Source organism: Propionispora hippei DSM 15287 (genome assembly GCF_900141835.1).
Lineage (GTDB): Bacteria > Bacillota > Negativicutes > Propionisporales > Propionisporaceae > Propionispora > Propionispora hippei.
Genome location: NZ_FQZD01000025.1, coordinates 1 through 57,670, shown reverse-complemented (window position 1 = coordinate 57,670; position 57,670 = coordinate 1). Strand labels below are relative to the sequence as shown.

The window sequence follows — 57,670 nt, the reverse complement described above, 5'->3', positions numbered from 1 at the left end:
AGAGAAGTCAAACCATTGAGCGGAGTTTTGCAGACGCTAAGCAACTGCACGGACTTCGCTATTGCCGGTTTAGGGGTAGAGAGCATGTACAAGAGCAGGCGTTACTAACGGCTGCTTGTCAAAACATGAAAAAGATTGCCAATCACCTCGCCAGACTGGCGTAGGTATCGGCAATCTTTTCTTTTTGAGTCTACTTAGTGATGGTTTTCCTTTTGTTTTGTCTAATAGAAACCCCCATGGCTTAGATCTTTCCCAAACCATGGGGTTCTTCAACAGCCTGAGAAGGCGTCCCTTTTGGGGACGCCTTCTTTTTGTTGGCTTGATTGCCTACCCTGGAACTATTGAGCTGGTCGATAATAGATAACTGCTTTGGGCAACGTTTCAACAAGCTTCCAGTCGTTTGCCTTGAATGCTTTGGCAAAATCGTTGCGTTTGCTTTTATCCACGATGATATACAACTTCTTGTTGCCCGGAAGATCCTCGAAGGAAATAAAGGGCATCACATTCTTACTACTCCAGCTCATAGCCTTAGGCTTAACCTTTTCCAACTCATTAGCATGCTTCAGATTATAAACCGTCTTATGTCCGTAGAAGACAACCGATGCCTTATAATCACCATAATTGATAACCATATCCCCGTCTTGTACATGATCTTGCAAAGCAATGGCAATACTTCGTCCCGAATAAGAGCTATTACACAGCGGAACAGCCACCCAAAGTGTCAAAGCCAGATAAAAGCAAATACTGAATGCCACAAGATGCTTAACCAGTCGTTCCTGAGTGTAAAGCAGGCGTGCAGCTAAAATGGCACTCGGCATTAAGGCCGGCAGCGTGTATGTCGTATACTTTGTTGCCATACACTGATAGAATCCATTGACTAAAAACGCCCAAAGCAGCAGAAAAACCGTTGTCTGATCAAGGACAGGCCATTGACGCTTTTTCCAGTATTTCCGGATAACCAGAGGCAGGCTAAAGCACCAGGGGAAGAAACCCAAAAAGAAGATGGCGGTATAGTAATACCACACATCAAATTGTGGATGCTCCGATACGGTTGCCCTCAGCATATTGTGAATACCAAGGAAGGTGTCGAGAAAAATCTGCCCATGCAATTGATACATGATGTAGTACCAACTGCCTCCTACAAGCAGGAAAATTGCCATACCGCCGAACCATTTCATATGCTTGATCTCAGCAAAATCACGACGCCAGAGAATAAATACCGTTACAATGAAGCCAGGCAGTAAAATCCCTATTGGTCCCTTCGTAAGTACCGCCAGCCCGGCAAATAAATAACAAAGATAGTAATATTTCTTATTCTGACTCGTATAGGCAAGGTAAAAAAAGACGAGCACGGCATTGAAAAAGAGAAACAAGCTAAGATCGGTAATGACCATTTTTGCAATAAGCCAATACTCAAAGGATGTGCCCAGAATCATTGCTGAAAAAAGACCTGTCCTGGCATCGTAGATCTTGCGGGCAAAACCATAAACCATAACCAGTCCCGTAACTCCGGCCAGAGCTGGAAAAAAGCGTGCAGCAAATTCATTGACGCCAAAGACTTTAAACGCAGCAATGAGTTCCCAATAAAAGAAAACCGGCTTATCATACCAATAATTGCCGTAAATTCGAGGTGACATATAATCACCGGACGTAAACATTTCTGACGCGGTCAATGCGTAATTGGATTCAACCGGATCCGTAATTGCAATTGAGGAATTGCCAAGAAAAAATAAAAGTATACCTGAAACTAAAATAATCAATAAATGTTTTTTCGTAGTAGTTGTCATACTTCTCCTCTCTAAGTAAAAACGTTGATTTAATGTCTATACAGGAAAAATGCAGAGTGCAGTTGATTTTTATAAGAATGCATAGCCTTAAAGCAGCTTTTATCCCTAAACGCTTTAATCGACTGATCTTTGCCTGTTTAATAATACCTTGATTTTGAAAGGGCTGCTAGTGGGGATTGTATCAGCGCAGATTGTTATATAGGGCATCTTTCATATGACTTTATCGAAAAAATTGTATCAGGATTACATTCTATATGCCATCCTTTTTTGGTAATTTTTTAAATTATTCTTTGAAAAGACTTTTTTCTGTTGACGTCTAATAATCCCATTGCCTATATTCTTGATGCATATTACAGGAAGAAACAGTCTGTAGGTTCTTTTGCCAGTGAGTTAGTAGGATATGACGATTTGAAAATGATTATAGGAATTTTCGTATCGAAATTTTGATTCTTAAGATAAGGCAGAAAGAAAAACACCCCCCTTGCAGGGCATAGCTTTTTTCTTCGCGAATACACTAATTTGGAGAGGAGGACGATAAAAGTGGCTGATTTTGTAGTTGCCGTAGACCCGGGGAGGGAAAAATGTGGTGTGGCTGTGATGAGCAAGGCTGATGGAGCGCTTTGGCAAGGCGTGATTGCCACTGAACAGCTTACAGAGAAAATCCGGCACCTTGCTATGCAATATGGTTTGACTACGCTGGTACTTGGCGACCGGACGAGTTCCGGTAAAGCCAAGGAAGCATTGGCGGATTTGTTGATAGAAGATAAAAAACTGGAAATTGTCAGTGTCGATGAACATCATTCCACCGAACTGGCGCGACAGTACTACTGGCGCGAACATCCGCCGCGTGGCCTAAAGCGCCTGATTCCTTTGACCATGCAGGTGCCGCCGGTGCCGGTGGATGATTATGTGGCAGTTATCCTGGCGGAGCGTTACTTTGCGGCAGGAAACTAGTGGCTTGTCTACTTTGAACGCGCAAAATAATTCTTGGGAATTTTATCGCAAAGCGAGTTGGAGGAAGCACGCCTGACAGCAATAGGTAAATCGACAACAGCAAAGCATTGCGGGAAAAGGCCCATTAAATGATTATGATTTCAGAGTGGATAGACCACGGGAGTGTGCAGTTGTTAACACGATAAATGAAATAGGAAAAAAAGCACATAAGCTCCTTTGAAGGATTGAAATCAGTATATTCAGACTATGTGGTATTTATTTCCTTGACAGGCAGTAGGATATGGAATATAATGTGAACAGTTGAGAATTTCTTACACAGTCGAAGGATATTATTACACAGCTAAATATTTACATTACACAGTTTTAAAAAAAATTAAGAAAAATTTAACAAATAAGCAGGAATGTTTTAACTTAAGTAGAATATTATGAATACATAGGCAAAAATTACATACCTTATAGGTAGTGATGGTGATCTTTCACCGACGAGGACTGAATCATAGTCCTTGGAGTTGTGATAGATAGAGCAGTATCTTTAAGAGAGGAATGAAGGATAGAGGAAACATGGAAACTCGGTTCTAAATTCCTTCCTTGGGAGAAGCTCGCAAAAAAATAAACCTAAGGAGAGAAACGAATGAAAAAGAATCTTGCTGCAACTTTGGCTCTTGCATTTACCCTTGGCATCGCCGGTACTGCATTTGCCGCAAATCCGTTTGTTGACGTTCCTGCAAAACATTGGTCCTATGACGCTGTTTCCAAATTAGCTGCTGACGGTATCGTTGACGGCTATGGCGACGGAAGCTTCAAAGGCGACAAATCCATGACCCGTTATGAAATGGCTACTATCGTAGCTAAAGCAATGGCTAAAGAAGAAAAAGCCAATGCTGAAGACAAAGCGTTGATCCAAAAATTGAGCGCTGAATATTCTCAAGAGCTTGACAACTTAGGCGTTCGCGTTTCCAACCTGGAAAAGAGAATGGACAATGTAACGTTTGATGGTAAAGTTCGCTTCCGTTATGATAGCGAAAAAGTGGGCGATAAGAGCAAAGAAGGAAATGGTCAATCCTATCTTGATTTGTTTGTAAATGGCAAAATCAATGATGACTGGAAAATCAGAGCGGAAATTGAATCTTCCCACAGCACTGATGGTACAGGAATAACCCCGGCTTCGGATGCTCACAGCACTTCTAAGATCTGGGCTGAAGGCAAAGTTGGCGCTACTACCCTTGATATCGGTAAAGCTCCGTTGTTTGTCGGTTATGGTCTAGTGGCTGATACCTCTTTGAATGGTGTGCAGGCAAGCTTCGGCGACAAGCTGAAAACCACTGTTCGCTATGGTAATTTGGCTGGCGATGATGGTATATTATTTAGCGGTGCTATTGTCCCTGCTCCTACTGCTACTGATCCTGACGCTGTAGCTTTTGGTGCTGGTTCGCACTATGCCGGCGTTGAATTTGCTTATAAAGCATCGGCTGCCACTGATTTGTCTGCCGCTTATCATCGCGTAAATCAAACTGTGTTAGGTGAAAAGCAAAATACCAGCATTTACGAACTTGGCTTCAACAGTAAAATTGCTGATAATTTCACCTTGAACGGTCAATACGCAAAGGGTAATCCGGATAAAGCAGTTTATGATAATGTAGAGAATAAAGCTTATATTGCTCAAGTAACTTACAAAAATGCTGATCCGAAGGTAGCTAAATCCTTTGATATTTTTGCGGGCTATCATAAAGTAGGTTATGGTGCAGAAATCAACACCACTAATGACTACTATGATAATGCTAAAGGCATGCACATTGGCTTTGACTATGTGCCGTTCGAAAACTCTAAATTCACTGCCTTCTACTTAAATAACAAAGCCATTAATGATGACTTGAGAACTGACGCAGTCGCTGGTACAAAAGATAAAGTATACCGCGCTCAGGTTGAATTGTACTTCTAATCAAAATTTACTTAAAGCCGCTGATTTATAATCAGCGGCTTTTTTACATTTCTGATTAAGAGTGAGACGCATGGGGACGTCAGACTATGCGAGAATCTCCTCTTTTATCTCGCGGATAAGCTCCTAAATGAGTTTACCATAAAAAAACGGCAATCCGATCATAGGTTCAGATGAAGGTAACGTTCTTTTTCTGTCATGGGCGAGGAAATAGATATATGGTGGATGCAGAGAGAACTTTTGTAGGAAACGGTGAAAAGTGTTAGTAGCAGTAGAGGTTGCTCCGTTCGTTGAACTGATTGGAAAAACAGGAATATTACGTGGCGCAATAGCCAAAAGCTAGCAAAGAAGAAAGCTCTCCTTTTGTACGAAGTCCTCTCTATACTCTCTGGACTAAGCAGGCAATATCATATATAATAAAGTGAGATTTATGGAAGAAATGTTAAAGCCAGCAACCCAAGAATATCGATTATATCAAGGATATACTGCACAGTAACGAGGCATTGGAAGCAACAACCCACAGGATTGGCCATGGTTTACATATCTTAACTGAAAAGTCGGCTGCCCAAGAAGATGTTTTAAAGTTACATGCTAAATTTGATGATTTGAATAACCGATTCAACCAAATGCAATTAAGTAAATGCTGAACGTTACAAATCCCAATTTTGTGGTACAGTAGATCATAGGGACGTTTTAGAACGAAGGAGGTTTTTAGCGTGAGAAAACAAAAACGGTTTGTCGTAGGATTATTGCTTGTTTGTCTGCTTTCCGTGGGAGCCGTGCCGGCGGCACAGGCGTTTGGTCTGGGGGATATTCTTAAGGTTGGCGGCATTGCAATTCTGATTGATAAGTTTGCCGGACCGCTGAATAACTTTATTAATACTCTGACCATGCAACACAGTGCCGGCTCTGATTATGCCACCAAGGTTGTGCCGATTCTAACCTTTGGCAGTGGTGGCTATGTGGGGGCCGTACAGGTAACGGGGCCGCAAAGTCTGGTAGATCGGGTACAGGCGGTTGTGCAGATTGAAGGAAATTTTAATGGCAGCCAGTTCCGGGTCAAAGCCCTGATTCCGATTGACAGCAAGAATCCGGTCAATTTCTCGCGAGTGCAGGGCGTCGGCGTTTCAGCTATGATTGATGTGAGAATTTAATAATCGATTAGTAGACTACGAATATCCTGCCGATTGGCAGGATATTTTTTCGAAAAAGAGAATTAAAGTATAGAGTATAAGGGAACAACAAAGGAGGCAGGTTATGTTTCGTAAAATATTGTCAACAATTGTGCTGGTTTTGTTTCTTATGTCTTCGCTGGCGCTAGCGGCCGATCCTTCGCAGGAGGTCAATGCGCTTGATAAAACGGTTGCTGTGGAGAAAGTAATTTATGGTACAGAACAAACGGGGGCGTTGGTTGATCGGGTAAAAAAACTGGAGACGGATATTTACAATACCGACAGCCAGGACGCCTTATTGACGAAAATTGATAAGTTATACGCCTATGTAAAAGGTGGAAATGGCGCGGAGTCTTCCCTCTTGCTGCGTCTGAATGCGGCGGAATGGAGTGTTGCGCATACCGTCAATAACGGACCAGCCTTGCAGCGCTTAGATAATCTGGAACATTCGATTTATGGGGCTTCAGAAAAAGGCGGTATTGACGAACGGATTACCAAACTGTTGAGTCTGACTTATCCGGCTGGCCAGGTGAATGCGGTGCACACTACGGTAAATAAGGATTTGCTGATTAAAATTCAAATGGTTTCTTCTCTTGACTCCCGTTCTAGCCGGGTGGGTGACGACGTTATATTCCAGGCCGCCGAGGATGTCTATTCAGGAGGGGTGCTGGTAGTGGCTAAGGGTGCCATGGGCAGCGGCAAGGTTACCAAGGTGGAGCGGTCCCGTAATTTTGGCCGGGATGCTGTGCTGGAGATGTCCTTTGATTCGATTGCTTCTCTGGATGGCTCTCCGATCACCACCTATGTGGGAGATAAAGCGAAGGAAGAGACTCAATCCCTGGCAAAAGCTGCCGGTGCCACAGTGGCCGGCATGGTTGTTTTAGGGCCAATAGGGGTAGTCGGTGGAGCTTTCGTCAAGGGTAAGGATATGACTGTTGCTCCCGGCGCGATTATGTATATCCAAGCTCAGGCCGATACGTTGGTAGAGGGGTTAAGCGTAACGAATTAAATCTGGTGAGAAGCCGCAGACCATGGCTGGCCGATGCGAAGGAATGAATTAGAAGCCTTTGCTTGCCGTGCTATATAGTCTGCGGCTTTCTTGTATATTTTCCCGCAGCAGACTGTGCAGGATAAAGGCGGTATCTGTAGAATAGTATACCTATTAGACTAATATAACAGCCCACATGGCAGGGGATATTAAGTCGATTTGGATAGAGTTATATGCCGTTGAGTCGATAATTGCAAAAATTTGGGATGATCTTGTATTATTGAAGGCGGTGGAGTAAACTATAATAGGGCTAGGACGATACAATTATTACGCTAGACAGGAGTACTTTTATGAAGAAGCAACAACAACTGGCAGCTTGTACCGCAGGGGTTCTGTTGGCCGCTGCTGCTTTTTTTCCGGCTTTGGCAGCGGACAATCCTATTAAAGCCGATAAAGCTAAAGACGCAGATTCCGACAAAAAAACGGTCCAACAAAAGGCTCCGATTGTTATTGATGCCGACCAGCTTAAATACGTCGATTCCAATGGCGATTTTTTTGCCCAAGGGAATGTAAATGTCACTCAGCTAGATAGTAAGATATTGGCTGAGTTGGTTCAAGGAAATGCCAAGCAATATGAGGTATGGATTCAGGATAAGGCTGTACTCATGCAACCGGGAATGGACTTAACAGGCAATGCCTTGCAATATAACTATCAAAAGCATACCGGTACTATGGCGGATGTTAACGGAAATATAGAGAAGGAACGGGTTCATGCGAATCAAATTGAACTGCAGCCGGATAAGAGTATTATTAATAAAGGTTGGATGACTCGCTGCCCGGCCATTGTGCCTGACTACCGGATCAGCGGAGAGTCGATTGAAATTTGGCCAGGGGATCACTATATTGTTCATAATGCGAAATTTTGGATAAAAAATACCGTCATATATTCTATGCCCACTTATCGCGGATCGTTAAAAAAGGGTAAGACGGATAATAATCCTTTTCCAACTATCGGTTATGACAGTGATGGAATTACGCTAAAACAACATTTGGAGACTCCTATTGGCAATAACGATAATTTATCGGCTTTTGTCGACTTGCGGTACTATTCTCAAAAAGGGCTTAAGCCTTTCTACGGATTACGGGATGAGGAGAAGGGCTATAATCTGCAGTTGGTGCAGGGGTATTTAAAGGATGATGAGGATTCCTGGATCAAGATGGAGCCGGAACTAGAATTGAATACAAATAGCAAGCGGTTGGGCGATTCTCCTTTCAGCTATACTTTTGGTGCTTCTTATGGCAAATGGGTAGATCCAGGCAAAAGCAGTTGGCGGCAAGATTATCATGTGTATTTTAGCCGAGATCCAATTCAACTTGGCCGCTCGACTACGCTAAATTTAGGGACAGGCATTGGCTATATTAAGGAAAGCTACAATGACACCACTTGGACTCCTGTTCGCTTTGATGCAAGGCTGAATAAAAGGGTTTCGGACCGTTTTTCTACTTGGCTGGGATATTCCTATGATCATGACTATGACACTACTTTTAGCTATAATCAACCGAATTCTGAGCAGGAGTTGAATACCGGTTTTAGCTATAAGTTCGACCGGTTAAATGCTGTTGCAATAAATTACACCTATGAAATAGACGGAGACCGGGTGCAGGATATTGACTATACCTGGACCCATAATCTGCACTGTTGGGATGCCAGCCTCACCTACCGAGCAAAACGGGATCAAATTAAACTTGGCATTACTATGGCCCATTTTTAGAGGGAGACGTTACGAGTGCAAACTTTACTTGAAATCTTGCCAAAGCTAAAAAATAAGAAAATCATGGTCATCGGTGATATGGTTGCCGATGTATATCTGGAGGGGAAAATAGCGCGAATTTCCCGCGAAGCGCCGGTTTTGATTCTGGAACACGCGGCGGAAGTAGTCGTACCTGGCGGCGCAGCTAATGCAACCTACAATGTGGCTGCTTTAGGCGGTGAAGTATTTGCCGTCGGAGTTGTCGGCGATGATTATGCCGGAAGTCAACTGCGTCAGGAACTGAGCGCTAAGGGCATTCATATTGAGGGATTGATCAATGAAGTTGGCCGTCCCACGATTACCAAGACTCGTATTATGGCTGGGGGACAGGCGACTGTCCGCCAACAGATTGTCCGCATTGACCGGGAAAGTAAGGCGCCTTTTTCGGAAGAAACGGAAGAAAAAGTAGTACAGTATGTTAAAGACAATCTTAAAAATATGGCTGCCGTAGTACTTAGTGACTATGGCAGTCATACTGTATCATCCCATATCCGGGAGAATGTTATTGACTATTGTAAAGAAGCGGGTATTCCCTGTATGGTAGATTCCCGCTATGATGTAATGTCCTATAAAGGAGTTACTGTAGTTAAACAAAACGAATCGGAAGCCGCTGCTGCCGTAGGGTTAAAGACCATAAATACTGCATCTTTACGTCAAGCCGGAAAAATCATCTTAGAGCATCTGGATGCGGAAGCGGTATTAATCAGTCGCGGTCCTGATGGCATGACCCTGTTTGAAAAGAACGGTAGGATTAGTGATATCCCAGTAACCAATAAGAGTGAGGTTTATGATGTAACCGGTGCCGGTGATACGGTGGTGGCAGCTATGACGCTGGCTCTAGCTGCTGGTGCGATATATTATGATGCTGCCAGGCTGTCCAATTTTGCAGCCGGAATTGTAGTACGAAAACTGGGAACGGCTACTGTTGATCCGGTGGAATTAAAAGAAGCTATAGGAAATCATCAGGAATGAGTGAGCAGGGATAGGGAGGATTTACCCATGAGTGCTGTTCCACGCGAGCAAATTGCCTTGTTGTCTGACAAGTTAAAAGCCGCTGGTAAAAAAGTTGTCTTTACCAACGGCTGTTTTGATATATTGCACGTAGGTCATGTCCGTTACTTAGCGGCGGCTCGTGAACTAGGAGACTGCCTTATTGTGGGCTTAAATACCGATGCGTCGGTCCGGCTGATCAAAGGACCAACCCGCCCAATCAATAGGGAGGATGATCGCGCAGAAGTGTTGTTGGCTTTAAAATCGGTGGATTATGTTGTGCTTTTTGGCGAACCTACGGCAAACGAGGTGATTGTCGCAATTCGGCCTGATGTGTATGCCAAGGGCGGTGATTATGCGGCCAAGGATCTGCCGGAAGCGCAAGTGGTTGAAACCTACGGAGGGAAAACGGTTCTTCTGCCTATGGTAGAGGGGAAATCCTCTACACGGATTATAAACAAGATCAAAGAATAATTGCTGTTGAGGTGCCTGAGGATGTACCGGAATATTCTTATCGTTAAACTTAGTGCCATTGGTGATGTCATTCATGCCTTACCTGTGGTTCATGCGCTTAAGACGGCAAATTCCGCCTGCTGGATTACCTGGATTGTCGAAAAGGCTGCGTATAGTCTTTTAGAGAATAACCCTTATATTGATGAAGTGATTCTTTTTGATAAGAAGGAGTTTAAGTCGGCTGCCGGCCTGCTGAAACACTTACCTGCGTTGTCAAAGCAGCTTAAAGAGCGGCACTTTGACCTGGCGATTGACTTGCAGGGATTGTTTAAAAGCGCCGCGATTTCTTATATAAGCGGTGCAAAACAAAGGCTGGTTTACTGCAATGCCCGGGAGGGCAGCCAGTTGATTGGTAAACGCATTTGCGGTACTCATTCCAACGGTCACGTAGTAGAGCGATATCTGGATGTTGTCCGCTATTTGGGTTGTCAAATCAAGGCACCGGTATTTTCTATAATCTTTACCGAAACGGAAATTGCCAAAGTGGAAGCCGTTGTAAGACATAGTGGACTGGATATACAGCATTCTTATGTTGCTTTGGCGCCGGGTGCCAACTGGCCTAATAAACGCTGGAGCATGGAGAAGTTCTCTGCGCTGGCAGATCAATTGTATGACAAAAACCTAATTCCTGTTTTAGTTGGCGCTGCAAGCGATAAAATGCTTGGCGAAGAAATTGTGAGTAAAGCGAAAATTCCTCCGGTAAACCTTATTGGGCGAACGACGTTAAAACAGCTTGCTTACGTTATACGCTCTGCTGCCGCTTTTGTCGGTGGTGATACCGGGCCGATGCATTTGGCTGCTGCTGTTGGTACGCCGGCGGTTGCCCTTTTTGGTCCTACCGATCCTGTGCGGAACGGTCCTTATTCATCCCGGAGTACCGTAATACGGGCCGGACATGGCTGCGACGGCTGCTGGAAACGTACCTGTCCGCTGGCTATAGATTGTCTGGATGCAATTACCACGGAGCAGGTTTGGAAAGCGTTAACGCCATACGTGAGTTATCAATAAATAGGCTGGTTTATCTTTGACTTTTGCATTTGTCATTCCATAGCTGGGTGGCTTTATCCTGAATAATAGCTACCAAGGAGGAAACTGCTTGAATATATTAATGGTCGTGCCACGCCTCAACATTGGTGGGGCTGAAAGCTATGTCGCTACTATCGCCATGGCATTACAACGGCTTGGGATTACCGTAATTGTCGCTTCAGGCGGGGGAATGCTGGCCGATTCTCTTAAAAAACAGGGGATCAGGCATTATCATGTTCCTATTCGTTTTAGTAGTACGTTTGCGGCTTGGCTGTTGGAGAAAATCGTCAGAAGACATCAAATAGACGTTATCCACGCTAATTCTGCCGCTGCCGGTGTAGCAGCCGTTAAGCTAAAACAACGGATTAATGTGCCGGTCGTATATACGGCGCATGGCGTATTTGGACACAACGCGGAGGAAATGACCCTTAATCAATGCGACAAGATCATTTGTGTAAGTGAATATGTGCGTCATTACGCCCTGCAAAAAGGCTTTGGGGAAAACCAGCTAGTCACAGTGTATAATGGCATTGACCTCCATAAATTTAAGCTGCATGCCAACAAAGCAACTGAAATTCGTGAGCAACTGGATATCCCGGAGAATGCGTTTACCGTAGCGATTGTCGCCAGAATTAAAAATTTACGGAATAAAGGCCATGCAGATATGCTGCATATATTGGAACGTTATGGCGGCGCACAAGATTGGCATGTACTGGTTATTGGTAAGGGCAATGGATTATGGAAGCTGAAATACCGTATTTGGAAACAAAAGCTCGGTCAACGTGTTCATTGTCTTGGCCATAGGGTGCATGTGCAAGATATATTAGCCGGGGTTGACGCAACCGTGCTGCCCTCTAACTTTGAAACCTTTGGATTGGTGCTCCTGGAATCCATGGCTATGGAAAAACCGGTCGTGACCTATGCCGTTGGCGGTACGCCGGAGGCGGTTGATCATGAACGCACCGGATTTTTGGTGGAAAAACATAATCTGGATGATTTATATCAGCGGCTCTCTATGCTGGCTGATGATAAAGAACTGCGTTTATCGATGGGAAGGCAAGGTCGGCAATGGGTAGAGAGTCATTTTGATAGCAACGATATGATAAAAAAACTTGTTGATATATATCAAGATGTAAAGAAATAAGTAAAAATATACTGGTGATCTATTACCTGCTGACGGTTTTGTATTGGCAGTTCGAAAAGCTAACGCAAATGGATAAGTGTGAGGGGATTGAGGCAATTTGCTATATGACAAGATGTTGATAGAAGCCGTTAAGGATCGGAGGGTATTCATGGGCAGGCAGCATGTAGCTCCCGGCCTTGAGGAAATTCATATTGGCTATGGCATTGATAATAACTATGTGCGTTGCATGGGAGCCTCGATTGCTTCGATTTGTCACAATAACCAGGATAGTCATATCATTGTTCACGTGCTGGCGAGTGGTCTTACCAATGATAGTACGAAGAAGCTTGAGCAATTAGCCTGCGATTTTAATGTTAATATCCATGTTTACACCATTGATCAGACAGTTTTTGCTCAACTGCCGGTACAAGTGCATTTTCCGGCATCCATCTATTACCGATTTATCCTTCCGGCGATCCTGGAAGTTCCGAAAGTACTCTATCTTGATGCCGATATTATTTGCCTAAGAAATATACAAGCCTTGTTTGCAATGGATTTGGCAGACCATATTGCAGCGGCTGTACCTGATGTAGAGCCGTTGGCGACCAAACGCAATACAGTGTTAGGCTTGGCCAATCATACTTATTTTAACTCGGGCGTCTTATTGCTGGTAAGAAACCATTGGAACAACTATCAGGTTGCCAACAAGGCTTTGACATTGTTGGCTCAAGAACCGCAGAAATTCAGGTATCCTGACCAGGATGTGCTGAATGTTGTTTTGTCAGGCAAAATAACATATCTGGGGCAAGAATGGAATCGAATCAATACGCCGTATATAGCGGATGACGGCATTCGATTCCTGCACTTCGCAGCTCATCCGAAGCCTTGGAGCATTGCCTGGGCATTGAGCGACTTATGCAATGATTTCACGCGAAATATATATAGTATGTATGAGGGCCTGTCGCCATGGAAAAACTGCCCACCGACACGACCGCAAAATTATAGGGAAATGCGAAATTACGCCCGATGTTTGCTTAAGACCGGAGACTATTTGGCAGGGCTTTACTGGTATGGGAAATATATAAAAACCAAAGTTACGATTAAATTTGCAGGTAAATAGTATTATGAAAAACTTTTTAGTTATCAATACTTCCTTTTTTGGCGATGTATTATTAACCAATACTTTATGCCAAAATATCAAGCTGGCCTATCCAGAGTCAAACATTATCTTCATGGTGAATAAGCCCTTCTATGAGGCCGCTAAATATATGGCCGGTGTCGATGAGGTAGTATGCTATGATAAAGCGGGCATACATAAAGGCCTGGCGGGTATACTTACCTTTCTTAAGGAGCACCGGGGCAGCCTGAAAGACCGCATAGATGTTGCTTTTGTTCTTTATGGCAATGAACGTGGCATCTGTATCGCTAAGGCATTAGGCGCACACACCATTATTAGTGATAACCGGGGTCTACTTCACTATCTATTTTCCACTATCAGCGTAGAAAAAGGCTTGGGAACTGTCCAGCAGGAAAATACAAAATTAATTAAAGCTCTAACCCATCAAAAGGCCGTTGATCTCCCCGTTAAATATACACCGCCATTAGCGGCTGAGACCTATGTGCAGAAGCTATTCAGTCAACTGGGGATACAGCCGCAGGATGAACTGGTGGGGCTGTGTGCCATCAGCAAAAAAACTGAAAAAGATATGCCTCTGTCTACGGCTGTTGAAGTTATTACCTCTCTTCAACAGACTGGCAAAAAGGTAGTGTATCTAGGAGCTGGCCCTACGGCGGCAGAGTATGCGGCCGAACTACGATCACGTGGCTGCTGCTCCTTCGTTGATCTGACAGATAAAACAAGCATCGCCGAGCTGGCTGCTGTCATTCAAAGCTGTGCTGCCGTCATCAGTGTCGATACGGGAACTTTACATCTTACCTGTGCGGCAGGTGTTCCACTGGTAGCCTTGTTTTATGTTAATGATTGCCGGCATTTGGCAAAATGGGCGCCGGCGAAATATTATCCGCATGTCTTGCTGTCGGAGAATATAACAACGGCGAATATTTTGCATAGCTTACAGACTTTACTGGTTAGCGAGGGTACGCAGTGAAAAACAAAAACTTATTCATTGTCAATACGCCATTTCATTTATTGACATCCTTTATCTTAGCGCAAGGTCGTTTTAACGGCGATGATAATTATTTGGCACTGATTCATCCCCATGGTTATGAGAAATGGCAGGATAATCCGATCATGCGCCATATGTCCTCTGCCGCTGGTGGCTGGCAGCAGGTATTTCCGTTGGGGAATTGGCTAAGCAGCCGGCATAAAACTACTAGCTACAAGGCGCAGGTGGCAGAGGTTAGGGCTTCCATTGGTATACTGAGAATTAACACTGTTTTTTTAGGCAGTGATATTGATGTTCAGAATCAATTATTGGTAGGAGCACTTGATATAGACAATTTCTGCCGCTATGAGGATGGCCTCTATTCCTATTACAATGAGGACAGGAGAAGATCACTGGCCCGCAGTTTCTTTCACCAAACGAAGATTGCTCTTTTAAAAACCATGGCGGGTATTACGGGTAAGGTCAATATTAACACTTCTACCGCAGGAGATAACCAGTCGGGAACTTGTGATTTCATGTATAAACCGGAACTGCTCCAGCGATTTTCGCCTTGTGCCTATAAAATTGAACAGGAATGGATTGCTAAGGCGCTGGAACAGCTCAGCAGACAAAAATTGCTCGTGCCAACCATTGAAGGCAATAGCTTTTTGTACTTGAGCCAACCGCTGGTTGAACAAAAGAAATTTACGCTGCTAGAAGAAACAGCCGTCTTGCAGGAAATTCTTCGCAATGTGAAAACTAAGGGGCGTTTACTCTATAAACCGCATCCTAACGACAGTTCGTACAAAATTAATTATTATCGCAAGACTTTGCCGGATATGGTTATCTATAATTCGATAGAACCGGTTGAGTTAACCTTTGCCTATGAAAAAAAGATACAGGCTATTATTAGCTATCAATCTTCCGCCTTGCTATTTCCTGACAAATTCGCCAGGCAACCGGTGAAAGCCATAAGCCTGGTCAAATTTTATAAAGAACCATTACATCCTGCATATATTGAAATCATGCACAAGGCCGGGGTCAGCTTTCCCGAGGATGTGAACGGCATGGCAAGTGCTTTACAGGTATAAGGAGAATTGAACATGTTTATTGCCTTACTCATCATGGTTACACTCATGATCGTATTTTTTATCAAATTTCAACATCGTATACCTATTCTGATGTATCATCGCATTGCTACCGTGCCGGGTGATAGAAACTCTTTGCCGCCGGAAAAATTTAAGGAACAACTGGATTATCTAAAAAAACATGGTTACCACACCATAACGCTTAATGACTTATATAATCATGTTACGCTGCAAGTGCCGCTTCCGCCCAAACCGGTTATTTTGACCTTTGACGATGGATATGAAGACAATTTCTCCTGCGCCCTTCCCTTACTTAAAGAACGGGATATGAAAGCGACTGTATTTCCCATTGTTCATTGGGTCGGCATGGAAAATAAATGGGAGAATTTCAATAAACAACTCACTCAGACTATGAACTGGGATCATCTAAAACAGTGGCATGCCGCTGGCATGGAAATAGGCTCACACACGCTGGAGCATCCGTTCCTTACACAATGCGATGAGGTAAGACTGGAGCAGGAACTTCGACATAGCAAAATGATATTGCAAGAAAAACTAGGAGCTGCTATCGATTTTCTTTGTTATCCTTATGGTTTTTTTGATAATAGAGCAACCGAAATAGCGAAACAATGCGGTTATAGAGGCGCATTGGCCATTTTTGCTAATGCGCCTCTGTGGAATCACGATATGTATGCCCTACCCAGGATACCCATATCTTCCAGGCAGCCCTCATGGGAATTTGCTCTCAAAGTTAGCCGATTTCATATATTATTTATTATGCTGCGAAAAATAGAACGTGGTGCAAAATGGCTAAGATGGAAATGAAACAGGGTATAAGGAAGGAATGAAGTCCAAAATGAGCCAATCCTACAAACATATTCTCGTATTTTGTTTAAGAAAAATTGGCGATGCCATCATTGCGACAAGCGTACCCTATTTACTAAAGCAAGCTTATCCGGACGCTAAGATTACCATGATGGTTAAACCGTTAACCAAAGAGATTGTTACTAATCATCCTATGATTGACGAGGTTATGTTATATAATTATTCGCATAAAGCCAGTCTTCGTGAAATTCGGCAGATTGCCACTGAAATTAAACAAAGGGATTTTGATTTGTGCATAGTTGCCGATAATAAACCACGCTCGGCCATGCTTGCCTGGCTGGCCGGAGTTCCTAAGCGCATTGGTTTTGAAAAAATTGAATTCCGTAATATGTATCTTAAACTTTTTTATACAGATATCATCAAGATCGATTATGATGCACAACAAACTCTACAGGCTAAAAATCACGAAATATTTATTAATCGTTTTACCGGAAAATACGATGTGGCAAAAATGATGTTACCTGCAAGCACGGAAGAAAACAACGCTAAAGCGGACATGTTATTAGCACAAGCCGTGAAAGAGCAGGGCAAGGAACATCAAAAACACCTTAATATTGCTCTTTGCATCCAGAGTGGTGCAGCGACTAAAGACTGGCCGATTGAAAGGTTTGCTGCGACGATAAAACGCATTGCCGCTAAATATAATGCCGTATTTTATGTCATAGGTTCTCCTGCCGATATAGCAGCCGCCGAAAGGCTAAAAACAATGCTATCCTTTCCACTTAGTATTCTATGTGGTAAGACAAATTTAGTTGAACTTTCCTGTGTTTTGCGAAAAACGGATTTTTTTCTAACGATAGATACTGGCTCAACACATATGGCTGCGGCCATCGGTATACCCATGGTGGCCATTTACGGTGGTACATCTCCCCAAAAATGGGGACCCTATTGTGAAGATGCCATTACCCTGGCTCCCGATTATCCTTGTCATCCTTGTGACGGAACAAAAATAAAGTGTTCTTCTCCAAAGTGTTTATTAACGATTTCGGTGGATGAGGCAGTAGCCGCTTGCGAAAAGGTTTTAAAAATAACCGAAACCCCTACATTTGAACTGAACCATAAAAAACGGACAATGACAAAACACCCCCATTCGTAGGAAAATGAAACTACGAATGGGGTTCGTCGTTAATGATAAAAAGAAGATATACACACATTGATAAATTAGGAAAAGAAATTAAAAGATTAAAGATGGAAGTTGAGTTATTGCGTTCTTTTCTTCGAATCGCTGGAAGGAGGTGAGTCCATTAATTAAGTACCTTGCCAAAGATCGGTATCCAGTTAGGGTGATGTGCCGTTTCTTCGGGGTTTTGAAAAGTGGCTACTATGATTTCGTTAAACGTATTGATAACCTAGATAGGCATGCATATCTAGCAGTACTTGTTGCAAAGTGCCAAGAGCGATGCAAGAAGACATATTCTTGCCGTCAAATATGGCTAAAAAAGAAAAAGAATATCTCAATAAACATCAAAACAGTTTTACGAGTCATGAACAAGTATGGATTATTGTCTGAGATTCGTCGTCGATGCAAGTATCGAAAGATGGGAGATGAATTACATAGATATGAAAATGTTCTAAATAGAGACTTTTATGCTGACAGGCCGAATTTCAAATGGGTGACAGACATTTCTTATATACTAACCGGTGAAGGCACATTATATTTGTCTGTTATTCGTGATTTGTACGATAACAGTATTATTGCTTATAAGATTGGAAATGAGCAAACAGCTCATTTACTACTGAATACAATTGAAGCCGCGATGGAAACGGAAAAGATCACTACAGAGCTGCAACTCCATAGTGATCAAGGGCTTCAATACACTTCTCACGCGTATTTTAACCTAACTAGAGAATATGGTATAACACCCTCTATGTCAAGAAGAGGAAATTGCTATGATAATGCTATGGCTGAAAACTTCTTTGGAATCCTTAAATCGGAATGTATCTACAGGAACAGACCCAAAACGTTTTCCACCGCCAGACAAATTATTGACGAATATATCCATTTCTATAATCATGAGCGTATTCAATTAAAATCAAAACTGACATCGTGCGAAAAACGGTGTCAGTTTGCGTAATTTAAAGCTAGACTACGAGTGGGCTTCTTATTACTGTCCATCGTTTCTGGAATAGCTCAAAAACGATGTAGGGGGTTATTTTGTGCTATTTCAGAGAAGTCTTGTTCTTACTTCTTTTCATATTCTTTTCCAAACTTTTTCACCTTAACTTTACCCTCTGTATTTTACAACTTGATTTTTTAACTTCGGAAAAAATCGGTACTTGAATACGACTTCAGTATAGCTAAGATTCTTCAATTAAGGGTTAAAACCTAAATAAATGAAAAGTAGATCGCGTAACTTGTTCAAAAATAGCCGGTTGTTGCAATATCGTCTGCAGAGAGTTTTTTTTGTAATTTGGAATCGACCGAATATTAAATACCGATAATCGTATATAAGTGCTAAAGTTATTGTCATAAACTTCTTTGTTTAACTTTACAAAGTATAGACAAGATTTCTACCTAGTATACAAATTACACCATGTTGTTAACTAAAAATACAAAAACTACAAAAAATCTTGAGATTATTGTAATATGATACCCCTTTATTTAGAAAGAACAAAAAAACTATAGAGTTTCTGTGCAACAAGTTTTATAATTATATATTGTGTTAATCAATGTTGGAGAGGAAGTCTTATTTTGTCTAGGTGGGAAATCTTCATTAAAAATATTCAGCAAGATTTAAAATTATATCTATTTATTTTAACTTTATTGTGTTTGCTGCGTATGGCATTTATCGGCGTCTTGCATTCATATCTTGGAGCGCAGTCAACCATAGCCGATGTGTTAATTTCTCTGTTTTATGGTTTACGGATTAGCCTGAAAAGTGCAGCCGTCATTACGCTATTTTCTTTTGTTTTTTGTACTCTGTTCAGTACCATTTTCCGCACAGGGAAGCTTAAGCGGCTGCGGGTTATTTTCGGAAGCATCTATATTAGCTTACTTATTTTCTTGTTCCATGCTAGGATACCGTTTTACCGCGAGTTTCACACCGGATTTAACCAGATGATTTTTAACACACTCCGGGATGACATTTCGGCCTTATCATACACGCTGGTAGTCGATTACTATTTGCCCTTTCTAGTGTTGTCTGCCGGGATTATTTCTTATATCCTTTGCCGGCTGTTGCAGCGGATTTTGGCAAGAGACACATATGCGGCGCCGCAGTTTGCGCAAAACTATCAGAGGCTGCTCTTTCGAGTGGCTATTGTCACATGTATTGCTCTGTTTATGGTATTCACTCGCTTTGGTGGCAGCTTGACCTATGCCCATTCGCTGCATTGGGAGAATGCGGCTGCAACGGGAGATGATTTTCTAAATGAGGCTGTTATCGACGATATTCAGGCGCTATACCGTGCTTATAGCATACAGGAGCGGGTACAGGAAGGGGCGGATCTGAGGATTGATGCAGCGAAAGTCCGCGGTTACGCGGCGTATCTTACGGGTAGTAACTTTACGGCGAATGAAATTGATCATGCCTTTGCCAAACAAGCGCAAGGAGCCAAAATACCTAAGCCAAAACATATTTTTATCATCTTAGGGGAAAGCTTTGCCCAGTGGCCGCTTTTGGATTCCTATAGCAGTCTACATATTGCTGATGGGATTAAAGGGATCATGGCCCGCCCAGATGCTGTTCATATCCCGGCGTTTGTACCGAACGGCGCGTTTACGCCCATGGCGGTAACGGCAATAGTCAGCGGCTTATCTGATGTAAGCTTGTATCCGAACTATCATCCGGAATCCTATAAAGAACCATACGCTACCGCTCTGGCGCCACAATTTAAAAAGCTGGGCTATAAAATTAATTTTTGGTATGGTGGTGCAAGTTCTTGGGAGCGGATTAAGGCTTTTGTGTTGGCGCAAGGATTTGATAATTTTTATGGGGTGAGCGATTTTCATAGCGAGTCCGGTAATGTGTGGGGGAGCGACGACCGGTATTTGTTTGACGCCATTGCCGCATCATTTACCGATGATACGCCGACCCTTGATGTTATTTTGACTGTCTCCAATCATGCTCCTTATACGATTGATCTGGCGAAGGAAGGCTTTGATGAAAACAAGGTGGCTGCAGCGCTACCGGCGGAGGCCAGAGATGACAAGGACTTACTTAAACGGCTGGGTCACTATTGGTATACTGACCGGCAGATTGCTGCGTTTGTTTTGAAAATGAGAGAGAAGGAGCCAGAGAGCTTATTTGTCATTACTGGTGATCATGCCGATAGAACCAATATCAGCAAAACTCCGACCCTGTTCGACCGGTATAGTATTCCCCTGGTGGTTTATGGGACGGGAATCCAGAAAGGGGTCATTCCGGCTGCGGCGGCAGGCAGTCATATTAATATTATCCCCACCTTGATTGAATTGATAGCCCCGCAAGGTTTTGGGTACTATTCGTTAGGAGACAGTCTAACACGAGGCAGTTCAATCGGTTTTAGCCACAATGTTTGGATTACTCCAGATGCGATCGGAAAGATACAGGCACAAGACGCTGAAGATTTTGACGGAACAGCCAGGACTTTAGGAACACGTGATTCCATTCAACAAACCATTGATGCTATGCGGGCTTTGTCATGGTGGCGTATTGAGAAAGGGAAAATAGTTAAATAAAGAAGAATTAGTTAAAAAGTTGGATATGTTTTAAATGAATTTGATGTCGTTATAAGTATTATTAATGAGGTGAGATATTGATTACATCATTCTCAAAAGAAAAGTTGTTTTGGTATTCTCTTTGTGCCTTTGCTTTTTTTACTCCAATTGGTAAGGCACCAGCTAATTTATTTTTTGGGTTAAGTGTCATTACCTGTGTCATTTTGCTGGCCGAATACAAAATGAGTATAGGACAATTTGTTCAACAACCACTGGTAAAACCTCTGGGCGTACTTTTCCTTACAATATTTCTAACATTACCTTTTTCAACGGATGTTCATTCCAGCTATCAGGAATATCCACGCATGATAGTGTATGTATTGCCGTTTTTTTTGTTCGCTGCGGTACAATCCTGTCGAGTTAGGGGAAAAGAGGTTCCCACTGAGACAATTCTAAATAGCTATATTGCAGGGGCAGTAACCGCGTCCTTCTATGCTATATACCAATTTATAAAGACAAAGCACTTGTATGTTACAGGACTTTATATGCACCATGTTATGTTTGGAGTTTTTTTAGAAATAGCGCTGCCTATTATCAGTGCCTTTCTTATTGAAACGTTGTCATTTTCCAAACGGCTGATTTATTTATTTTGCGCGTTTATTTGTTCTATTGCATTAATTTTAACACAGGCCCGAGGTGACTGGATAGGAACAGGAGTGGCTCTATTAGCGGTCGCATTTATGCTGCGAGATAGACTTCGGCAGCATAAAAGGAAAGTAGTCGCTGGGGTAATCATTGCTTTTATATTGATTGGCGCGATGGCACCGCTCTATATAACGCGAGTGAAAACATTGTTTGATCCGAACTGGCAGTCCAATTATGTCCGGATTTATATCTGGCAATCAAGCATAAATATGATCCGGGATTATCCTTTGACCGGGGTTGGCTTTGATCAGTTCAGAGAAATCTACAATGCTCGATATATCAATCCTCTATCACCGGAAAAATCTAATCCCCATGCACATAACAGTTTTCTAATGATGGCCGCAGAAACTGGACTCCCCAGTTTAGCTGCTTTTTTGTATCTGTTATTTCATATGTATAAAGAGTTAATTACAGTATGGAGAAAAACTCATAAGGGATATCACGCGGCGATTTTGGCACTGCTTATCGCCATTACAGTTAGTTCATTAGTGGACCATATTTTTTGGGCTCCCTTTTTGGCGAAAATATTATGGTTTTTCATGGGAGTAAGTCTTTTCTTTGATAATGAACACGGCCTGTGAAAAAATAGCAATTAATAATAGTGGCGATTATTGGGAAATGCGGATTTTGCAGGGAAAATAGGCAATTATGTCGAAGCATTAAGTAGTGAGTAACACGAAAAGGGGAATTAATGTGGATGGAATGTCAAAAAACGTTATTATCGAAACAACCTCCATATCCTCAGAAAGTATTTTTTCCCGGATTGGACGTTATAGTGTCCCTATGTTTCTTGCCTTGTTTGATTATGGGGCTATTGTTTTATCTATCTTATTCGCAGAATACATCCGTGGTGATATATTATTATATTTTGTTCCTTCCCTTGAGCCTTTTCATGTTAATAACACATACACATATATAATTGTACCCATTATTTACTTGTTTTTTTTAGCTTACGGAGGATTATACAATAAACGGTTGCCTCTGTGGAAGAGTGCGGAAGTATTATTTAAAGCGTGTACTTATGTAAGTGCTTTAATGATTGTTGTTATGTATTTTATGAAAGAGGCGGATGTTTCAAGAATATTTGTTTGCCTAAGTTGGTTTATCAGTTTTATCTGTCTGGTTATTGCAAGGTATACGGTAAAACGACTATTGTTGAGTGGTAACTTGTGGCAGAAGCCGATTATTGTTGTTGGGGCTGGAAAAACCGCTGAATTACTGGCAAATAGCTTTACTAAGGATGGAAATTTGGGATATAAGATTGTGGGTGTAATCGAAGATAACTGTAAAAATAAGCCGTTGACCCGCGTTTATCCCCACGTGGGAACATTTGACAACGCCGATGCTGTTATTATGAACAGTGCTGTAGAAGACATAATTATTGCTGTTCCTGGCTTGGAAAGAAGTGAACTGTTAAGTTTAATTTATCGAATTCAGCCTTGTGTTAAAAACATAACAATTGTGCCTGATTTATTTGGTGTTCCATTAAGCAATATGGAAGTAGAAGCCCTGTACAACGAACAGACAATAATGCTTAGAATGAAAAATAATCTTTCCTATTGGCGAAACCGAGTGGCTAAACGGATGTTTGATATAGTGACGGGAATTGCTGTTTTATTGATGGTTATTCCTGTTTTGTTATTAATAGGAATAGCCATTAAATCTGACTCTAAAGGACCAGTATTTCACGTTGCTAAAAGATTAGGGAAAAAGGGAAAACTGTTTTGGTGTTTCAAATTCCGGACAATGTATCCTAATGCGGATGCCATGCTGGCTGATTATTTTGCACAAAGTCCCGAGGCTAAAGAAGAATGGGATAAATATGCAAAAATTAAAGGCTATGATCCGCGAATTACGAAAGTTGGAATTTGGTTAAGAAAATACAGCTTAGATGAGTTACCGCAAATATTTAACGTAATTATTGGTAATATGAGTCTTGTAGGACCTCGGCCATATCTGCCAAGAGAAAGAGCGCGTATGGGATATATGGCCCATGCTATTCTGGAAACCGTACCGGGGGTTACCGGTTTGTGGCAGGTTAGCGGACGGAATGAAATAGAGTTTGAAGGAAGGCTTAAAATGGATTCCTGGTATGTAAGGAACTGGTCACTATGGCAGGATATTGTTTTATTGCTCAAAACATTGGACGTGGTACTGAATAAAAGGGGAGCATACTAAAACTAGTGAGAGTGGGTTATATCATGTCGATTTTAAACTATGATGAAAAGATATGTGTAATAGGTCTAGGGTATATAGGGTTACCAACAGCGAGTTTACTGGCAACAAAGGGATTTGAAGTATATGGGGTCGATGTGAACGAGCAAACAATAAATATGATTAATTGTGGACAAGTTCACATATATGAACCGGATCTTGACGTGATGGTAAAGGCTGCAGTGCAGAGTGGTAAGCTAAAGGCTTTTTCTGAACCGAAAGAGGCCGATGTCTTTATAATAGCTGTCCCGACTCCTTTTACAGATGAACACAGCCCTAATTTGTCGTATATTCAAGATGCAGTTAAGTCAATTGCTCCCTACGTAAAACCGGAGAATCTGATCATCTTAGAGTCGACAAGCCCAGTGGGGACGACAGAAAAAGTTGGAGAATGGTTACGTGAAATTCGTCCTGATCTGAGAGTGTCCCGACGTAGAGATGGTTTTGAAGATAAGAAAGGGGAGAGTGTGTACCTATCTCACTGCCCAGAACGTGTTCTTCCTGGACAGATTTTGCGTGAGTTAGTGGAGAATGATCGCATTATTGGAGGAATTGATGAAAGATCGGCGCAAAAGACTAAGGCATTATATCAGAAGTTTGTAAAAGGCGAATTATTATTATCGGATTCACGGACAGCGGAAATGTCTAAGCTAACGGAAAATGCTTTTCGTGATGTGAATATTGCTTTTGCCAATGAACTTTCACTTATTTGTGAGGAACTGGATATTAATGTATGGGAGCTTATACATCTTGCTAATCGGCACCCACGGGTGAATATTTTGCAGCCAGGTCCAGGCGTAGGCGGTCACTGTATTGCTGTTGATCCCTGGTTTATTGTGGATGCGGCGCCGAAAAAAGCAAAATTGATACGTGCGGCCAGAGAAGTAAACGAGTTTAAACCTAAACATATTGTTAATAAAATTGTAGCTTATGGTGATAAATTTAAAAAGCCGGTTATTGCATGTTTAGGGTTGGCATTTAAGCCAGATATCGATGATTTACGAGAAAGTCCTGCGGTCCAAATTGTTGAGAGCTTGGCAGGAAATCCTGATTATCAAATTCTAGCTGTTGAACCCCATGTTGCACGATTGCCTCAGCAACTTATCAAATTTGAAAATATTCGAATGGCTTCTATAACAGAAGCTATCCATGAAGCTGACGTTGTTGTGTTGCTAGTCAATCATAAGGTTTTTTCCTGTGTGAATTTGTCTATGCTTGGAGAAAAAATTGTTATTGATACACGAGGGATGTGGCAATGAAGCAAGTGATTATAAAGCAAGGCATGGCGACAGTAGAAGAAGTTCCGGCACCGCAGGTGTCCGCAGGTACTGTATTAGTCAGAGTGGAGTATTCTTGCATCTCGGCGGGTACGGAGATGAGCGGAGTAAAAGGAAGTGCGGTGCCGCTATGGAAACGGGCTATTCAGCAGCCGCAAAAAGTAAAAAAAGTCTTTGATATGGTTATGTCACAAGGAATTGAAAAGACAAGAAGAGTCGTGGCAGGGAAACTTTCTAGTGGTTCTCCCACCGGATATTCGGCGGCTGGTATAGTTGTAGAATGCGGGGAAGATATTCATGATCTCAAACCAGGTGACTATGTAGCTTGCGCGGGCGCTCAGTGTGCTTTTCATGCGGAATATATATCTGTCCCTCATAACTTGGTTGCGAAAATTCCAAAAGGTTTAAACTCTAAAGAAGCAAGCACGGTGACAGTTGGTGCAATCGCTATGCAGGGAGTGCGTCGTAGCAACCCTACTTTAGGAGAAACTTTTGTTATTATTGGGTTGGGAATTATTGGACAATTAACAGTTCAATTGTTGAAAGCCAATGGATGCCGTGTTATTGGAGTTGAAATAGATCGTAGTAGAATCAATATGGCTTATCAATTGGGATTAGACTACGGGATACATCCCGATGACGATCTGGATGTGGAGCAGGTAATTCGCCTTACGGAGGGAAATGGTGCCGACGGTGTTATTATAACGGCGGCGACTCCCTCTGATGCGGTAGTGTCTACTGCCTTTAAGATGTGCCGCCGAAAGGGACGGGTTGTGTTGGTTGGCGATGTTGGTTTGCATTTAAACCGCGCTGACTTCTATCAGAAAGAACTGGACTTTTTTATCTCTTCCTCTTACGGTCCGGGACGCTATGATGAAAACTATGAAGAAAAGGGCTTGGATTACCCTATTGGCTATGTCCGTTGGACCGAAAATCGTAATATGCTAGAATATTTAAAGCTTGTTTCAGAAGAGAAAGTCCGAGTTAATCTGCTAATTCAAAAGACTTATTCGATTGAGAAGGCTACAGAAGCGTATGAAGCCTTAAAAAACGGTCAGGATAGGCCCATGATCGTATTGTTGGAGTATCCAAAGGAAAAGTTGGAGACTAAAAGAAAAGTGTATAACCTTTCAGCAAGAGGCAAAGCAGAAGGTAAAATAGGTGTTGCATTGGCTGGAGCAGGTGGTTTTGCTAAAGGAATCCATTTACCTAATATAAAATTATTGTCAGACTATTTTCATTTAAAAGCGGTTATGAGTCGGACTGGGCACAACGCGAAAGCTGTGGCTAGTCAATTTGAGGCGGAGTATTCGACAACAGACTATCAAGAGTTATTAAATGATTCGAACATTGATTTAATTGTTATTGCTACCCGGCATAATTTACATACGAATATGGCACTGCAGGCATTGAGAGCGGGAAAACATGTATTGGTGGAGAAACCTCTTGCACTATCAAATGAAGAATTGGATAAGATTAAAAAATTTTATGAATCCTTACCAACTGATCAAACAGCTCCTGTCTTACTGACAGGCTTTAATCGCCGTTTCTCGCGTTATGCGCAGGCGATGTATCAACTAACTTCTCAAAGGACAAATCCCCTGATGATTAATTATCGGATGAATGCAGGGTATATTCCGTTGAATCACTGGGTGCATACTGAAGAAGGGGGCGGGCGAAATATCGGCGAAGCCTGTCATATTTATGATCTATTTAACTTCCTCACAAATAGTAAGGTGCGAAATGTTCAGGCACAGTCTATAGTTCCTACGACGGGCTATTATAGCTCTCAAGACAATTTCGTTGCCACTGTGTCTTATGAGGATGGTTCCGTAGCAACATTGACATATACGGCGTTGGGGGCAACGGATTATCCCAAGGAACAAATGGAAGTTTTTTTTGATGGGAAAGTATTGATTTTGGATGATTATAAATCATTGAAAGCAGCAGGAACTAAAATTGGCTCTTTACAAACAAAATTAAGTGAAAAAGGTCAATATGAAGAAATTGAAATATTAGCGAAAACTATCCAGAATGGTGGCGAATGGCCGATACCTTTGTGGCAGCAGATACAAGCGATGGAAATTGCGTTCAAAGTATCGGAGCACTTGGAGGGAGCAGTATGTGCGGAATAGTCGGCGCTCTTACTTTTGACAGCGGCAATTTTCAAATTACAGAAGCATATATTACCTCTATGCGCGATGAAATGATACATAGAGGTCCGGATGGCGGAGGTACATGGGTCTCCACGAACAGACGGATTGGGTTGGGGCACCGCAGGTTATCTATTATTGATTTATCTGATATGGCAAACCAGCCAATGAGCAATGAAGATGGCTCACTTTGGGTTGTTTTTAACGGTGAAATTTACAATCATGCGGAAATCAGAAAAGAGCTAATAGCACTTGGGGGACATACTTGGAAAACTGACCATTCAGATACAGAAATGATTCTCCATGCATTTGAACAATGGGGAATTAACTGTTTGGAGAAATTCCGTGGAATGTTTGCCATCGCGTTATGGGATGCACGGCGGCAGGAACTGTGGTTGATACGTGATCGTGTCGGAATTAAACCTTTATATTACAGTATCCATCATGGTAGACTCACGTTTGGCTCCGAAATTAAAGCCTTACTAAAAGATCCGGAGCAGAAACGATTGGTGCATGAAGAGGCCCTTTACCACTATTTGTCTTTTTTAACTACTCCTGCTCCTCAGACACTATTTGCCGGAATAAAAAAACTGTCACCTGGGACATGGTTAAGAATTCGCATGAACGGTGATACTTATGAACAAAAATACTGGGATGTCTTGGACCATACACAACCACTTTCTAAAGTGCCTGAAGAAGATATTGCGGAGATGATTTTAAATGAATTGCGAACAGCGGTTACCTTACGTAAGGTAAGCGATGTTCCCGTTGGTGTTTTTTTATCGGGGGGAATTGACTCTAGTACAAATGCCGCCTTGTTTTCAGAAGGCATGAGCGGAGGAGTCAAGACTTTTTCCATCGGTTATAAGGGGAAATATGAAAGCTACCAAAATGAATTACATTATGCGCGGCAGATGGCAAATGTAGTCGGCGCGGAACATCATGAACTGTTGTTAGATGTAGATGACCTGCTGGACTTTTTACCCCGCATGGTACATTTACAGGATGAACCCATTGCTGATCCAGTCTGTGTTCCGGTATATTATGTTTCTAAATTAGCCCGGGATCGCGGCGCTATCGTGTGTCAAGTAGGAGAAGGCGCCGATGAATTGTTTGCGGGATATCCATATTGGACTAAAGTTCTAAAGCTTGATAATATGAGACGCAAATATGGGAATTCTTTTTTGTTTAATACTGGAAAACTTGCTTTAAAAACCATGGGTAAAGATGTAGGCATGAGTTTTGAATGGTTAAATCGTAGTAGTCTACACTATCCACTTTACTTCGGGTGTAACCAAGAGATGTCAGATATTCAAAAACAGAGATTACTTTCGCCTAGAATGAAACAAAAGTGGCAGAGTTTATCTTCTTGGGATGTAATAAGACCGATGTTCAATGAGTTTAAAACTAAAGCATGGCAGGATGATTTAGTGCAATGGATGTCATATTCAAATTTAAGATTGCGATTACCTGAATTGCTATTGGCGCGTGTGGATAAAATGGGAATGGGAGCTGGGCTTGAAGCGCGTGTACCTTTCTTGGATCATAAGTTTGTGGAGTTAGCTATGAGTATTCCTTCCGATCTGAAAATAAAGAACTCAATTAATAAATACATTCTCAAAAAAGCAGTAAGAGGAATAATCCCAGACAATTTAATAGATAGGAGAAAACAAGGCTTTGGTGTACCTATATCAGAATGGTTTTATCAACAGCTAGGAACAGAAATGAAGATTGAATTAAAAAAATTTTGCTCAGAAACAGATTATTTTAAAATTAGTGAAATTGAGCGTTTAATTGAGAGGGGAGAAAGTGGACAAGTTTGGTATCTGTTCAATTTTGTTTTATGGTGGAAACGTTTTATTTTGTAGTTGACATTTATAAGAAAATATAAAAATTAATTTGAAGTTCATACTACATCCGCCTGGTATGGGCATGCTAAACGGTGATTGAATGAAAAAAATAAAAATAATTTTAAGTAATAAAACTTCACGTCAAACAACGTGTTTGTTTATATCACAAATCTTAGGTTTGGTTTTTGGGTTTATTTCCAACATGATTTTAGCAAAGAACATGGGAGCTCAACAATTTGGTCTTTATTCTTTTACAGTGGCAGTTTTGAGTTTTTGTTCTATATTTTTTGAATTTGGATATTTTGCTAGTGGCTCTAAACTATTGGCGGAAAATCAATCAAAAGAAAAGGAAGATGAACTTATTGGGGCATTATTGGTTATTACTGCTTTAATTTCAATAGGCTATGTTATAACTATTATTATCATTTCTTTTATTATCGATAAAGTTTTTGAAGACAAAATTGGTGATATTTTACGCGCTCTTTCTATTGTTTCGTTTTCTTTTATATTACCTTTCTTTTTTGAATTGGTTATGAAAGGTTGCAATAGAATTCTAACACTGTCTGTATTCAATGTTTTATGGAGGTTTTTATTTCTTTTTGCCGTTTTTGTTTTATATTTTATTAATCAATTAACACCGCTATGGGTATCCATGATGTTTTCTTGTACGTGTTTAGCAGCCTTTTTGGGATGTGTTTTATGGAAACGTCCGAAATTCACTAATCTAATTATTAATTTTAAGAAAATACATCAAGAAAATCAATGCTACGGGAAACACTTGTATTTAGGAAGAATTGTCGATGTGGCTGCTTATCAAATTGATAAAATGTTAGTATCGTTTTTTGCAGGAGCTAAAGAGGTTGGAATATATTCAATGGCTTTTTCTATAGCTAATCCTGTAAATAGCTTTTCAATCGCCTTGGCTTCTTCGAAGTTCAGAGATTTTGCTGGAAGTGAGGAAATTTCAAGAAAAGTTTTGAACTTTAATTACTATGGCATTATTATTTCTGTAATAGCTGCGGTTTCAGGTGGATTTATTATTACTCATTTTTATTTAGGCGGAGATTTTAAAGAAAGTTTTATAGTTTTACTCATTTTGGTAGCTGCTGTCTCGTGCCAAGCAGGCTACAAACCTTATAATTCTTGGCTGGCAAGTAATGGTCATGGGGTACTACAAAAAAAGATGGCATACCAAATGACAGCAGTAAGTCTACTCTCTAATATACTTTTAACTCCGATCTTTGGTAAATACGGCGCAGCTACAGCATGTTTTATTTCTATGCTATATGCTTTTTATTTGTATAAAGTAAAATATGAGAAATTGATTAAAAGAGGCATATAATGAATAATGCTATATTAACATCATATGGGCGAACGGCTCTCTATTTAGCTTTACTATCTATAGGGGTTCAAGGTAAAAAAGTTATAATTCCAGCCTTTACTTGTAATACTACAGTGCCGTCAGCGATTGTTCAAGCAGGAGGAGATCCGGTATTTGTTAATGTCAACTTAAGCAATTTAAGTATGGATATAAATGATTTACAATCTAAGCTCGATAAAGATGTAATAGCAATTATTTCACATCATTACTTTGGTTCTTTTAATAAAAATGTTTATGAAATACAAAATATTTCGACTAATTTAGGTTTAATTCATATAGAAGATTGTGCTCATTCTCTAGGCGCAAGAGACCCAGATAAAAATAGAGAAATAGGATATATTGGGGACATTGCCATATTTTCTTTTTCAAAATCATTAAATAATCCTGCTGGAGGTGCAATTTATTTTCGTGATTTATCGTTAAAAGATTATGCGGATAAGCTCCAGGAACAACATAAAAACTTTTTTCATTCATTTGTTAATGATTATGAAACATTTAAATATTTGTCAGCTATAACAAAAGATCGGAATAATGTTGAAGACAAGATGCTTCATCATTTATTATTTCCTAGGATTTTTATAAAAATTTTAAGAGAATTAAACCTATACATTCCTAATTATTTTTACAAAATTACGGATAATCAAAATAAGGGTAGGTATCCCGTTTTTGATACAAGAATGACTGTAAAACAAAAGAATTATATTGAAAGTTCCATAAATAATCTACACAATATTATCCAGAAGAGACAAATGATAGCTTCTAAACTAGATAAAATAATACCAGCTTACTTACGAGATTTTGAAGGTAATACATTTACGCAATATGTAGTTAAACATAACAATATTTATAAACTAGAAGATATATTTAGTAAAATTAATATTAAGACTCGTAGAGTCTGGCCTACTTTTCAACCAATGTGGAATGGACAATATAATAATAATATAGAATATCTTAAAAATCATTTATTATTAATTGATTTGGATTTTATTACTGATGAAAAAATAATTAAACTGGAGAAGTTATTGTGAATTGTTTTTTAAAATCAAGTATGGAAGTAGATCGTTCTATTTGGAATCACGATGTTTTACAAAAAAACGGCAATCCTGCCCAATTGTATGAGGCTGCATGTGCTGAATCTGTTAAAATGACGCCCATTTTTATAGAAATAATAAAGGATAATGTAGTTGTATTTAGGTGGCTTGTTTTTTTTCGAGGATATAAATACTTTGGTTATATACAGGCTAATGCTGAACCAACAAACTGCAATCCGGAATATATAGACCTTGCAGTGAGAGAAATAATAAAAAGGTTTAAACCATTTAAATTTGAATTTTACTCTATTACTCTATCAAGATTTCCTGATCGAAAGATATTGTGGGATCTAGGTTTCTATCCAATTCATGAGTATGGCAGTAATATTATAGATTTAAGTAAAAGTGAAGAAGAGCTATTTGATGGTATTCATTCTAAACATAGAAATGTTATACGAAAAGCTATAAAGGAAGGGGTACAGATATTAGAAGACACATCTTGGGAAGCCATAAGCACATATTTTGATTTGTCCCAAGAAACTTATGCTCGTTCTAATATTTCTGGTGTAGCTAAACAAGAATTGATAAATCATTATAAGGCATTAATGGCTACGGGCAATTGTCGTATATTTTTTGCAGTGCATCAAGAATGTATTCAAGCGGCTGCTTTTATGCTAGTGTCTCAAAGGAAAGCAGTTTATTGGCATGGAGCTTCAAAAAGTAAACCAATAACAGGGGCTGCAAATCTATTGCACTGGGAAATAATAAAAAAATTTAAAAGTGAAAATATACTATATTATGATTTTGGCGGTATCGCACTTGATGCTGCAACTGGCAGCAAGGAAAGAGGTATTAGTTTGTTCAAAACACGTTTTGGTGGTACGAGTCATAGCTTTTTTGGGGGGCAGCTAATACTAAATAGTATGAAAAACTCATTGTTTAATTGGTGGAGGCGTATTCAATGAAGACACAAGATAAAATCTTTAAATCATATAAAACAATACGAAGTGATTTTTTATATGAAAATAAGGATCAACAGAATAATTTTATTGAGGATCTATTTAAAACCCACTATCTCCCGCATATTTCCCACAAAAGGGAGGGAGGGATCTTGGAGATTGGGTGCAATCGTGGATATATGCTCTCCGCTTTGCGGAAATATGGCTTTACTAATGTAAAAGGAATTGATTTATCTTTAGAAGATATAAAAATGGCTAAAGATATGGGGTTTTGTGCTGAGAGTACAAATGTGTTTGATTATTTAGATGGTCATAGAAAATATGATGTGATTATTTCAAAGGATGTCATGGAACATATCCCTAAAGATAAGCAGGAAGAGTTTGTTAAGAGGGTATATGATGCACTCCAACCAGGAGGAGTTGCACTAGTGCAAGTCCCTAACATGGACTGGATTTTTAGCAATCATGAACGGTACATGGATTTTACACACGAGATAGGTTATACTCGGGAAAGTCTAGCTGATATTTATAGACTATATTTTGATAGCCGTGATGTGGAAGTAGTACCGGCCTCATATATTTTTATTAGTACACTAAAACAGAAAATTGCTTTTGGATTTATTCGACCACTTTTAGTGAAGATAGTAAAGTTCTTTTTAAGAATATTAGGAGAAGGTGCTTATGATGTATGGTTTGAGCATAGAGAAATACTTGCTATTGTTAGAAAAAAGATGTAAATGAAAAAAATATTAATAACTTGTGATACAGAATTGGGAGAATTATCAAAAGATATAAATAATGCTTTTGAAATATTTATTGAAGGCAAAGTTTTTGATAAAACAGTCGGCTATACACTTATTAACGAAATTGCAAATGAATATAAGGCAATTGTTACCCATTTTGTTGATGCTTATCCATGTGAGTTTGCTGGAGATAAAAAATTTGCTATATTATGCAATTCAATTATGGAAAACGGACATAAAATAGAGCTACATACCCATCCTTCAAGTAAATTTGATCGTAGACGTAGATATTTGCATCAATATAATGAAAAAGAACAACAAAAAATTATTGCATTTGGAAAGAAAAAAATATATGAGTGGACAGGGTATGAAGTTAGTGTGCATCGGGCAGGCGGTTATGGGATAAATTATGATACATTCCAGGTATTGAAAGATGAAGGTATTGTTATGGATACGTCTTTTTTGCATGGAAATGAGGTTTGTCTATACAAAGCAGTTCTTTACAATGCTCCATTCCAGGTTAATGGCATATTGGAAATCCCAATAACCGTCTATCAACGTGATGTAATATACTGGCCTGGGATAAAGAAAAGCTGTTATCAGAAATTAGACTTTCGGTATGGTTCTAATGCTCAGGAAATACTTTCAGTAATAGCTAAAATGCCAATGGATTCAATAATCATACTTTTTTTACATAGCTTTAATTTTTTAAATTTGCCGTATAATTTTCGAACGGCGAAATATGGTGAAATTACCGTTAATAAGAATTTAATTGAGCAATATCACAAGGTTTTGCAAGGACTTAAACAAAATAAGGATTGTGTTTTCTGTTGTTTTTCAGATCTTAATTTTGATGAACAATATGATGACTTTTTAGTTAATATTACACAAAAAGGCAAGTGGAGTTCGGTATTGCAGCGTAAACTTGATAAGATAATTAATAAAAAAGGGAATGTATAAAGATGAGAGGATTATACCTGAGAACGGTATTTTGGTTTAATTTATCGGCAGGAGGATCTGTTGGGCATACGGCAGGAGTTATAAATTCATTTCGTAAATATATCAAATTAGATGTAATTTCTAATGATCAACTGACAGGAGTAAAGGATGTAATTAATATTATTAAACCTAGTCACTGCATTATGTATCTCATTCCTTTTTATATCAGAGAATTATTATACAGTTGTCAGCTTATTATAAAGCTGCGAAAGAGCCTAAAAAGTGATTTTATTTATCAGCGATATTCAGGCGGTTCTTTTGCAGGCGCATATTTGGCAAAGAAATTTCAAATCCCATTTGTTTTAGAATTTAATTCGTCTGATGTCTGGAAAATAAAAAATTGGAATGTAAAATCGAAATCGTTTTTGGTTAATACTGTGAAATTTTTGTACAAAAAAATCATACAATTACCGCTTGTTAAGTTTGTTGAACATTATAATCTAAAATATGCAGATATTATAGTTGTGGTATCTGAAGTATTAAAAGAAGATTTGATTCTAGCAGGCGTTGACTCTAATAAAATTCTGGTTAATCCTAATGGTGTTGATATAAAACAATTCTCTTCTAATAAGCAAGGAGGGAAAATTAGACTACAATATGGTTTAGATTGTCATATTGTAGTTGGTTTTATAGGAACTTTTGGACAGTGGCATGGTGTTTTGGAGTTAGCTCGCGCTATAAGTTATTTCTATAAACATAATCAGAATTTGCTAGACAAAGTTAAATTTCTTTTGATTGGTGATGGGGTTTTATTAGGTGAAACAAAAAAAATTATAGCTAAAGATAATCTTATAGACAAAGTAATCTTTACCGGTTTAGTTCCTCAGCAGGAAGCAGTCAATTACCTGGATGCATGTGATATTTTGGTGTCCCCACATATACAAAATGCCGATGGAACGAAATTTTTTGGTAGTCCAACCAAATTATTTGAATATATGGCTATGGAAAAAGGAATTGTAGCGTCAAACTTGGAACAGATAGGAAAAATTTTATGTCATAATGAAACTGGATATTTAATTGAGCCAGGAAATATTGTTGAGATTGCCGAAGGCATTAAGGTTCTAGCTGCGGACGAATTATTACGTAATAAAATGGGACATAAAGCTAGGGCATTTGTTTCGAATTATTACACTTGGGATCAACATGTTTTACGTATTTTAAATGAGTTGAAGTATAATCATAATAGCAAAACTTTATATAAGGTGAATTAAATGAAGTTTTTTTATTATATTCATAAAGCACGAAAATTGCCCTTTCAAATAGTATTATTAAAAGCTATAAAATTATTTTGGCGAAATATTAAGGAAAAGAAACTTTTTTTTAGAGATCAATTACTCTCAACGTATATGAAAAAAGATAATAACATTAATGCAATTAAATTTAATTTTTCTTTAATGCAGTTTAATGAATTAAAAACTCATAAAGAACTGATTTTGGGCTATACCTATTATTATAACAAACATCATTTTGATTTACTTGGTTCCGGTTGGAGTTCAATATATTATGGTGTGAAGGCAAGAGGTTTAGAAGGCTATTGTTATACTGATAGTGAGTTGGGTTATAAAGAGAACTTGAGAAGTAGAATTAATCGCGCCAACTTAAAACAATCACAAAAAATAGCATCACTAATTGATGTTAATTATAAGCCTATAGATTGGCAATTAGATTTTAAATCTGGTTATCGTTGGTCTGAAAAAAGCTGGTATGTGAATATCAATTATGGTCATAAACCGGGTATAGATATTAAAGTGCCATGGGAATTATCTAGAATGCAGCACTTGGTGGTGTTGGCATATGCATACATGGTTGCTGACACGGGGGAGAGAAAAAAGTATTTTTCTCAGTACCGGAATCAAATTCTAGATTTTATCGCCAATAATCCGCCCCGTTTTGGTGTCAATTGGCGGTGTACAATGGATGTTGGAATAAGAGTTGCTAATTGGTTAATGGCCTATGACTTATTTAAAGCAGCAGGCGCAAAGTTTGATAGTGAATTTCAACAAATATTTGCATGTGCTGTCTATGATCATGGTAATCATATCATTAATAATTTAGAATATACTCCTCACTTACGCTCGAATCATTATCTTTCAGATATAGCCGGACTATTATATGTGGCGGTACATTTGGAATCTGATAAAGAAATAGACTGTTGGTTAGCTTTCGCTATTCAGGAATTAATTAGTGAGGTGGAGCATGAATTTCATCCTGATGGCAGCAACTTTGAAGCTTCAACGAGTTATCACCGATTGTCAACAGAAATTATATTATATTGTGCGATCCTCTGTTTAAATTTGCCGAAAGAAAAGAAAATGGCTCTTATTAGCTATAATGTGACTGAGCATCATGTAAAGCCGAAACTCAAGGAAGTTTCAGAACAATTATATAATATCAACCAGGAGAAACTGTTTCCTGATTGGTTTTGGGAACGATTAGAAAGAGCGTGTGAGTTTACTTTACATATTACCAAGCCAAATGGCGAAATCCCTCAGATTGGTGATAATGATAGTGGTCGTTTTTTTAAACTATGGCCTTCTTATAATGAAATGACAGTTAAGGAGGCTGTCTTAAAGTATAGTAATCTGGACGGATATGAGGATTTACCTGAGAATGCACTATACTATGATGAAAACATCTTAGACCATCAACATATTTTAGCGGTGGGGGGAGTATTATTTAAGCGTGAGGATTTCATTCAAAAGGTTAGAAGAGATAATTTAGAAAAGGCTTTGGTAGAAAGTTTACTGGTTGGAAAGGTCATACGGTCTTATCATTTGAAAAAAAATTTGACACATGCTGTTGCATATAACCGTTATATTGTTTCTGAAAGAGATTTGAACCAGTGGAAATGCCATTTGCAGAGTGTCTATGGGCAGCCTAAAGTGTCAATATTTGCTGACCAACAAGATAGAAATATAGTCGATCATTTACAAGTATTTAGTTATCCGAATTTTGGCTTATATATATATAAATCCCAACATTTATATTTGGCGATACGTTGTGGAAGCGTTGGACAGTGCAGGAACGGGGGACATGCTCATAATGATCAGTTGAGTATTGAGTTGTATATGAATGGTAAGGATGTTATTCGTGATCCCGGTACTTATGTTTACACGCCATTACTTGAGAAACGTAATGTCTTTCGCTCAACAAATTCTCATTTTACGCCACAGATACCAGGAATGGAGCAAAATGGCTGGAGACCGGGTATCTGGGGATTATTTCAATTGGATCGGATAGCCGATTATGAAGTTCTACTTTTTGATCGATCGGGCTTTGTTGGAACGCATTCAGGTTTTGGTGATAAGGTCTACCGGATTGTTGAAATTTCTACTCGTTTTATTACCGTCTTTGATTATGGGGTAGGGATAAGTAGTATTAAACATACAAATCTGTATTCAAATGGTTATGGAAAGTTATATAGGGAGTGCAACAACTTAACTGAAAAGTTATCATGAAGAGGTAGCGACTAATGGCAAAAAAAATGTTAATGGCTTGTGGAAATTACTGGGGATCTCCGTTTCAAGTAGGAAGTCATCATATTGCTCGTAGTTTTGTGAAACAAGGGTGGGAGGTTGCTTTTGTATCTGATCCTATATCACCGTTGCATATATTATCAGGGATATCTAATGAGCTTAAAGAACGATATATTATATATCGTTCTGGAGGGATAACAGATTTGGATGAGCATTTGTGGACCTATATACCAGGGGCTTTGTTCACACCACATAATAAGCCCATACTAAAAAGTGAATGGATTCATCGGAACTGGTTCAGGGCTACTATACCTAATCTTCTAGAAAGAATTGAGCATGCCGAGTTTAAAAAGGTTGATCTAGTTTATTTTGATACAGTGAATTTTTCTTTTTTATTAAAATATCTTAATTATAAAAAATCTGTTTTTAGAATAGCAGATAAGCTCTCCGGATTTAGTAAGTGTACAGCTACGATGAAAAGGATGGAACAAGAACTAGCTTCAAGCGTAGATAGCGTACTTTATACGGCCAATAATTTACAAGAATATGTACAGGATATGAAGCCTAAACACACTATTTATATGCCTAATGGAGTTAATTTTGAACATTTTAGAAAGGGACCGTACCAACAGCCTTTAGAATACAAAAATATCAAATCTCCGATTGCAGTCTATGTGGGAGCGATAGATCGATGGTTTGATTATAATTTATTTAATGAGGCAGCGAAAGGTTTGCCTAATGTTTCTTTTGTATTGATTGGTCCAGATAAAATGGCGAGAGAAAGGATAGTGTCTGCTTCAAACATACATATTTTAGGTAAACGATCTTATCAGGAGATACCTGCCTATTTACATCATGCCAATGTGGGAATTATCCCCTTTGATGTTCAGGGGCACGGGGACTTGGTGAATAGCATTAATCCATTAAAGTTATATGAATATATGGCTTGTGGGTTACCTGTAGTATCGGTGTCTTGGGATGAACTGACATATTTAAATACTCCGGCTTGTCTTGCTAAAAATTCTCAAGAATTTATAGCAAAGATTAACAAGTATGCGTTTAGTTCTAAAGAAGAACACGAAGTATCGTTAATAAATTATGTTCAACAGCATAGGTGGGAAGAACGAGTTGAAAAAATAATTAAGCAATTGGGATTTATTTAGCTATATTAATTGTTATATTTTGTAATTATTATGATTTTTTTGAAGGGATTTTATAATGAATGAAATAGTTTTATCGGTATTAATTCCAGTTTTTAATTGGAATATATCTGATTTGTTAGATAAGCTCATAAAAGAAATTATAAGTAATAAGTTAGATAATGTAGAAATTGTTATTTTGGATGATATGTCTAGCGATTTAAACCTAAAAAAAATAAATAGAAAAAATGTGGATTTTTTTATTCAAAAATATCCACATTTGAAATTAATATATAAAGAGTTGTTATCAAACATAGGCAGAGCTGCTGTTAGAAATTTATTAATCAAAGAATCTAATGGATTATATTTGCTTTTTTTAGATTGTGATATCTTGCCGGATAGTAATATTTTTCTGCAAAAGTATATAAACTTTTGCAGAAATAGAAAATATGATGTGGTATGTGGAGGCTTAAGTTATAAACAAATACCAGTCTCCAAAAGTGAATATAAGTTTTACTTGTTTTTAAGTAATATGACAGATGTGAAGCCCGCGGTAATACGTAATACGGCTCCGTGGCGATATGTTCTTACCTCTAATGTAGCAGTAAACAGATGTGTTCTCGAAAAAGAAGTATTTGGTGATTTTAAGGGATATGGTTATGAAGATGTGGAATGGGCAATTAGAATTCATAGGCAATTTAAAATAATACATATTGATAATCAAGTTACACATTTAGGTTTAGTACAAAGATCAAAGGTTTATGAAAGAATGGTAACTTCTATTGATAATTATTTTATTTTATCAAAGCTCCATCCTATGGAATTTGAAGAAAGTAGAATTTTTAAATACATTCTGCTTTTTCAATTAATAAATATACCAATGTTAAAACTTTTGAAGCTTTTGTTGGAAAAGTTATTTTTTCTAAATTTGGGTGATAATTTTTCTTATGTAGTTTTTCAATTACAAAAAGCAGTATTATTTACGATTAAGTTAAAAAAGGATAATTAGAAGTAGTCCATGCGGAAGATTTTGAAAGAGGTTAATAATGGGGAAATATATTTTAATAGTTCCCACACTAAATCCTGGTGATATGTGGGATGAATGGATAAAGGCAGTTAAAAGCCAAACTTTGGATAATAATAAAATTTTAGTTTTAGATTCAGAATCAGATGATCACACAATGCAAAAAGCAATTAAAGCAGGATTTCAAGTAAAATTAATACAAAGAGATAAATTTAATCATGGTGGAACTCGCCAACATGGAGTTGAAATAAATCCCGAGGCAGATCTAATAATTTTTCTTACACAAGATGCTCTTCTAGCAAACCCGATGGCGTTGGAAAAATTAATAAAATGTTTTGATGATCCCGCTATCGGTGTTGCCTATGGCCGTCAATTACCGCATGAAAATTCCGGTCTGATTGGTGCTCATGCCCGTTTATTTAACTATTTATCGCAGAGTGCAGTTAAATCTATGGCAGATGCGCCAAGGCTTGGTATAAAAACAGCATTTATTTCAAATTCTTTTGCCGCTTATCGCCGAGAGGCTTTAATAGCTGTAGGCGGATTTCCAAAGCATACTATATTGAGTGAAGATACCTATGTAGCGGCGAAAATGCTTCTTCAAGGGTGGAAAATAGCCTATTGTGCTGAGGCGGAAGTTTATCATTCCCATAATTATACCTTTACTCAAGAATTTAAACGTTATTTTGATATTGGAGTTTTTCATTCGTGTGAACCTTGGATTCGAGAAAGGTTTGGCCAGGCAGAGGGAGAAGGAATCCGATTTGTTTTGTCAGAAATTAAATTTTTGCTAAGTCGAGATAAGTGGTATTTAATTCCGTCTGTTTTCACTAGAACTTGTCTTAAATATTTAGGGTATCGATTAGGCATGAGTGAAAAAATGATTCCATTAAGATGGAAAAGGGTTCTTAGTATGCATAGCCGTTATTGGAACCATACATAGGGAGGCGTTAATATATGAACAACCTTCTAGTTACTGGAGGAGCAGGTTTTATAGGTAGTAATTTTGTTCATCTTGCCTTATCGGAAAGTGATACTGTTGTTATAAATCTTGACAAATTGACTTATGCAGGGAATTTAGACTCTTTAAGAGGTGTTAAAAGTAATTTGGGGTATACTTTTAGTCAAGGTGATATTTGTGATTTAATATCACTTGAAAAGTTTTTTGATCAGTATCGCCCCAATGCAATTATTCATTTTGCGGCAGAATCCCATGTAGATCGGTCGATAGACGGACCAGGTGAGTTTATTAAAACAAATATTAATGGAACATTTTCTCTTTTAGAGGTAGCTAGAAAATACTGGCGAGGGCTAAGCGATGAACAGAAAGATCAATTCCGGTTTCTTCATATATCAACAGATGAGGTATATGGCACTCTTGGTGAAACTGGTTACTTTACTGAAGAAACACCTTATGCGCCTAATTCTCCTTATTCTGCCTCAAAAGCATCTTCCGACCATTTGGTCCGGGCCTATTATCATACTTATGGCTTGCCTACGATCATTACCAATTGCTCCAATAACTACGGTCCATACCAGTTCCCGGAAAAGCTGATTCCTCTTATGATTCTAAATGCTTTGGAGGGAAAACCTCTTCCCATTTACGGGACAGGTCGGAATGTACGTGACTGGCTGTATGTGGAAGATCATTGCCGGGCATTGCTGACCGTTTTAGAAAAGGGTGTTCCCGGAGAAAAGTACAATATTGGCGGTCATAATGAAAAAACCAATTTGGACATTGTTCATACTTTATGTGATATTTTAGATCAAAAGAAGCCGCGCAGTGACGAAAAATCTTACCGGGAGCAGATTACTTTTGTGAAAGATCGTCCCGGTCATGATATGAGGTATGCCATTGATGCTTCTAAAATACAGCGGGAACTTGGCTGGGTTCCGCAAGAGACTTTTGAAACAGGTATTGTAAAAACGGTTGACTGGTATCTTAGCAACTTAGATTGGTGCCAGCGAATTACTAATGGCAGTTATCGGAGGGAACGATTAGGAATCGGTGAGTGAGGAGATGAAACCTGTGACAGTGAAGAAGGGAATTATCTTGGCAGGTGGTTCGGGGACCCGGCTGTATCCCATTACACGGGCAGCTAGTAAACAGCTTATGCCGGTATATGATAAGCCGATGATTTACTATCCGTTGACAACGTTAATGCTGGCCGGTATTCGTGATATATTAATTATAACAACCCCTTCAGACCAAGAATGCTTTTATCAGTTATTAGGAACAGGCGAGCAATGGGGAATTCATCTATCTTATGCAATACAGCCAAGTCCTGATGGATTGGCTCAGGCTTTTATTATTGGTAAATCTTTTATTGCTCAAGATAGCTGTGCCTTAATTTTGGGAGATAATATTTTCTATGGCTATAGCTTTAGTCAGATGCTGCAGGATGCGGCAGGCCGGGATACCGGAGCAACTGTTTTTGCTTATTGGGTAAAAGACCCTCAGCGGTATGGGGTAGTCGAGTTTGATATTACGGGGAAGGCCGTTAGTTTAGAAGAGAAGCCTATTCAGCCTAAATCCAACTATGCCGTAACTGGTCTTTATTTTTATGATAATAAAGTAGTAGATTATGCTAAGTCCTTGCAGCCTTCGGCTAGGGGTGAATTGGAAATTACTGACTTGAACCGTTTGTACTTGAATGAGAATATACTAAGAGTAGAGACTTTGGGTAGAGGGTTTGCCTGGTTAGATACCGGAACACATGAATCGCTGCTGCAGGCAGCTAATTATATCGCTACTCTGCAGGAGCGTCAGGGTTTGATGGTAGCCTGCCCGGAAGAGATTGCATACCGGATGGGCTACATATCACAGGAAAAACTTTTGCAGTTAGGTAACGTTATGAAGAATAATAGCTATGGCCAATATCTCTTGCAATTGTCGGAAGAAAAAGGTGTGTAGGGCTTTAGGAGGACTGGAATGAAAGTAATAGAAACGAAGCTTTCTGATGTACTCATTATAGAACCAAAGGTGTTTGGTGATTCACGGGGTTTTTTTCAGGAAACATGGCAGAAAGTGAGATATGAAGAGATTGGTATAACAGAGCCTTTTGTTCAGGATAATCTATCTTTTTCTACTCGCGGTGTACTGCGAGGGCTTCACTATCAAAATCCTAATGGACAGGGGAAGCTGGTATCTGTCATACAGGGAGAAGTGTATGATGTGGCAGTGGACATTCGGGTTGGCTCACCAACTTTTGGTCAGTGGGAAGGGGTTCATTTATCTGGGGAAAATCATCGCCAGTTATGGGTGCCGCCTGGGTTTGCTCATGGGTTTTGCGTGCTAAGTGAAACGGTATATTTTATGTATAAATGTACCGATATATATAACCCTGCCACAGAAGGTGGCATTCTTTGGAATGATCCTGATATTGGTATTGAGTGGCCGCTACAGGAGGTCATTCTTTCTGAAAAGGATAAGGTATATCCGTTACTGCGGGATGTAGCCATTGAAAGACTTCCGGTATATAAATCATGAAGAGGCGGTCCAGGTGACTGCCTTTTTTCTGTTTATTGAAGCCACTATCCTGTGGTATGATAGGTACATGAGTTGGAAAGGATAGAGAAAAATATGAAAATACTGGTTACCGGTGCCAAGGGACAGCTAGGCATTGAGGTGGCGAAGCAGAGAAATGAGCATGAGTTAATATTAGCCGGACGGAGTGATTTAGATATTACTGATGCCCGGCAGGTTTCTTCTTGCTTACGGAAGGTTAACCCCGATGCCGTGATTCATTGCGCGGCCTACACCAATGTGGACGGAGCCGAGTCTGATGAGGACGGAGCTTTCCAGGTGAATGTCGTTGGCGCGCAGAATCTGGCGTCTGGATGCTTGGAGACAGGCGCTCGATTAGTATATATCAGCACTGACTATGTTTTTGATGGGACAAAACAGGGAGTCTACCGGGAGTTTGACCCTGTTAATCCCCAGACGGTATATGGTCGGACAAAATGGCAGGGAGAAGAACTGGTGCGACAAATTCTCGGCCGTCATTATATTGTCCGGACAGCCTGGCTGTATGGCGAAGGAAAGAACTTTGTCCGGACCATGCTGCAGTTGGCGGAAAAGCAGCCTACATTAAGGGTAGTGGCCGATCAGGTGGGCACGCCTACCTCTACGGTAGATGTGGCGCAGGCAATCTATCGTCTCTTAGATAGCGATGCCTATGGCACCTATCATGCTTCTTGCCAGGGGCAATGCTCCTGGTATGATTTTGCCTGTGAAATATTCCGTAAAGCCGGGAAGCAGGTTCAGGTACTGCCGGTCACTACGGCCGAATTTCCCAGGCCTGCCAAAAGGCCGGCTTATTCCGTACTGGATAACTACATGCTGCGCATGACGGTAGGCGATTCCATGCGTTCCTGGCAAGAGGCTTTATCTGAGTACATACAACTAGAGCTGAACAGAAGGGTATAACGGAACGGGAAGCGAGGGTATATAACCAATGAAGATTATCATATTAGCCGGTGGCGGGGGAACCCGGTTGTTCCCTTTATCACGGACAAAGTATCCGAAACAGTTTTTGAAGCTGGAAGGCAAGGAATCTTTATTTACGCAGACGGTCCAGCGTTTTCTGCCGCTGGTTAAACCGGCGGATATTGTTGTGGTTACCAATAAAGAATATGTCCATCATGTAAAAAATGAGCTGTTTGCCTGTGGTGCCGAAGCGGCTCATGTCGTACTGGAGCCGGTAGGACGCAATACGGCGCCAGCTATTGCCTTGGCGGCTTCCTATTGTGTGGAACAGCTTGCGGCAGATCCATCAGAGGTGTTGTTCGTCACTCCCTCCGATCATATTATCCGGCCAATAGGGCTCTTTGTGGAGACGGTACGTCAGGTGGAAAAGCTGGCGGTGCAAGGGCGCGTAGTAACCTGCGGCATCAAACCGCAGCAGGCTGAAACGGGCTATGGCTATATTCAGGCCGGTGAGCCTTATGGGGCCGGGTTTCAGGTGAGCTCCTTTAAGGAGAAACCTGATAAAGAGACTGCTGAACAATATCTGACAGCCGGCAATTACTATTGGAACTCCGGCATGTTTGGCTTTACCGTTGGCACCTTGCTGCAGGAATTGCAGAAATTCCAACCGGAGATATTTGCTTTAAGCCAGCAGCCGTTAGAACTGCTTCTGGCGGAGTTTGAAAGCCTGCCCAGCATTTCCATCGACTATGCCGTAGCGGAAAAATCGCAGCAGGTGGTGATGCTGCCTTTTACAGCGTACTGGAATGACATTGGCTCCTGGGATGCCATCTATGACGTATTGGATAAGGATGCCGACGGTAATGCCCTGCAGGGTGATTGCCTGCCGCTTGCTTGCAGCAATACGTTGATGATGGGACGCAGCCGCCTGATCGCCGGCATTGGCCTGGAAGACCTTCTGATTGTGGAAACCGATGATGTCATTGTAGTAGCTAAACGGGGCGAGTCACAGCAAGTGAAGGAACTGGTCAATTTACTCAAGGAAAAGGGACGCCGGGAAGCGGAAGAACATACTACCGGTTACCGGCCGTGGGGAAGTTGGACGGTGCTGGGTGAAGGCCCTGGCTATAAAATCAAAAAAATCACCGTCAATCCCGGGCAGCGGCTTAGTCTGCAGATGCATTACCACCGCAGCGAACACTGGGTGGTCATTAGCGGTACGGCCAAGGTGCATATCGACGGACAGGAATATATGGTACCGGAGAATAAAAGCATTTTCGTGCCCCAGTGCGCTAAACACTATATGGAAAACCCCGGTAGGGTACTGCTGGAAATTATCGAGGTGCAGAACGGCTGCTATCTGGAAGAGGACGATATTGTTCGTTTTGAGGATATGTACGGACGTTGTTAATATATAGAAGGAGTGGGATGGGGTTTGCTAATAAGTCGCAAAGCCTTTAAGGCTTACGATATCCGGGGCAGAGTACCCGATGAACTGAATGAGGAAGTTGTCTATCGCATTGGCAAAGCCTATGTGGACGTATTGGGCGCGAAAAAAGTGGCAGTAGGTTATGATATCCGGCTGACCGGGCCGGCGTTTCGTAATGCCCTGGTGAGGGGCCTGACAGAACGGGGCTGCGATGTGCTGGATATCGGTCTGTGCGGGACGGAACAAATTTATTTTGCCGTCAGCCATCTTAAACTGGACGGCGGTCTCATGATTACAGCCAGTCACAATCCCAAAGACTATAACGGCATGAAACTGGTAGGCCGGGAATCACGGCCTGTTGGGGCGGAAAATGGGCTGCGGGAGATTGAAGAACGGGTAGTAACCGGTGCGGTAAGTAGTCAATATACTGGCAAGCCTGGTTCGGTGGCGGCTATTGATATTATCAATGACTATGTACAGCATCTGCTTACCTATATCGACAGGGCTGCTTTAAGGCCGCTGAAGGTGGTAGTCAACGCAGGAAACGGTGGTGCCGGTGCTGTGCTTGATGCGCTAGAAAAATACCTGCCTTTTCAATTTATTAAAATTAACCATGAACCGGACGGCACCTTTCCGCAAGGTGTTCCCAACCCGCTGTTGCCGGACAATCGGGAAGCTACGGCGCAGGCGGTCAGACAGGCTGGTGCCGATGTGGGGATTGCCTGGGACGGCGATTTTGACCGTTGCTTTTTCTTTGACGAACAAGGGCATTTTATCGAAGGCTACTATATTGTCGGATTTTTGGCTCAAGCTTTTTTAAAGCGGTATTCGGGCGCGAAAATTCTTTTTGATCCGCGGTTAACCTGGAATACAGTGGAACTGGTAAAGGCAGCCGGGGGAATTCCGCTGCCCTGCAAAACAGGCCATGTCTTTATTAAAGACCGGATGCGGCAGGAGGAGGCCGTCTATGGCGGGGAAATGTCGGCCCATCATTACTTTAAGGATTTCTTTTACTGTGACAGCGGGATGATACCCTGGCTTCTGGTGCTGGAGCTTCTTTGCCGCAGTGACAAACCCTTGAGCACGCTGCTGGCGGAACGGATTGATCGCTATCCGGCCAGTGGTGAAATCAACAGCCGGGTGGTCGACGGGCCGGCAGTGCTCTCCAAGCTGGAAACTCTGTATGCACAGGGAGCGGTACGGGTGGATAAGCTTGACGGACTAAGCATTGAATTCGAAACTTGGCGGTTCAATGTCCGCCTGTCGAATACCGAGCCGCTGCTCCGGCTCAATGTAGAAGCGCGGGACGATAAAGCACTGATGCAGCAAAAGACAGAAGAGCTGTTGGCGATTATTAACGGATAGGGGAAAACCTCTATCTGTTCTTTTATTTTGTTTTGCGGCAATAACTTGGTATAATAAGGTGGAATGGAAGGGAATGGTGAGGAGGAACGGAATGAAAATAAAAAGTACAGGCCTTTATTTGCTCGTCATACTATTGCTGATCGTTGCCGCTGTGCCGGCCTGGGCGGCGGATACACAACTGCAGCAGACCGGACGGGTTGTTCATGTTGAATTGGCCGGCGGTTTTTACGGCATCCTCGGTGATGACGGCGTGAAGTACCAGCCGACTAATTTGCCGCAGCAGTACCGCAAGGAGGGTACGTTAATCAAATTTATTGCTTGGCCTCGCGAGGACATGTTTACGTCAGTGATGTGGGGAAAAGTGATTGAAATCAAAACAATGGAGAATCTTAACGGTTCCTTATCGGATGCGGAGCGCACAGCCATCTATTTGTTTGATAGACGGCTGGAGGCGTTTAATCAAAAGGATTTGGCGAAGCTGCAGGGCGTAGACATGCAGTCCAAGGGACTGCTGCCTCAGCAATTTATGGACTGGCTCGGCAACTATACCAACTTTACGCTGCGATATGTGAATATCGGAAGCGCTGATTCCACGACAATAACCGGTTTCTGCATCTATACCCGGGAACTCCCCGGCAGTATGGATTTGCGGGATGGTGACAATATAGCGACCATGCAGTTTACGCTTAGCCGCAAGCGGGATGGCTGGAAGCTGACCGACTCGTCCGCTGCCGGTGTGGATGGTTTGCCGCAAACACTGTCCGGAGTGAAGGAGTTGGCCCGGCAAAAATACGGCACTGATAATCTGAGTACTCTATGGTTTTAGTAAGGACTAGGGAAATGTGAGGGTATAGCTTTGTTTATATATATCTACAAATTTTTGGTAAGTTTTATCATGCCGCCGGGGATTTTAATCCTGGCCATGTTGGCCATCACTATTTATCTTGCAAAGAAGCGGGAACAGGCGGCTAAATGGCTAGGTTTATTAACTTTGTTTTTTTATTTTCTATCAACTCTTTTTGTGGGAAATTTATTGTTAAAAACATTGGAAATCCGGTTTGTTCCACCTGAAAATCCAACTGGTGATGTTATTGTCATGCTTGGCGGCGGCGCTACCTTTGGTACTCCTGATATTAATGGGACGGGGCAGCTTAGCGGAAATGCGGCCAACCGGCTGCTGACCGCCGCCAGATTGCAGAAAGGACTGGGTATACCGGTGATTTTGTCCGGTGGGCAGGTATTTGATGATTCCGGCCGGGAGGCGGTCATCGGCAAGCGCATCCTTACTGGCATCGGTGTTCCGGAGAATGAAATTCTGATAGACGATACCAGTTTGAACACCGAGCAAAATGCTCATAATGTTCGCGGGATTCTTATGGAAAAAGGATTTAAAAAACCCATTTTGGTGACTTCTGCTTTCCACATGGAACGTTCGGTGTTGAATTTTGCTAAAGAAGGGATTGCCGTCATCCCTTATCCATCCGATTATTTAGTTAGTATCGGTGGCAATTCCATTTATGTGAATAATTTAGTGCCGTCAGCTGAAGGATTGCGTTATTCCTATATTGCACTCCATGAATATCTGGGTATTGTAGCGGTAAAACTCCGGTAGTCAGTGGTTCGCTTGTGAATAATTTAACCCGATTTTTACCAACTGGCTGGCAGGATTTTTTAGTAAATGGGCGAATTGTTTTTTAAATACATTAAAAAGTATATTCTGATGTCTGAGGTAGAAAGCGGGCTTTTTAGTCTATAAGCCTAGTATTCTGACTGGGTTAGAGTATTATATCCCTGGGGATAATGAATATAAGGTGGTGTAGCTATGCCAATGACACATAAAAGTAAAATACGGAAAGCCGTGATTCCGGCGGCGGGGCTGGGAACCCGCTTTTTGCCGGCCACCAAGGCACAGCCGAAGGAAATGCTGCCGATTGTTGATAAACCGGCTATTCAGTATATTATTGAAGAAGCGGTGCAGTCAGGTATTGAAGAGATTCTGATTATCACCGGCCGCAACAAGCGGGCGATTGAAGACCATTTCGACCGGGCGGTGGAATTGGAACTGACGCTCAAAGAGCAGGGGAAATACGACCTGCTCGGAATGATTGAGGAGCTGTCGGCCGTCACCATCCACTATGTGCGGCAAAAAGAAGCGCGCGGGCTGGGCCATGCGGTTCTTTGCGCTAAGCAGTTTGTTGGCCAGGAACCTTTTGCTGTTCTCTTAGGTGACGATATTATTGATTCTGCGGTTCCCTGTCTAAAGCAGCTCATTGATGTATATGAAGACCGGCCTGGCAGCATCCTGGGGGTCCAGGAGGTGGCGCCCGCCAAGGTGTCCAGTTATGGCATCGTCAAGCCGGAGCTGATTAAGCATCATCTGTACCGGGCTGTCGATCTGGTGGAAAAGCCAACCCTTAATCAGGCTCCTTCACGGCTGGCCGTACTGGGGCGCTATATCATTGAACCCGAAATCTTCTCCCTTTTGGAAAATACTCCGCCCGGCAGCGGCGGTGAAATTCAGCTAACCGACGCGCTGCGGCAATTAGCGGTTCAAAGGGATGTATATGCCTATCACTTTGAGGGGCGACGATACGATATCGGTGACAAGCAGGGATATCTGGAGGCCACAGTCGAGTTTGCCCTGAAACGGGCCGATTTGCGGGAACCTTTTTTACGTTATTTAGCAAAAACCATAGGACCGGTGCTAACCGGCGATTGTGAAGAGTAGCATAATAGATGAGAGGATGATGAATGTGTCCGAAACAAAAGGCTGTCTGAAATTAAACTCCGGGTTTATTTTTGATTATGAAAATCTGTATGGAACAGGAAAAGTATCCGACGCCGATATCGAGGCGTTGGCCGACCGGATTCGTCTGGCCCACCGGGCGGTGGAGCATATGCGGGCTACCGGTGAGGTGCGCGGTCATTTGTCGAAGGATGGTGCGCCGGAACGGGTGTTATTTTCTCAACTACCCTATGTGGTGGAAGGCAATTTAAACTCGCCGGCTTCGATTAAACGACTGAAAGACTTCGGCGAGTCCTTGCGCTACAAGGTGGACAGCGTGGTATCCTTTGGAATTGGCGGTTCGTTCCTGGGCAATAAAGTATTCTTTGATGCCTGTGCGGGTGAGTTTTGGAACAGCAAGTCACAGAAAGAACGCAACGGCTATCCGAAGCTGTACTTTAACGGCAATAATATTGATGCGCGCCGCACTACGGATATGATTCAGCAGTTGAAGAACGAGGCCCAGATCAAAAAAGTGCATGGCGAAACGGCTCCCTATAAAGTGCTCTTGATCGTCATGTCCAAATCAGGCGGTACGCTGGATACCATGTCGACCTTTATGGTTGTTTACGAGGCGTTAAAACAGGAACCCGGCATGGAGGTAGAAGTTGTTGCTGTAACCGATCCGGCCGGCGGCGACAAGGCGACGCTGTTAAAACGTTTGGCCGATGAGCAGGGTTGGAATACCTTCAGCATACCCGATGGCGTAGGCGGCCGGTTTAGCATTTTTTCGGAAGTGGGCTTAGTGACGGCGGCCTGCCTGGGAGTTGATATTGATGCCTTTCTGGCTGGCGCCAAAGATATGGATGAAGTCTGCCGGACACCGGATATCTGGCAAAATCCGGCTATGCTGAACGCGGTTTTAAAATATCTGGCTGCCGTTAATCATGGTCGGGATGTGGAAGTATTTATGCCTTACGCCGATTACCTGAAATCGCTGGCTGAATGGTATGTACAGCTATTAGCCGAGTCGCTCGGCAAGCGTTATGACCGGGAAGGCGGCGAGGTATTTTATGGACGCACTCCGATTGTGGCTGTCGGCACGACCGATATGCATGCCCAGACTCAGCAGCATCAGGAAGGTAAGAAGGACAAAGTTGTTCAATTTGTCAAAATTGCCGAATGGGAAAACGACCTGGTCATTCCCGATGTATTTCCTTCGGCGGCTAAGCTGTCGGAAATCTCCGGCTTGCGGCTCAGCCAGGCCCTGGACGTAGCCCGGGAATCCAATGCCGAGGCGTTGATCAGTGAAAATCGGTTTAATGCGACCTTTGTCCTGCCGAAGCTGGATGCTTATCACTTAGGGGAAATTCTCTATCTGTTGGCTCTTTCCATTGCTTATGAAGGCGAGTTGGCCAATGTCGACGGTTTTGATCAGCCCGGTGTAGAGGCCTATAAGCGAATTATGGGGCCCCGTCTGAAAGCATTAAAGCAATAAGCAACAATATTAAAAGCTGTAAAAAAATAATCCTGTCCGAAAGGACAGGATTATTTTGTTTTTTGTAGAAATTATGTCTGAGAAAGTTTTACATACCAAAGGACACAAAGTGCAGAGGGGCGGTGACAGAGATCCGTAAGATGAATGGTTTCCTTTGTGCTATTGGTGTCCCTTTGTGATGCTGACAATGAATTGTGGTCGTAGTTAAAATGGGGTGATAGTTATGGTTATTACAATTTTGGTTGCCGATGATCATGCCCTGCTCCGGCAGGGAATCAAAAACGCTTTGGAGTTGGAGCCGGATTTCCGTGTAATTGGTGAAGCCGGTGATGGCGAAGAAACCATAGAGAAGGTTAGAAAATTGAAGCCTGACGTACTGCTGCTGGATATTAATATGCCGCGGCTGAACGGCTTGGAGGTGGCCAGGCGGTTGGGAGACTCGGGCCACACTAAAATCGTGATCTTAACCATTCACGATGATGATAGTTATGTAGTGGAAGTAATCCGGTCCGGCGCGTCCGGCTACTTATTGAAGGATGTGGAGCCGCGGATGCTGGTACAGGCCATCCGCTGTGTCCACGGTGGCGATTCGTTCATTTATCCCACCTTGGCCAAGCGCCTGTTCAACCAGATGCGCGGTCAGGAGATCAGAAGGGCCGAATCCGTAAAGATTGCCGATTTGCCAAGCGAGGAACGCCTGACCGGAAGGGAAAAGGAAGTGCTCTACTATACCTGTCAGGGGCTAAGCAATCTGGCGATTGCCCAGAAGCTGTTTTTAAGTGAAAAGACGGTAAAAAACCATCTGACCAATATCTTTCGCAAAATTAATGTGACTGACCGTACTCAGGCTGTTCTGTACGCCTTAAAACACAAAATAGTGGAATTGCCCGGTGATTAATGCCGGGCAGTCACCCTAGCGGGTTACCCTGCATAAGCTATCCTATCCCAGGAAAAGGGGGTAGGATATTTTGTTGTTGTCATATCCGGTCAGTGTGGTATTGATATCACTTGCTCTGTACGGGCTCTATTGTCTGATCCGGGAGCTGTGGCTGTGGGCCGTGGTACCGCAGCTTGGGCAGGGGGTCAGCGTGTCCTTTCTGATTGTTACCCGCGATGCGGAACAGCAGGTGGAGAGCCTGCTCCGGGAACTGGTGCAAAAGGTGGAGCTGGCCGACGCGGATTGCGATATAGTAATTCTTGACCGGCAGTCAAGAGATTTGACGCCGGCGATTTTAGACAGGCTGGCAGATCAGAATCCCATGCTGCGGGTGGTGCATGCCTCCGACACCGTACTGTCAGTGGCCGAGGCACTTCCCCTGTGTCGCGGTGATGTGGTGCATATTCTGGATATCGGCTCCCGGCTGACTGCCGAGAATTTTGCCGGCGTAACCGGCTCCTTGCTTAGGCAATATGAAGGGGGCCGGGCAGGACGCTGGGGTGAATATTAGCCGATTAGCCGGAAGGGTGCTGCTTGAGACGGAGTATATCGTAAAATACCTCGACCAGTTTTTGGGCAATCGGTTCCAGGTGAGGATCATAGGCTACGGTTGATTCTCTTACGGGCTGGCAGTGTCTTGCCGTTTGATGGTAGCTGGTGAGCAGCCGGGCCTGTTGCAAAGCTTTGCGGACGGTAGGGCTTGTCCAAAAGCAAGGGATACGTTCCCCTCCTTTCAGGCAAATCAGACATTTTGGCTCAACCGGGCTGTCGGCCGGCTCGCTGGCTTCGAGTCCGGTAACACCATAGGAGTTGACATAGCCGATACTGCTGTCGCCAGGCACCCGGGGCAGCCGGACCTTTACCGGCACCAGGGTGAGGGAGGGACAGATCGGCAGCGGCTGGAGAATGGCGCGCTGCGTAGCCAGAGCTGTCTGCTTTTTTAGTACCGACAAATCAACGGCCAAGGTACGGGCCAATTGGCGGATCAGCGTGGAAGTCCGGAAAGAGGTAGCGGTTTTGCCGCCTGCTGTATAGACGACAGTGTGATCGCCGGTGTCGGTATATTCCGGGATCAGCGCGGTAATAGTTTCCGGTGCGGAGAGGTAGGTAAGCATGATAAGACTCCTTTGACATAGAACGTATGTTCGATTATCTTTATACTAACAGATATTATGTTGTATGACAAGAGCGAATCATGTTACATAGTTCGACATCAGTCGATAGTGACTCGTCAGTAAAGAGATGCATAATATTGCCATAAGCTGCATATGCTGTGACAAGGTAGTTACTTATCCGGCGGAATTATGGAGTGTAGCACGAGGTTTTCGCTGAATGAGGTGCTGGGGAGGCGAGCCACTGTGGAAACTGGGTCTGAGACGATCGAACAATATTATAAATGCAGTCGTTGCGGCGGGATATTTACGGTTCAAGCCGGCTTGACAATTGGCTGCCCGTATTGTGGAATGCCCTGTGATGAAGCTGCCTGCAGGCTGGAAGCAGGAGAGTGAGGAGTGGCAGCGAACTCTATCAGTTATGATAGAGTTTTTTTGTGTTATGTTTTAGTAAGATTACGGGGTGAATGAATGGGAGTTTTACGGGTAGACAGGCTTTCCAAGGCGTTTGGTGTGGAAACCCTGTTTAAGGAAGTCAGTTTTGAATTGCGGCGCGGTGAGAAGGCCGGTCTGATCGGCGGCAACGGGGCCGGCAAGACGACCTTGCTGCGCTGTTTGCTTGGCCGGGAGAAGGCTGACGACGGCAGTGTGCTGCTGCCGCCGGGCGAGACCATCAGCTATGTGGAGCAGGACGCGCAGCTAGGTGAAGGGACGCTGTATGAGGAGTTGTGCTCGGCTTATCAGGAAGTGATCGCCTGGCAGGCCGATTTGCGCCGGCTGGAGCAGGATATAGCCGCTGAACAGGATGGGTCGGCGCAGGAGACGTTGATGGCCGCTTACTCCCGCACATTGGAGCGGTTTGAGCAGGGCGGCGGTTATGAATACGAAAGTCGGGTCCGGCGGGTGGCGTTTGGCCTGGGCTTTACAGAAGAGGATTTTCCCCGGCCCCTTACAACATTTTCCGGCGGACAGAAGACACGGATTTTTCTGGCCCGGGCCTTGATCCGACAGCCTGATTTCCTATTCTTGGACGAGCCGACCAATCATCTGGATATCGGCATGGTGGAATGGCTGGAAGACTATTTGACAAGCTACAGCGGCGGGGTTCTTATCATTTCCCATGACCGTTACTTTTTGGACCGGGTCGTGGACCGGATTTTTGAACTGGAGCATCAGGCCGTTACTGTTTACAAAGCCAATTATACCGGCTATTTGGCCCAGAAGGCCGAACGGACGGCCTCGCTGGCCGGCGCCTATGCCAAGCAGCAGGCCCATATTGCCCGGACCGAGGAATACATCCGCCGTTATAAGGCCGGCATCAAGTCCAAGCAGGCCCGCGGCCGTCAATCGCAGTTGAACCGGCTGGAGCGGATTATATTGCCCGGTCATGAGGCGCGATTCGATTATTTTGCCTTTAATCCGCCGGCCGAGTGCGGCGAGCGGGTGGCGGAACTGCTGGAAGCCACGGCAGCTTACGGTTCCCGGGTTGTTTTTGACAAGGTGTCGCTGCTCATCCGCCGCGGTGACGGAGTGGCACTGGTCGGTCCTAACGGTGCCGGTAAGACTACGCTGCTAAAACTGCTGACCGGTGAGCTGCCGGCTGCCGGCGGACGGGTCAAGCTGGGCAGCCGGGTCAAAATCGGCTATTTTTCCCAGGAGCACGAAGGCCTGAATCCGCTGAACCGGGTGTTGGACGAAATCATGCTGGAATATGGTTTTAGCGAGGAGCGGGCCCGTCATTACCTGGGAGCCTTTTTATTTACCGGTGACGATGTATTTAAAATCATTGGCGATTTAAGCGGCGGCGAAAAAGCCCGTCTGGCCTTTTTAAAGCTCATGCTGACTGGAGCAAATTTTCTTATTCTTGATGAACCGACCAATCATTTGGATATTCCGGCCAAGGAGGCGGTGGAAGAGGCTATTTGTGCCTTTCCCGGGACTTTTTTGGCGGTGTCCCATGACCGCTATTTCTTAGATAAGGTGGCCAATTGTGTCGTCGAACTGACTGAAGGGGCCTTGGCGGAGTACGCGGGAAATTACAGCTATTACCGCGAGAAAAAAGCGGCTGAGCAGTCTAGTCCAACCGTTCAATCGGTAAAACCGGACAAGAGTGAAAAACCGGCGGCTAAAAAGACCGAGCGAACACGTCGGCCACAGGATACCGAACGGCTGGCCCGCAAGCTGGAAGAGGAAATCGCCGGACTGGAAGCCGAATTGAAAGGACTGGAAATTCAGTTGAATGATCCGGCCAGCCATACTGATCCGGCCGTCAGCCATGAACTGTCGGCCCGTTATAGTGAGGCGGAGGCCGCTTTGGCCGCCAAATATGAAGAGTGGATGGAACTGCAATCATATACATAACAACTGCGGCGGAGCCGAAGCGGCGTGACGACCCATGACGGTCCCGCTGCCGTTAATTGCCTGCTGACCTAAGCCAGCTTGACACAGTTACTTGTGCCAGGCTGGCTTTTGTTTTTACAGAATTACCCATGGTAGAGTAAAGCCAGCGCGAATCCGAGAAACCGGTTTCTCACATAAAGGTGAGAAGGATATGGATATTACAGAACTGGCAGAGCAGACCCGGCAGGGCGATGAAAAGGCATTTTCTCTCTTGTGCCGGCAATTTACCGGTCTGGTCAAACGTTATGCCTGGCAGTCTCATGTGCGGTCTATCGCCGAAGAAGCGGAGGCTGAAGGCTGGCTGGCCGTGGTAAGGGCTGTTCGAAACTTTGATGCCAAGCTGGGAGTTCCGCTGGCAGGCTATGTGGAGAGCCAGGTGAAATTTGCCGTATGGAACCTGTTTAAGCGGGAACGGCGGCGTTGGCAGCGGGAAACGGTGCTGGAAAAGCTGGCGGCGGCGGATGAGGAGGAAAAGGGCCACCTGCTGGAACGGCTGCCCGGTCCTGCCAATGTGTCGGCCGAAGTGGAGGACAGCTTGTTTGCCGGAGTTTTGGCCGGCTGGCTGGCCGGATTGCCGGAGCGGCAGCGCCAGGTCATTGCCGCTACCCTGCTGGAAGGCAGACAGCTTACGGCGGTGGCCCGGGAACTGGGCATAACGGCTCAGGCGGTGCATAATTTGCGCCGCCGCGGCTTAGCCCGTTTAAAAAGGGCTTATGAAGGAATGTATGGCAGTGAGAGGGGGTGAAAATATGGCAATAACCAAAGTACCGCAAACCAGCCGCCTGCAGATCAAAGTGGAGAGCGGCACGAACACAAGTGGACAGACTGCCTATAAAGTGCGTTCGTACAGCAATCTGAAGCCGGACGCCGCCGATGCCGATGTACATGCCGTCGGTCAGGCTTTGGCCGCTTTGCAGCAGCATCCGGTAGCCAGTATCAGCAGGCAGGATGATGCCCGGCTGATCAGCCAGTAAGACTGGCTGATTCCAACAAAACTAAACGAAAGGAGGGAGGGCAATGGCTACGACTTTGGAAATGGTATTTCGTACCGAAACCGGCAAAGAGACTACACTGAGTCTGGCTGATCCCCGGGAGGGCTTGAGCCTGGCGGAAGTGCAGACAGTAATGCAGGATATAGTGGTCCGGGATATTTTTACGACTAAAAACGGCGATTTTGCCGAAGCAGTGGAGGCTCGCATCCGGACCAGTGATACCGTAACCTTGAGCTGATTGCAGGGACGGGATAAGTCGCTTATTCCCGGAAAGGGGGCATTATGGAACAATTGCTTGGCTATGCGGCAAATTATGGCTTCCCGATGGTGATCAGCATGTATTTGCTGATTCGTATCGAAACCAAGTTGGAGAAGCTTGCCGCCAGTATTCAGGATTTGACCAATACCCTGATAACTTTAAAACAGTAGAGCATGGTTGACAATAGCAATCGTGCTGCGTACGCCGGAGTAAAAAGTAAAGAGACTGCCATATTAGGCAGTCTCTTTACTTCAGGCTGTTGAAGAACCCCATGGTTTGGGAAAGATCTAAGCCATGGGGGTTTCTATTAGACAAAACAAAAGGAAAACCATCACTAAGTAGACTCAAAAAGAAAAGATTGCCGATACCTACGCCAGTCTGGCGAGGTGATTGGCAATCTTTTTCATGTTTTGACGAGACTATCCCGAAAACTGTGTAAACCTCCAAGATGGTGTAAAATAGAAGCACCGAACTTGGAGGTTTTAATTATGGTAAAAAGAAAAATCACCCCGGAACGACGAGAACAAAGAAAGAAATTACTAGAACTGCTACAAAG

The 57,670-nt window shown here is 42.3% G+C and carries 52 protein-coding genes; 50 read left to right on the top strand and 2 right to left on the bottom strand.

From position 1 onward, the window contains the following. On the top strand, positions 1-164 hold a 164-nt coding region (locus F3H20_RS13615; RefSeq protein WP_149735453.1), incomplete at its 5' end, for a transposase. 174 nt (positions 165-338) lie between these two features. On the opposite strand, the gene F3H20_RS13610 is transcribed toward F3H20_RS13615, so the two are convergent. Then, positions 339-1,787, bottom strand: a complete 1,449-nt coding sequence (locus F3H20_RS13610; protein ID WP_149735452.1) for an ArnT family glycosyltransferase — start codon at positions 1,785-1,787, stop codon at positions 339-341. A 540-nt stretch (positions 1,788-2,327) separates the two neighbouring features. On the opposite strand from F3H20_RS13610, the gene F3H20_RS13605 reads away from it, so the two are divergent. The 43 genes from F3H20_RS13605 to F3H20_RS13395 all read left to right on the top strand — a co-directional run bounded on the left by F3H20_RS13605 (position 2,328) and on the right by F3H20_RS13395 (position 52,862). Then, complete coding sequence (locus F3H20_RS13605; RefSeq protein ID WP_149735451.1) at positions 2,328-2,741, top strand: RuvC family protein; 414 nt, start codon at positions 2,328-2,330, stop codon at positions 2,739-2,741. A 631-nt stretch (positions 2,742-3,372) separates the two neighbouring features. After that, positions 3,373-4,680, top strand: a complete 1,308-nt coding sequence (locus F3H20_RS13600; protein ID WP_149735450.1) for an S-layer homology domain-containing protein — start codon at positions 3,373-3,375, stop codon at positions 4,678-4,680. A 713-nt stretch (positions 4,681-5,393) separates the two neighbouring features. Further along, entirely contained in the window at positions 5,394-5,831 is a 438-nt protein-coding gene (locus F3H20_RS13595) for a hypothetical protein (protein WP_149735449.1), read from the top strand. A gap of 103 nt (positions 5,832-5,934) precedes the next feature. Further along, the gene (locus F3H20_RS13590) at positions 5,935-6,858 is read left to right on the top strand and encodes a hypothetical protein (RefSeq protein WP_149735448.1); all 924 of its coding nucleotides are present in this window, start codon (positions 5,935-5,937) and stop codon (positions 6,856-6,858) included. Between the two features lie 329 nt (positions 6,859-7,187). Then, positions 7,188-8,609 (top strand): LPS-assembly protein LptD, encoded by a 1,422-nt coding sequence (locus F3H20_RS13585; RefSeq protein WP_149735447.1) that lies wholly within the window; start codon positions 7,188-7,190, stop codon positions 8,607-8,609. A gap of 63 nt (positions 8,610-8,672) precedes the next feature. Next, positions 8,673-9,620 carry a bifunctional heptose 7-phosphate kinase/heptose 1-phosphate adenyltransferase gene (locus F3H20_RS13580; RefSeq protein ID WP_149735461.1) on the top strand — a complete coding sequence of 316 codons (948 nt, stop codon included), beginning with the start codon at positions 8,673-8,675 and terminating at the stop codon, positions 9,618-9,620. A 27-nt stretch (positions 9,621-9,647) separates the two neighbouring features. Continuing rightward, positions 9,648-10,112, top strand: coding sequence for a D-glycero-beta-D-manno-heptose 1-phosphate adenylyltransferase (rfaE2, locus tag F3H20_RS13575; RefSeq protein WP_149735446.1), 465 nt, complete (start codon positions 9,648-9,650; stop codon positions 10,110-10,112). Between the two features lie 21 nt (positions 10,113-10,133). Next, positions 10,134-11,159: a lipopolysaccharide heptosyltransferase II gene (gene waaF / locus F3H20_RS13570; RefSeq protein ID WP_149735445.1), complete on the top strand. Its 1,026-nt coding sequence runs from the start codon at positions 10,134-10,136 to the stop codon at positions 11,157-11,159. A gap of 88 nt (positions 11,160-11,247) precedes the next feature. Beyond that, complete coding sequence (locus F3H20_RS13565) at positions 11,248-12,321, top strand: glycosyltransferase family 4 protein (RefSeq protein ID WP_223191766.1); 1,074 nt, start codon at positions 11,248-11,250, stop codon at positions 12,319-12,321. 148 nt (positions 12,322-12,469) lie between these two features. Continuing rightward, positions 12,470-13,420, top strand: coding sequence for a glycosyltransferase family 8 protein (locus F3H20_RS13560; protein WP_188128333.1), 951 nt, complete (start codon positions 12,470-12,472; stop codon positions 13,418-13,420). A gap of 4 nt (positions 13,421-13,424) precedes the next feature. Continuing rightward, complete coding sequence (locus F3H20_RS13555) at positions 13,425-14,408, top strand: glycosyltransferase family 9 protein (RefSeq protein WP_149735443.1); 984 nt, start codon at positions 13,425-13,427, stop codon at positions 14,406-14,408. Next, positions 14,405-15,496 carry a polysialyltransferase family glycosyltransferase gene (locus F3H20_RS13550; protein WP_149735442.1) on the top strand — a complete coding sequence of 364 codons (1,092 nt, stop codon included), beginning with the start codon at positions 14,405-14,407 and terminating at the stop codon, positions 15,494-15,496. The genes F3H20_RS13555 and F3H20_RS13550 overlap by 4 nt, the downstream gene beginning before the upstream one ends. 12 nt (positions 15,497-15,508) lie before the next feature. Next, entirely contained in the window at positions 15,509-16,318 is an 810-nt protein-coding gene (locus F3H20_RS13545; RefSeq protein ID WP_149735441.1) for a polysaccharide deacetylase family protein, read from the top strand. 19 nt (positions 16,319-16,337) lie between these two features. Continuing rightward, entirely contained in the window at positions 16,338-17,474 is a 1,137-nt protein-coding gene (gene waaF / locus F3H20_RS13540) for a lipopolysaccharide heptosyltransferase II (RefSeq protein ID WP_149735440.1), read from the top strand. 139 nt (positions 17,475-17,613) lie between these two features. Beyond that, positions 17,614-18,453, top strand: a complete 840-nt coding sequence (locus F3H20_RS13535; RefSeq protein ID WP_149735439.1) for an IS3 family transposase — start codon at positions 17,614-17,616, stop codon at positions 18,451-18,453. Positions 18,454-19,436: 983 nt separating this feature from the next. Next, on the top strand, positions 19,437-21,038 hold the full coding sequence (locus tag F3H20_RS13530; RefSeq protein WP_223191765.1) for an LTA synthase family protein: 1,602 nt from the start codon (positions 19,437-19,439) through the stop codon (positions 21,036-21,038). Between the two features lie 77 nt (positions 21,039-21,115). Then, positions 21,116-22,303: an O-antigen ligase family protein gene (locus F3H20_RS13525; protein WP_149735438.1), complete on the top strand. Its 1,188-nt coding sequence runs from the start codon at positions 21,116-21,118 to the stop codon at positions 22,301-22,303. Positions 22,304-22,424: 121 nt separating this feature from the next. Further along, entirely contained in the window at positions 22,425-23,900 is a 1,476-nt protein-coding gene (wbaP, locus tag F3H20_RS13520) for an undecaprenyl-phosphate galactose phosphotransferase WbaP (RefSeq protein ID WP_149735458.1), read from the top strand. 23 nt (positions 23,901-23,923) lie between these two features. Continuing rightward, positions 23,924-25,195, top strand: a complete 1,272-nt coding sequence (gene wecC / locus F3H20_RS13515; protein ID WP_149735437.1) for a UDP-N-acetyl-D-mannosamine dehydrogenase — start codon at positions 23,924-23,926, stop codon at positions 25,193-25,195. Then, positions 25,192-27,348 (top strand): bi-domain-containing oxidoreductase, encoded by a 2,157-nt coding sequence (locus tag F3H20_RS13510; RefSeq protein ID WP_149735436.1) that lies wholly within the window; start codon positions 25,192-25,194, stop codon positions 27,346-27,348. The genes wecC and F3H20_RS13510 overlap by 4 nt, the downstream gene beginning before the upstream one ends. Next, a complete protein-coding gene (asnB, locus tag F3H20_RS13505) occupies positions 27,336-29,234 on the top strand; it encodes an asparagine synthase (glutamine-hydrolyzing) (protein ID WP_149735457.1) in 1,899 nt (632 codons plus the stop codon). The genes F3H20_RS13510 and asnB overlap by 13 nt, the downstream gene beginning before the upstream one ends. Positions 29,235-29,316: 82 nt before the next feature. Then, a complete protein-coding gene (locus tag F3H20_RS13500) occupies positions 29,317-30,558 on the top strand; it encodes a lipopolysaccharide biosynthesis protein (RefSeq protein WP_149735435.1) in 1,242 nt (413 codons plus the stop codon). Continuing rightward, positions 30,558-31,625, top strand: a complete 1,068-nt coding sequence (locus tag F3H20_RS13495) for a DegT/DnrJ/EryC1/StrS family aminotransferase (RefSeq protein WP_149735434.1) — start codon at positions 30,558-30,560, stop codon at positions 31,623-31,625. Before F3H20_RS13500 ends, F3H20_RS13495 begins: the two co-directional genes overlap by 1 nt. After that, positions 31,622-32,593, top strand: a complete 972-nt coding sequence (locus F3H20_RS13490) for a lipid II:glycine glycyltransferase FemX (RefSeq protein WP_149735433.1) — start codon at positions 31,622-31,624, stop codon at positions 32,591-32,593. The genes F3H20_RS13495 and F3H20_RS13490 overlap by 4 nt, the downstream gene beginning before the upstream one ends. Beyond that, complete coding sequence (locus F3H20_RS13485; protein WP_149735432.1) at positions 32,590-33,324, top strand: class I SAM-dependent methyltransferase; 735 nt, start codon at positions 32,590-32,592, stop codon at positions 33,322-33,324. Before F3H20_RS13490 ends, F3H20_RS13485 begins: the two co-directional genes overlap by 4 nt. After that, entirely contained in the window at positions 33,325-34,290 is a 966-nt protein-coding gene (locus F3H20_RS13480; protein WP_149735431.1) for a polysaccharide deacetylase family protein, read from the top strand. A gap of 2 nt (positions 34,291-34,292) precedes the next feature. Then, positions 34,293-35,540: a glycosyltransferase family 4 protein gene (locus F3H20_RS13475; protein ID WP_149735430.1), complete on the top strand. Its 1,248-nt coding sequence runs from the start codon at positions 34,293-34,295 to the stop codon at positions 35,538-35,540. After that, positions 35,541-37,787 (top strand): alginate lyase family protein, encoded by a 2,247-nt coding sequence (locus F3H20_RS13470; protein WP_149735429.1) that lies wholly within the window; start codon positions 35,541-35,543, stop codon positions 37,785-37,787. A 14-nt stretch (positions 37,788-37,801) separates the two neighbouring features. Then, complete coding sequence (locus F3H20_RS13465; protein ID WP_149735428.1) at positions 37,802-38,968, top strand: GumK N-terminal domain-containing glycosyltransferase; 1,167 nt, start codon at positions 37,802-37,804, stop codon at positions 38,966-38,968. 55 nt (positions 38,969-39,023) lie between these two features. Beyond that, a complete protein-coding gene (locus F3H20_RS13460; RefSeq protein WP_149735427.1) occupies positions 39,024-39,953 on the top strand; it encodes a glycosyltransferase family 2 protein in 930 nt (309 codons plus the stop codon). A gap of 37 nt (positions 39,954-39,990) precedes the next feature. Further along, on the top strand, positions 39,991-40,911 hold the full coding sequence (locus tag F3H20_RS13455) for a glycosyltransferase (protein ID WP_149735426.1): 921 nt from the start codon (positions 39,991-39,993) through the stop codon (positions 40,909-40,911). A gap of 14 nt (positions 40,912-40,925) precedes the next feature. Then, the gene (rfbB, locus tag F3H20_RS13450) at positions 40,926-41,984 is read left to right on the top strand and encodes a dTDP-glucose 4,6-dehydratase (RefSeq protein ID WP_149735425.1); all 1,059 of its coding nucleotides are present in this window, start codon (positions 40,926-40,928) and stop codon (positions 41,982-41,984) included. 13 nt (positions 41,985-41,997) lie between these two features. Next, a complete protein-coding gene (gene rfbA, locus F3H20_RS13445) occupies positions 41,998-42,882 on the top strand; it encodes a glucose-1-phosphate thymidylyltransferase RfbA (RefSeq protein ID WP_149735424.1) in 885 nt (294 codons plus the stop codon). An 18-nt stretch (positions 42,883-42,900) separates the two neighbouring features. After that, entirely contained in the window at positions 42,901-43,458 is a 558-nt protein-coding gene (gene rfbC / locus F3H20_RS13440; protein WP_149735423.1) for a dTDP-4-dehydrorhamnose 3,5-epimerase, read from the top strand. Positions 43,459-43,551: 93 nt separating this feature from the next. Beyond that, complete coding sequence (gene rfbD, locus F3H20_RS13435; RefSeq protein ID WP_149735422.1) at positions 43,552-44,397, top strand: dTDP-4-dehydrorhamnose reductase; 846 nt, start codon at positions 43,552-43,554, stop codon at positions 44,395-44,397. Positions 44,398-44,425: 28 nt separating this feature from the next. Then, positions 44,426-45,808: a mannose-1-phosphate guanylyltransferase/mannose-6-phosphate isomerase gene (locus F3H20_RS13430; RefSeq protein ID WP_149735421.1), complete on the top strand. Its 1,383-nt coding sequence runs from the start codon at positions 44,426-44,428 to the stop codon at positions 45,806-45,808. 24 nt (positions 45,809-45,832) lie between these two features. Next, positions 45,833-47,191, top strand: a complete 1,359-nt coding sequence (locus F3H20_RS13425) for a phosphohexomutase domain-containing protein (RefSeq protein WP_394349572.1) — start codon at positions 45,833-45,835, stop codon at positions 47,189-47,191. Positions 47,192-47,282: 91 nt separating this feature from the next. Beyond that, positions 47,283-48,017 (top strand): hypothetical protein, encoded by a 735-nt coding sequence (locus F3H20_RS13420; protein ID WP_149735419.1) that lies wholly within the window; start codon positions 47,283-47,285, stop codon positions 48,015-48,017. A gap of 30 nt (positions 48,018-48,047) precedes the next feature. Beyond that, positions 48,048-48,803, top strand: coding sequence for a YdcF family protein (locus F3H20_RS13415; protein ID WP_223191764.1), 756 nt, complete (start codon positions 48,048-48,050; stop codon positions 48,801-48,803). Positions 48,804-49,019: 216 nt separating this feature from the next. Next, complete coding sequence (gene galU, locus F3H20_RS13410; RefSeq protein ID WP_149735455.1) at positions 49,020-49,919, top strand: UTP--glucose-1-phosphate uridylyltransferase GalU; 900 nt, start codon at positions 49,020-49,022, stop codon at positions 49,917-49,919. Between the two features lie 25 nt (positions 49,920-49,944). Next, a complete protein-coding gene (locus F3H20_RS13405) occupies positions 49,945-51,414 on the top strand; it encodes a glucose-6-phosphate isomerase (protein ID WP_223191763.1) in 1,470 nt (489 codons plus the stop codon). 223 nt (positions 51,415-51,637) lie between these two features. Beyond that, a complete protein-coding gene (locus tag F3H20_RS13400; protein ID WP_149735418.1) occupies positions 51,638-52,312 on the top strand; it encodes a response regulator in 675 nt (224 codons plus the stop codon). Between the two features lie 70 nt (positions 52,313-52,382). Further along, positions 52,383-52,862, top strand: a complete 480-nt coding sequence (locus tag F3H20_RS13395) for a glycosyltransferase (RefSeq protein ID WP_188128332.1) — start codon at positions 52,383-52,385, stop codon at positions 52,860-52,862. A gap of 4 nt (positions 52,863-52,866) precedes the next feature. On the opposite strand, the gene F3H20_RS13390 is transcribed toward F3H20_RS13395, so the two are convergent. Beyond that, positions 52,867-53,466 carry a hypothetical protein gene (locus F3H20_RS13390; protein ID WP_149735416.1) on the bottom strand — a complete coding sequence of 200 codons (600 nt, stop codon included), beginning with the start codon at positions 53,464-53,466 and terminating at the stop codon, positions 52,867-52,869. Between the two features lie 243 nt (positions 53,467-53,709). Between F3H20_RS13390 and F3H20_RS19975 the strand changes: the two genes are divergently transcribed. The 6 genes from F3H20_RS19975 (at position 53,710) to F3H20_RS13365 (ending at position 57,284) form a co-directional block, all read left to right on the top strand. Continuing rightward, positions 53,710-53,859 carry a hypothetical protein gene (locus F3H20_RS19975; protein ID WP_188128331.1) on the top strand — a complete coding sequence of 50 codons (150 nt, stop codon included), beginning with the start codon at positions 53,710-53,712 and terminating at the stop codon, positions 53,857-53,859. 75 nt (positions 53,860-53,934) lie between these two features. Next, the gene (locus tag F3H20_RS13385; RefSeq protein ID WP_149735415.1) at positions 53,935-55,824 is read left to right on the top strand and encodes an ABC-F family ATP-binding cassette domain-containing protein; all 1,890 of its coding nucleotides are present in this window, start codon (positions 53,935-53,937) and stop codon (positions 55,822-55,824) included. A 190-nt stretch (positions 55,825-56,014) separates the two neighbouring features. Beyond that, a complete protein-coding gene (locus tag F3H20_RS13380) occupies positions 56,015-56,608 on the top strand; it encodes an RNA polymerase sigma factor (protein WP_149735414.1) in 594 nt (197 codons plus the stop codon). A 4-nt stretch (positions 56,609-56,612) separates the two neighbouring features. Then, complete coding sequence (locus tag F3H20_RS13375) at positions 56,613-56,837, top strand: DUF1659 domain-containing protein (RefSeq protein WP_149735413.1); 225 nt, start codon at positions 56,613-56,615, stop codon at positions 56,835-56,837. A 43-nt stretch (positions 56,838-56,880) separates the two neighbouring features. After that, the gene (locus F3H20_RS13370; protein ID WP_091744480.1) at positions 56,881-57,093 is read left to right on the top strand and encodes a DUF2922 domain-containing protein; all 213 of its coding nucleotides are present in this window, start codon (positions 56,881-56,883) and stop codon (positions 57,091-57,093) included. 44 nt (positions 57,094-57,137) lie between these two features. Beyond that, a complete protein-coding gene (locus F3H20_RS13365; RefSeq protein ID WP_149735412.1) occupies positions 57,138-57,284 on the top strand; it encodes a YvrJ family protein in 147 nt (48 codons plus the stop codon). The last annotated feature ends 386 nt before the right edge of the window (positions 57,285-57,670 follow it).

What these genes read in the sequence shown, in the direction of transcription:
- F3H20_RS13610 (WP_149735452.1), bottom strand. Translation starts at nt 1,787, where the DNA reads ATGACAACTACTACGAAAAAACATTTATTGATTATTTTAGTTTCAGGT.
- F3H20_RS13600 (WP_149735450.1), top strand. Translation starts at nt 3,373, where the DNA reads ATGAAAAAGAATCTTGCTGCAACTTTGGCTCTTGCATTTACCCTTGGC.
- F3H20_RS13590 (WP_149735448.1), top strand. Translation starts at nt 5,935, where the DNA reads ATGTTTCGTAAAATATTGTCAACAATTGTGCTGGTTTTGTTTCTTATG.
- F3H20_RS13585 (WP_149735447.1), top strand. Translation starts at nt 7,188, where the DNA reads ATGAAGAAGCAACAACAACTGGCAGCTTGTACCGCAGGGGTTCTGTTG.
- F3H20_RS13580 (WP_149735461.1), top strand. Translation starts at nt 8,673, where the DNA reads ATGGTCATCGGTGATATGGTTGCCGATGTATATCTGGAGGGGAAAATA.
- rfaE2 (WP_149735446.1), top strand. Translation starts at nt 9,648, where the DNA reads ATGAGTGCTGTTCCACGCGAGCAAATTGCCTTGTTGTCTGACAAGTTA.
- waaF (WP_149735445.1), top strand. Translation starts at nt 10,134, where the DNA reads ATGTACCGGAATATTCTTATCGTTAAACTTAGTGCCATTGGTGATGTC.
- F3H20_RS13560 (WP_188128333.1), top strand. Translation starts at nt 12,470, where the DNA reads ATGGGCAGGCAGCATGTAGCTCCCGGCCTTGAGGAAATTCATATTGGC.
- F3H20_RS13555 (WP_149735443.1), top strand. Translation starts at nt 13,425, where the DNA reads ATGAAAAACTTTTTAGTTATCAATACTTCCTTTTTTGGCGATGTATTA.
- F3H20_RS13545 (WP_149735441.1), top strand. Translation starts at nt 15,509, where the DNA reads ATGTTTATTGCCTTACTCATCATGGTTACACTCATGATCGTATTTTTT.
- waaF (WP_149735440.1), top strand. Translation starts at nt 16,338, where the DNA reads ATGAAGTCCAAAATGAGCCAATCCTACAAACATATTCTCGTATTTTGT.
- F3H20_RS13530 (WP_223191765.1), top strand. Translation starts at nt 19,437, where the DNA reads ATGATTTTTAACACACTCCGGGATGACATTTCGGCCTTATCATACACG.
- wbaP (WP_149735458.1), top strand. Translation starts at nt 22,425, where the DNA reads ATGTCAAAAAACGTTATTATCGAAACAACCTCCATATCCTCAGAAAGT.
- wecC (WP_149735437.1), top strand. Translation starts at nt 23,924, where the DNA reads ATGTCGATTTTAAACTATGATGAAAAGATATGTGTAATAGGTCTAGGG.
- F3H20_RS13510 (WP_149735436.1), top strand. Translation starts at nt 25,192, where the DNA reads ATGAAGCAAGTGATTATAAAGCAAGGCATGGCGACAGTAGAAGAAGTT.
- asnB (WP_149735457.1), top strand. Translation starts at nt 27,336, where the DNA reads ATGTGCGGAATAGTCGGCGCTCTTACTTTTGACAGCGGCAATTTTCAA.
- F3H20_RS13500 (WP_149735435.1), top strand. Translation starts at nt 29,317, where the DNA reads ATGAAAAAAATAAAAATAATTTTAAGTAATAAAACTTCACGTCAAACA.
- F3H20_RS13495 (WP_149735434.1), top strand. Translation starts at nt 30,558, where the DNA reads ATGAATAATGCTATATTAACATCATATGGGCGAACGGCTCTCTATTTA.
- F3H20_RS13485 (WP_149735432.1), top strand. Translation starts at nt 32,590, where the DNA reads ATGAAGACACAAGATAAAATCTTTAAATCATATAAAACAATACGAAGT.
- F3H20_RS13480 (WP_149735431.1), top strand. Translation starts at nt 33,325, where the DNA reads ATGAAAAAAATATTAATAACTTGTGATACAGAATTGGGAGAATTATCA.
- F3H20_RS13475 (WP_149735430.1), top strand. Translation starts at nt 34,293, where the DNA reads ATGAGAGGATTATACCTGAGAACGGTATTTTGGTTTAATTTATCGGCA.
- F3H20_RS13470 (WP_149735429.1), top strand. Translation starts at nt 35,541, where the DNA reads ATGAAGTTTTTTTATTATATTCATAAAGCACGAAAATTGCCCTTTCAA.
- F3H20_RS13465 (WP_149735428.1), top strand. Translation starts at nt 37,802, where the DNA reads ATGGCAAAAAAAATGTTAATGGCTTGTGGAAATTACTGGGGATCTCCG.
- F3H20_RS13460 (WP_149735427.1), top strand. Translation starts at nt 39,024, where the DNA reads ATGAATGAAATAGTTTTATCGGTATTAATTCCAGTTTTTAATTGGAAT.
- F3H20_RS13455 (WP_149735426.1), top strand. Translation starts at nt 39,991, where the DNA reads ATGGGGAAATATATTTTAATAGTTCCCACACTAAATCCTGGTGATATG.
- rfbB (WP_149735425.1), top strand. Translation starts at nt 40,926, where the DNA reads ATGAACAACCTTCTAGTTACTGGAGGAGCAGGTTTTATAGGTAGTAAT.
- rfbC (WP_149735423.1), top strand. Translation starts at nt 42,901, where the DNA reads ATGAAAGTAATAGAAACGAAGCTTTCTGATGTACTCATTATAGAACCA.
- rfbD (WP_149735422.1), top strand. Translation starts at nt 43,552, where the DNA reads ATGAAAATACTGGTTACCGGTGCCAAGGGACAGCTAGGCATTGAGGTG.
- F3H20_RS13430 (WP_149735421.1), top strand. Translation starts at nt 44,426, where the DNA reads ATGAAGATTATCATATTAGCCGGTGGCGGGGGAACCCGGTTGTTCCCT.
- F3H20_RS13420 (WP_149735419.1), top strand. Translation starts at nt 47,283, where the DNA reads ATGAAAATAAAAAGTACAGGCCTTTATTTGCTCGTCATACTATTGCTG.
- galU (WP_149735455.1), top strand. Translation starts at nt 49,020, where the DNA reads ATGACACATAAAAGTAAAATACGGAAAGCCGTGATTCCGGCGGCGGGG.
- F3H20_RS13400 (WP_149735418.1), top strand. Translation starts at nt 51,638, where the DNA reads ATGGTTATTACAATTTTGGTTGCCGATGATCATGCCCTGCTCCGGCAG.
- F3H20_RS13390 (WP_149735416.1), bottom strand. Translation starts at nt 53,466, where the DNA reads ATGCTTACCTACCTCTCCGCACCGGAAACTATTACCGCGCTGATCCCG.
- F3H20_RS13385 (WP_149735415.1), top strand. Translation starts at nt 53,935, where the DNA reads ATGGGAGTTTTACGGGTAGACAGGCTTTCCAAGGCGTTTGGTGTGGAA.
- F3H20_RS13380 (WP_149735414.1), top strand. Translation starts at nt 56,015, where the DNA reads ATGGATATTACAGAACTGGCAGAGCAGACCCGGCAGGGCGATGAAAAG.
- F3H20_RS13375 (WP_149735413.1), top strand. Translation starts at nt 56,613, where the DNA reads ATGGCAATAACCAAAGTACCGCAAACCAGCCGCCTGCAGATCAAAGTG.
- F3H20_RS13370 (WP_091744480.1), top strand. Translation starts at nt 56,881, where the DNA reads ATGGCTACGACTTTGGAAATGGTATTTCGTACCGAAACCGGCAAAGAG.
- F3H20_RS13365 (WP_149735412.1), top strand. Translation starts at nt 57,138, where the DNA reads ATGGAACAATTGCTTGGCTATGCGGCAAATTATGGCTTCCCGATGGTG.